The 57,671-nt window shown below is 72.9% G+C and carries 49 protein-coding genes and 1 pseudogene (1 of these 50 cut by a window edge); 19 read left to right on the plus strand and 31 right to left on the minus strand.

Going from position 1 to position 57,671, the window contains the following annotated elements:
* Positions 1 to 507 carry the 3' end of a ThiF family adenylyltransferase gene (locus BA175_RS09360; RefSeq protein WP_069170834.1) on the plus strand. 636 nt of this gene lie to the left of the window's left edge, so only the last 507 of its 1,143 coding nucleotides appear in the window; its start codon lies beyond the left edge, outside the window; its stop codon occupies positions 505 to 507.
* Between the two features lie 62 nt (positions 508 to 569).
* Positions 570 to 2,168 (plus strand): ABC1 kinase family protein, encoded by a 1,599-nt coding sequence (locus tag BA175_RS09365; protein WP_069170835.1) that lies wholly within the window; start codon positions 570 to 572, stop codon positions 2,166 to 2,168.
* Between the two features lie 31 nt (positions 2,169 to 2,199).
* Here the strand turns inward: BA175_RS09365 and BA175_RS29425 are convergent, their stop codons facing one another.
* The 5 genes from BA175_RS29425 to BA175_RS09385 form a co-directional block, all read right to left on the minus strand.
* Complete coding sequence (locus BA175_RS29425) at positions 2,200 to 2,403, minus strand: hypothetical protein (protein ID WP_079159479.1); 204 nt, start codon at positions 2,401 to 2,403, stop codon at positions 2,200 to 2,202.
* Between the two features lie 153 nt (positions 2,404 to 2,556).
* Positions 2,557 to 2,916, minus strand: a complete 360-nt coding sequence (locus BA175_RS09375; protein WP_079159480.1) for a hypothetical protein — start codon at positions 2,914 to 2,916, stop codon at positions 2,557 to 2,559.
* Positions 2,913 to 3,281 carry a WhiB family transcriptional regulator gene (locus BA175_RS09380; RefSeq protein WP_069170837.1) on the minus strand — a complete coding sequence of 123 codons (369 nt, stop codon included), beginning with the start codon at positions 3,279 to 3,281 and terminating at the stop codon, positions 2,913 to 2,915. Before BA175_RS09380 ends, BA175_RS09375 begins: the two co-directional genes overlap by 4 nt.
* 169 nt (positions 3,282 to 3,450) lie before the next feature.
* Complete coding sequence (locus BA175_RS29430; RefSeq protein WP_079159481.1) at positions 3,451 to 3,783, minus strand: hypothetical protein; 333 nt, start codon at positions 3,781 to 3,783, stop codon at positions 3,451 to 3,453.
* A gap of 167 nt (positions 3,784 to 3,950) precedes the next feature.
* Positions 3,951 to 6,173 carry an ATP-dependent DNA helicase UvrD2 gene (locus BA175_RS09385; RefSeq protein ID WP_069170838.1) on the minus strand — a complete coding sequence of 741 codons (2,223 nt, stop codon included), beginning with the start codon at positions 6,171 to 6,173 and terminating at the stop codon, positions 3,951 to 3,953.
* Between the two features lie 336 nt (positions 6,174 to 6,509).
* Between BA175_RS09385 and BA175_RS09390 the strand changes: the two genes are divergently transcribed.
* The gene (locus tag BA175_RS09390) at positions 6,510 to 6,767 is read left to right on the plus strand and encodes a mycoredoxin (RefSeq protein WP_069170839.1); all 258 of its coding nucleotides are present in this window, start codon (positions 6,510 to 6,512) and stop codon (positions 6,765 to 6,767) included.
* 216 nt (positions 6,768 to 6,983) lie between these two features.
* On the opposite strand, the gene BA175_RS09395 is transcribed toward BA175_RS09390, so the two are convergent.
* From BA175_RS09395 to BA175_RS09420, 6 genes are all read right to left on the minus strand, one after another.
* The gene (locus tag BA175_RS09395) at positions 6,984 to 7,781 is read right to left on the minus strand and encodes a hypothetical protein (RefSeq protein ID WP_069172027.1); all 798 of its coding nucleotides are present in this window, start codon (positions 7,779 to 7,781) and stop codon (positions 6,984 to 6,986) included.
* A gap of 292 nt (positions 7,782 to 8,073) precedes the next feature.
* Positions 8,074 to 9,021, minus strand: coding sequence for an NAD(+) diphosphatase (gene nudC / locus BA175_RS09400; RefSeq protein WP_069170840.1), 948 nt, complete (start codon positions 9,019 to 9,021; stop codon positions 8,074 to 8,076).
* Positions 9,022 to 9,066: 45 nt separating this feature from the next.
* A complete protein-coding gene (locus BA175_RS09405) occupies positions 9,067 to 10,461 on the minus strand; it encodes a dipeptidase (protein WP_069170841.1) in 1,395 nt (464 codons plus the stop codon).
* A 10-nt stretch (positions 10,462 to 10,471) separates the two neighbouring features.
* A complete protein-coding gene (locus BA175_RS09410) occupies positions 10,472 to 13,960 on the minus strand; it encodes a UvrD-helicase domain-containing protein (protein ID WP_069170842.1) in 3,489 nt (1,162 codons plus the stop codon).
* A gap of 58 nt (positions 13,961 to 14,018) precedes the next feature.
* A complete protein-coding gene (locus tag BA175_RS09415; protein WP_069170843.1) occupies positions 14,019 to 17,522 on the minus strand; it encodes an ATP-dependent helicase in 3,504 nt (1,167 codons plus the stop codon).
* A 221-nt stretch (positions 17,523 to 17,743) separates the two neighbouring features.
* Positions 17,744 to 18,199, minus strand: a complete 456-nt coding sequence (locus BA175_RS09420; protein ID WP_069170844.1) for an MGMT family protein — start codon at positions 18,197 to 18,199, stop codon at positions 17,744 to 17,746.
* 221 nt (positions 18,200 to 18,420) lie between these two features.
* Between BA175_RS09420 and BA175_RS09425 the strand changes: the two genes are divergently transcribed.
* Together BA175_RS09425 and BA175_RS09430 are read left to right on the plus strand one after the other, a co-directional pair.
* The gene (locus BA175_RS09425) at positions 18,421 to 21,177 is read left to right on the plus strand and encodes a lysylphosphatidylglycerol synthase domain-containing protein (protein WP_069170845.1); all 2,757 of its coding nucleotides are present in this window, start codon (positions 18,421 to 18,423) and stop codon (positions 21,175 to 21,177) included.
* A 159-nt stretch (positions 21,178 to 21,336) separates the two neighbouring features.
* Positions 21,337 to 22,932: an alpha/beta hydrolase gene (locus BA175_RS09430; RefSeq protein WP_069170846.1), complete on the plus strand. Its 1,596-nt coding sequence runs from the start codon at positions 21,337 to 21,339 to the stop codon at positions 22,930 to 22,932.
* 438 nt (positions 22,933 to 23,370) lie between these two features.
* Here BA175_RS09430 and moeZ read toward each other — a convergent pair whose 3' ends face one another.
* The 8 genes and pseudogenes from moeZ to BA175_RS09470 form a co-directional block, all read right to left on the minus strand.
* Entirely contained in the window at positions 23,371 to 24,549 is a 1,179-nt protein-coding gene (moeZ, locus tag BA175_RS09435) for an adenylyltransferase/sulfurtransferase MoeZ (RefSeq protein ID WP_069170847.1), read from the minus strand.
* An 84-nt stretch (positions 24,550 to 24,633) separates the two neighbouring features.
* A complete protein-coding gene (locus BA175_RS09440; RefSeq protein WP_069170848.1) occupies positions 24,634 to 25,461 on the minus strand; it encodes a spherulation-specific family 4 protein in 828 nt (275 codons plus the stop codon).
* A complete protein-coding gene (locus BA175_RS09445; protein ID WP_069170849.1) occupies positions 25,449 to 26,414 on the minus strand; it encodes an NAD-dependent epimerase/dehydratase family protein in 966 nt (321 codons plus the stop codon). Before BA175_RS09445 ends, BA175_RS09440 begins: the two co-directional genes overlap by 13 nt.
* A 52-nt stretch (positions 26,415 to 26,466) precedes the next feature.
* A complete protein-coding gene (locus tag BA175_RS09450) occupies positions 26,467 to 27,672 on the minus strand; it encodes a hypothetical protein (protein ID WP_254667842.1) in 1,206 nt (401 codons plus the stop codon).
* A gap of 256 nt (positions 27,673 to 27,928) precedes the next feature.
* Positions 27,929 to 29,707, minus strand: coding sequence for a glycosyltransferase (locus BA175_RS09455; RefSeq protein WP_069170850.1), 1,779 nt, complete (start codon positions 29,705 to 29,707; stop codon positions 27,929 to 27,931).
* Between the two features lie 189 nt (positions 29,708 to 29,896).
* Positions 29,897 to 30,814: pseudogene (locus BA175_RS09460) on the minus strand (ATP-binding cassette domain-containing protein); the annotation flags it as partial.
* A gap of 13 nt (positions 30,815 to 30,827) precedes the next feature.
* On the minus strand, positions 30,828 to 32,165 hold the full coding sequence (locus tag BA175_RS09465; protein WP_069170851.1) for a DUF3152 domain-containing protein: 1,338 nt from the start codon (positions 32,163 to 32,165) through the stop codon (positions 30,828 to 30,830).
* A gap of 8 nt (positions 32,166 to 32,173) precedes the next feature.
* Complete coding sequence (locus tag BA175_RS09470) at positions 32,174 to 33,139, minus strand: alpha/beta fold hydrolase (RefSeq protein ID WP_069170852.1); 966 nt, start codon at positions 33,137 to 33,139, stop codon at positions 32,174 to 32,176.
* 110 nt (positions 33,140 to 33,249) lie between these two features.
* On the opposite strand from BA175_RS09470, the gene BA175_RS09475 reads away from it, so the two are divergent.
* The 4 genes from BA175_RS09475 to BA175_RS09490 all read left to right on the plus strand — a co-directional run bounded on the left by BA175_RS09475 (position 33,250) and on the right by BA175_RS09490 (position 35,293).
* Positions 33,250 to 33,465 carry a hypothetical protein gene (locus BA175_RS09475; RefSeq protein WP_069170853.1) on the plus strand — a complete coding sequence of 72 codons (216 nt, stop codon included), beginning with the start codon at positions 33,250 to 33,252 and terminating at the stop codon, positions 33,463 to 33,465.
* Between the two features lie 169 nt (positions 33,466 to 33,634).
* On the plus strand, positions 33,635 to 34,276 hold the full coding sequence (locus BA175_RS09480; protein ID WP_069170854.1) for a TetR/AcrR family transcriptional regulator: 642 nt from the start codon (positions 33,635 to 33,637) through the stop codon (positions 34,274 to 34,276).
* Between the two features lie 157 nt (positions 34,277 to 34,433).
* Positions 34,434 to 34,661 carry a DUF3107 domain-containing protein gene (locus tag BA175_RS09485; protein ID WP_069170855.1) on the plus strand — a complete coding sequence of 76 codons (228 nt, stop codon included), beginning with the start codon at positions 34,434 to 34,436 and terminating at the stop codon, positions 34,659 to 34,661.
* A gap of 359 nt (positions 34,662 to 35,020) precedes the next feature.
* Complete coding sequence (locus tag BA175_RS09490) at positions 35,021 to 35,293, plus strand: hypothetical protein (protein WP_069170856.1); 273 nt, start codon at positions 35,021 to 35,023, stop codon at positions 35,291 to 35,293.
* A 61-nt stretch (positions 35,294 to 35,354) separates the two neighbouring features.
* Here the strand turns inward: BA175_RS09490 and BA175_RS09495 are convergent, their stop codons facing one another.
* Entirely contained in the window at positions 35,355 to 36,101 is a 747-nt protein-coding gene (locus BA175_RS09495) for a ferritin-like fold-containing protein (RefSeq protein WP_069170857.1), read from the minus strand.
* Positions 36,102 to 36,551: 450 nt separating this feature from the next.
* Between BA175_RS09495 and BA175_RS09500 the strand changes: the two genes are divergently transcribed.
* A complete protein-coding gene (locus BA175_RS09500) occupies positions 36,552 to 38,576 on the plus strand; it encodes a DEAD/DEAH box helicase (RefSeq protein ID WP_069170858.1) in 2,025 nt (674 codons plus the stop codon).
* A 104-nt stretch (positions 38,577 to 38,680) separates the two neighbouring features.
* The gene (locus BA175_RS09505; protein ID WP_069170859.1) at positions 38,681 to 39,535 is read left to right on the plus strand and encodes an alpha/beta fold hydrolase; all 855 of its coding nucleotides are present in this window, start codon (positions 38,681 to 38,683) and stop codon (positions 39,533 to 39,535) included.
* A gap of 51 nt (positions 39,536 to 39,586) precedes the next feature.
* Here the strand turns inward: BA175_RS09505 and BA175_RS09510 are convergent, their stop codons facing one another.
* Positions 39,587 to 40,498, minus strand: a complete 912-nt coding sequence (locus BA175_RS09510; RefSeq protein WP_069170860.1) for an NYN domain-containing protein — start codon at positions 40,496 to 40,498, stop codon at positions 39,587 to 39,589.
* Positions 40,499 to 40,709: 211 nt separating this feature from the next.
* On the opposite strand from BA175_RS09510, the gene BA175_RS31105 reads away from it, so the two are divergent.
* Complete coding sequence (locus BA175_RS31105) at positions 40,710 to 40,862, plus strand: hypothetical protein (protein ID WP_175420788.1); 153 nt, start codon at positions 40,710 to 40,712, stop codon at positions 40,860 to 40,862.
* Positions 40,863 to 40,963: 101 nt separating this feature from the next.
* On the opposite strand, the gene BA175_RS09515 is transcribed toward BA175_RS31105, so the two are convergent.
* From BA175_RS09515 to BA175_RS09525, 3 genes are all read right to left on the minus strand, one after another.
* The gene (locus BA175_RS09515; RefSeq protein WP_069170861.1) at positions 40,964 to 41,569 is read right to left on the minus strand and encodes a MarC family protein; all 606 of its coding nucleotides are present in this window, start codon (positions 41,567 to 41,569) and stop codon (positions 40,964 to 40,966) included.
* A 164-nt stretch (positions 41,570 to 41,733) separates the two neighbouring features.
* A complete protein-coding gene (locus tag BA175_RS09520; RefSeq protein WP_069170862.1) occupies positions 41,734 to 42,609 on the minus strand; it encodes a PHP domain-containing protein in 876 nt (291 codons plus the stop codon).
* Between the two features lie 87 nt (positions 42,610 to 42,696).
* Positions 42,697 to 43,341, minus strand: coding sequence for a DUF6758 family protein (locus BA175_RS09525; protein WP_069170863.1), 645 nt, complete (start codon positions 43,339 to 43,341; stop codon positions 42,697 to 42,699).
* 181 nt (positions 43,342 to 43,522) lie between these two features.
* On the opposite strand from BA175_RS09525, the gene BA175_RS09530 reads away from it, so the two are divergent.
* Entirely contained in the window at positions 43,523 to 44,755 is a 1,233-nt protein-coding gene (locus BA175_RS09530) for an MFS transporter (protein WP_069170864.1), read from the plus strand.
* A 74-nt stretch (positions 44,756 to 44,829) separates the two neighbouring features.
* Here BA175_RS09530 and BA175_RS09535 read toward each other — a convergent pair whose 3' ends face one another.
* A complete protein-coding gene (locus BA175_RS09535) occupies positions 44,830 to 45,414 on the minus strand; it encodes a suppressor of fused domain protein (protein WP_069170865.1) in 585 nt (194 codons plus the stop codon).
* Positions 45,415 to 45,822: 408 nt separating this feature from the next.
* On the opposite strand from BA175_RS09535, the gene BA175_RS09540 reads away from it, so the two are divergent.
* Both BA175_RS09540 and BA175_RS09545 read left to right on the plus strand, forming a co-directional pair.
* Positions 45,823 to 46,938 carry a magnesium and cobalt transport protein CorA gene (locus BA175_RS09540; RefSeq protein WP_069170866.1) on the plus strand — a complete coding sequence of 372 codons (1,116 nt, stop codon included), beginning with the start codon at positions 45,823 to 45,825 and terminating at the stop codon, positions 46,936 to 46,938.
* A gap of 13 nt (positions 46,939 to 46,951) precedes the next feature.
* The gene (locus tag BA175_RS09545) at positions 46,952 to 47,470 is read left to right on the plus strand and encodes a hypothetical protein (protein ID WP_069170867.1); all 519 of its coding nucleotides are present in this window, start codon (positions 46,952 to 46,954) and stop codon (positions 47,468 to 47,470) included.
* Between the two features lie 13 nt (positions 47,471 to 47,483).
* Here the strand turns inward: BA175_RS09545 and BA175_RS09550 are convergent, their stop codons facing one another.
* Entirely contained in the window at positions 47,484 to 48,260 is a 777-nt protein-coding gene (locus tag BA175_RS09550) for a hypothetical protein (protein WP_069170868.1), read from the minus strand.
* A gap of 170 nt (positions 48,261 to 48,430) precedes the next feature.
* On the opposite strand from BA175_RS09550, the gene BA175_RS09555 reads away from it, so the two are divergent.
* From BA175_RS09555 to BA175_RS09565, 3 genes are read left to right on the plus strand one after another with little or no spacing between them, the layout of a single operon-like run.
* Positions 48,431 to 49,705: a magnesium transporter MgtE N-terminal domain-containing protein gene (locus BA175_RS09555; RefSeq protein WP_069170869.1), complete on the plus strand. Its 1,275-nt coding sequence runs from the start codon at positions 48,431 to 48,433 to the stop codon at positions 49,703 to 49,705.
* Positions 49,695 to 50,255 carry a DUF1003 domain-containing protein gene (locus BA175_RS09560; protein ID WP_069170870.1) on the plus strand — a complete coding sequence of 187 codons (561 nt, stop codon included), beginning with the start codon at positions 49,695 to 49,697 and terminating at the stop codon, positions 50,253 to 50,255. Before BA175_RS09555 ends, BA175_RS09560 begins: the two co-directional genes overlap by 11 nt.
* A 43-nt stretch (positions 50,256 to 50,298) precedes the next feature.
* Positions 50,299 to 51,432, plus strand: coding sequence for an Mrp/NBP35 family ATP-binding protein (locus BA175_RS09565; protein WP_079159617.1), 1,134 nt, complete (start codon positions 50,299 to 50,301; stop codon positions 51,430 to 51,432).
* 161 nt (positions 51,433 to 51,593) lie between these two features.
* On the opposite strand, the gene BA175_RS09570 is transcribed toward BA175_RS09565, so the two are convergent.
* From BA175_RS09570 to sigE, 5 genes are all read right to left on the minus strand, one after another.
* Entirely contained in the window at positions 51,594 to 52,256 is a 663-nt protein-coding gene (locus BA175_RS09570; protein ID WP_069170872.1) for a hypothetical protein, read from the minus strand.
* 126 nt (positions 52,257 to 52,382) lie between these two features.
* On the minus strand, positions 52,383 to 52,844 hold the full coding sequence (locus BA175_RS09575; RefSeq protein ID WP_069170873.1) for a sec-independent translocase: 462 nt from the start codon (positions 52,842 to 52,844) through the stop codon (positions 52,383 to 52,385).
* 128 nt (positions 52,845 to 52,972) lie between these two features.
* Positions 52,973 to 54,922, minus strand: a complete 1,950-nt coding sequence (locus tag BA175_RS09580; RefSeq protein ID WP_069170874.1) for a S1C family serine protease — start codon at positions 54,920 to 54,922, stop codon at positions 52,973 to 52,975.
* A 91-nt stretch (positions 54,923 to 55,013) separates the two neighbouring features.
* On the minus strand, positions 55,014 to 56,033 hold the full coding sequence (locus BA175_RS09585) for an anti-sigma factor family protein (protein WP_069170875.1): 1,020 nt from the start codon (positions 56,031 to 56,033) through the stop codon (positions 55,014 to 55,016).
* The gene (sigE, locus tag BA175_RS09590) at positions 56,030 to 56,791 is read right to left on the minus strand and encodes an RNA polymerase sigma factor SigE (RefSeq protein WP_175420789.1); all 762 of its coding nucleotides are present in this window, start codon (positions 56,789 to 56,791) and stop codon (positions 56,030 to 56,032) included. Before sigE ends, BA175_RS09585 begins: the two co-directional genes overlap by 4 nt.
* A 178-nt stretch (positions 56,792 to 56,969) precedes the next feature.
* On the opposite strand from sigE, the gene BA175_RS09595 reads away from it, so the two are divergent.
* Positions 56,970 to 57,635, plus strand: a complete 666-nt coding sequence (locus BA175_RS09595; RefSeq protein ID WP_056793956.1) for an O-methyltransferase — start codon at positions 56,970 to 56,972, stop codon at positions 57,633 to 57,635.
* Positions 57,636 to 57,671 lie beyond the last annotated feature (36 nt).

Below are 57,671 nucleotides of genomic sequence, written 5' to 3' on the forward strand. Positions count from 1 at the left end.
GAGCCCGCGCTGTCCCTGGTCGTCGTGGCTCCACGGGACGGCCTGTCGGTGTACGCCCCCGATCCGGACACGGCGGCGCAGTGGGTGGCCTCGGGTACCCCGCACCTGTTCGCCGGTGTGATCGAGGCCACCGGGGTGGTGGGCCCGCTCGTGCTGCCCGGCGGGACCGGGTGCGCGGGGTGCCTGGCGCTGCACCGTGCCGAGCGGGACCCGCAGTGGCCACGCATGCTGGCGCAGTGGCGGTCCGGCCGGCGCACCTGGGTACCCGCATGCGACCTGGGACTGGCGACGGCGGTAGCGGGACTCGCGGCGGCTCATGCGCTGTCCTTCCTGGACGGAGACCTGCCTGCCAGTACGGGCACACGGTGGGAGGCCGCCATGCCCCTGCTGGACTGGCGGTCGGAGCGGCTGGGGCCCCATACCGACTGCTCCTGCGGTGCCGCCGGACACACTGAGGGGGAACTCACCCCCGCAGGCGGTGCCGCGCACGACACAATGGCCGGGTGACCGCCGCAGAGGGAGCAGGACCCCGTACTCACCGGCCGGCAGTCCGGGAACTGGAGGAGCACATGTCTGATCTTCCCCGGAAGGCGGTCACCCGTACCGCGAAGCTGGCCGCGCTGCCGCTGGGCTTCGCCGGCCGTGCGACCTGGGGGCTGGGCAAGCGCATCGGTGGCAGGTCGGCGGAGATCGTCGCCCGCGAGGTCCAGCAACGCACCGCCGACCAGCTCTTCAAGGTGCTGGGCGAGTTGAAGGGCGGTGCCATGAAGCTCGGTCAGGCGCTGTCCGTCTTCGAGTCCGCGCTACCCGAGGACGTCGCGGGACCTTATCGGGCGGCGCTGACCAAACTCCAGGAGGCCGCGCCTCCCATGCCGTCCCGGACCGTCCACGGAGTCCTGGCGGAGCGGCTCGGTCCCGACTGGCGGGAGCTCTTCCTCTCGTTCGACGACCGGCCCTCCGCCGCCGCGTCGATCGGCCAGGTCCACCGGGCGGTGTGGCACGACGGCCGGGACGTCGCCGTGAAGGTGCAGTACCCGGGCGCGGGTGAGGCGTTGCTCTCGGACCTGGCCCAACTCAGCCGCTTCGCACGGCTGCTCGGTCCTCTGGTTCCGGGAATGGACATCAAGCCGCTCATCACGGAGATGCGGGACCGGGTCTCCGAGGAGCTGGACTACGGGCTGGAGGCCATGGCCCAGCAGGAGCATTCCGCGGAGTTCCAGGACGACCCGGACGTGGTGATCCCCGGCGTGGTGCACCAGTGCGAGCAGGTGCTCGTGACGGAGTGGATCGACGGGATACCCCTGTCCGAGGTGATCTCGGACGGCACACCGGCCCAGCGGGACCGGGCGGGGCAGTTGCTGGCGCGCTTCCTCTTCTCCGGACCGGCGCGCACCGGTCTGCTGCACGCCGACCCGCACCCTGGCAACTTCCGCCTGCTGCCTCCCGCGAGCGCCGCTGCCCGCCCCGACCCGGACGCCGACGCCGATACCGACACCGCACAGGCCGGAGTCGATGCCGAAGCCGATGCCGGGACGGGTTCAGAGACAGAGGCAGAGAAAGAGACCCGATCCGAGGCCGGGACGGGTGCCGGCCCGGACGCCGACACTGACGCCGACCCCGATACCGACGCAGGGGCGGTGCACACGGAGGGCCTTGAGGAGGACGTGGACCGATGGCGCCTAGGGGTACTGGACTTCGGCACGGTGGACCGTCTGCCGGGAGGCTTGCCGCAGCCCATCGGCGACTCCCTGCGGATGACGCTGGACGGTGACGCCGACGCGGTCTACGCGATGCTCCGGGAAGAGGGCTTCGTCAAGGAGTCGGTCGAGCTCGATCCGGACGCCGTACTTGACTACCTGCTCCCGATCATCGAGCCCGCGCAGGCACAGGAGTTCACTTTCACCCGCTCCTGGCTGCGCGGTCAGGCGGCCCGGATCGCGGACCCGCGATCCCCCGCACACCAGCTGGGCAAGCAGATGAATCTGCCCCCGTCCTACCTGCTGATACACCGGGTCACGCTGAGCACCATCGGTGTTCTGTGCCAGCTGGGCGCGACGGTCCGGCTACGGGAAGAACTGGAGGCCTGGCTGCCGGGCTTCGTCCAGGAGTACGAGCCTCAGGAGGAGTGGGCGGGCGAGCCGGAGAAGGAAGCGCCGGCCGGGGCCTGAGCCGTGTCGGCAGGATCCCGCGGGGCCGCCGTCACCACCAGGCGGAGTCGAGGCGGCTCTCGATCGATCGGATTTGGGCGAGTGAGCACGCGTCGCAGAAGTACTGCCGCCTGCCGTTCTCCACGGAGCAGACCCAGGTCGGCGGTGCGGTATCAGCGTCCGTGGTGATGCCGCAGCGGGCACAGGTCACGCGTTCGGCAGCCGCGTTCGCGGGCTGATGCCTCTCCTCGTCCACCTGGCGACGATAACTCCGCCGGCCGCGGTCAGCACGGCACAACGCACTGCGGGACCGGTCGGTTCGGGACCGGCCCCGCGGGAGGGAGAGCGGCTGCGACAGGGCAGAGCGGTTGCCCCGGCGGTCAGCCGTGGTGCGGCGGTCGACGCACGGTCAGTGCATGACCGCCATCGCGAGCGCGCGGCGGGCGCGCATCGAAGCGCGCTCCGCCCGGCGCTGCATCCGCCGGGCGGCCACCAGGCGCACAGCCTGCCGGTCCACCTCGGCTTCCCTCAGGCGATCGCGCATATGGGCACGTGCCAGGGCTTCTGGGATGAGTTGCATCTCGCGGGTCCTGTTCTGACGCGAGTCGTTCGCGCCGATGATGGTGACGTCCGGGGTCGCGGAGCCGACGGGCTCCCTCGTGGGGGTGATCATGGGTGTCTGGTTCCGGGGGTCATGGGTGTGGGGACGATCGATGGTGCCGACGCGCTTCGTTCGTGTGGGGGACATGACCCCCAGGCCGGCGGTCACGCCGCGACCGGGTTCTTGCGCGGGCGCCCACGGGGACGCTTGCGGGCGACGACGACGCCCTGGACGAAGAGCTCGCCGCCCCAGACGCCCCACGGCTCACGCCGCTCCTTGGCACCGGCGAGGCAGGCCTCGACGAGCGGGCAGGTCCGGCAGAGGGACTTGGCGTACTCGACATCGGCCGGCGACTCCGCGAAGAAGACCTCCGGGTCGTAGGAACGGCAGGGGACGGGCACGCCGAGGTCGTCGATGGCGTCGTCGAGCGCGGTGAGCGTGGTGAGGGGGGTCAAGGTGGAGTCCTCCGTGAGGCCGGGCGGGGAGATCGCGTCGGAAGGCGGTACGGACGGGGCGTGCGTCTCGAGTTGCACGGTGGTGTTGTCCTCGTCTGGTCGTGCCGGCCGGTTGGCCGGTTGGCGGCTGGTACCAGGTCCTGCTGTCCCGAGGCTCCTTCGTCTCGTCTCATCCGTTCGGACAAAACAAAAGGGCCGCGGATCCCGAGTGGGGTTCCGCGGCCCTGAAGGCGCCGGCCTGATCGAGTCAGGCTGGATCACTCCAGGGTTCAGGCCCACGGAAGGCCCACATCGTGTGGTGCTGCGTCGTCTTGTGCTGCTTCGCCCCCGCACCGGCTGCCGCAAAGGCATAGGCCTGGGCCTGTCCCTTCGCTACTGCTGCCGCCGGTGCCTCGGTCGGTCGCTCATTGCGGCGCTCCCGGACGGGCAGGCTCGCCGGGGACAGCGGGGCGACGGCGGGAACGCCGGACACACCGGTGCCACGGAGCGAGAGTTCCGGAGAGCAGGTGAGGCTGCCGAGCGAGCATGCGGAGGCGACCGAGGGATCGGTCATTTTGATGGTGTTGATGATGCTGATCACTGCAATCGCCTCCTCTCGGCGTCTCGGCAGATCCGGCCGGGCCGGTCCTGCGGTATTCGGATAAGTACAGCACGGGGCCAGGGCTCCGAAGAAGCCGCTGTTCCCGTGGTTAAGAACCTATGGTGATGACTGCTGCCCGCGCAAACTGTTTTTTCGCCGAGTTTTTCTCACACCTCGCCGGCCGGCTCCCCCGAAGCCTCACCCACTGGCCGACCTGCACAGATGGCCAGCACGTCAGCTCCGAACCGGGTCAGCTTCCGGTTACCGACACCCGCGATGACGACGAGTTCGCGCTCGGTGCCCGGCACGGCCTCCGCGATCGCCATCAGTGTCTTGTCGGTGAACACGCAGTAGGCGGGCTGGCTGATCTCCCGCGCCCTCTCCGCACGCCACTGCCGCAGCCGCTCGTACAGCCCCTCGTCCATGTCGGAGGGGCAGTCCTCGCAGCGCATCAGCTTCATCTCGCCCGCCTCGGTGAGCGTCCGGCCGCAGACCCTGCACCGGACAGGGCCACGCCGTCCGGACCGGGCCGCCTGCTCCGTCCCGGTCGCCCCCGTGCCCGAACCCGGGGCGCGGTCGATGCCTCCGCTTCCTCCGGATCCGCCTCGCGCACCGAGCGCCGGAGAACCCGGACGCAGACCGTTCAGGAAGCGGGTGGGCCGCCGGTTCCCCCGGCCGCCCGGCGAGCGGGACACCGCCCACGACAGCGACAGGTGGAAGCGGGCCCGGGTGACTCCCACGTACAGCAGCCTGCGTTCCTCCTCGACCTGTTCGTCGGTCTTGGCGTAGGCGATCGGCATCATGCCCTCGGCGAGCCCGACCAGGAACGTGGCGTCCCATTCCAGGCCCTTGGCCGAGTGCAGCGAGGCGAGCGTGACGCCCTGCACGGTGGGGGCGTGCTGGGCGGCGGCGCGTTCGTCGAGCTCCGCCACCAGATCGGAGAGCGTCGCACCCGGCCTGGCCTGCTCGAAGTCCTCGGCCAGTCGCACCAGCGCCGCGAGTGACTCCCAGCGGTCCCGCGCCGCGCCGGACCCGGAGGGGGGCTTGGACGTCCATCCTTTGGTGGAGAGCACGGCACGCACCTCGGACGGGAGGTCGTCGGCGCCGTCGAGCAGGGAGTCGTTGCTCCCCGCGCGAGCGGCACCGCGCAGGGCGACGCCCGCCTCCCGCACCTCGGCCCGGTCGAAGAAGCGCTCCGCGCCGCGCAGCTGGTAGGGCACGCCGGCGTCCGCGAGGGCCTGCTCGTAGACCTCGGACTGGGAATTGACCCGGTAGAGCACGGCGATCTCACCGGCCGGCACCCCGGCGGCGATCAGCTCGCGGATGCGGCGGGCGGTGCCCTCGGCCTCGGCGGGCTCGTCCGGGTACTCCGTGTAGGAGGGCTCGGGTCCCCCGGCGCGCTGGGAGACGAGTTCGAGCCGGTGCTCTGCGGCCCTGCCGTGTGCCTGGCTCAGCAGCCCGTTGGCCAGATGCACCACCTGGGGCGTGGAGCGGTAGTCCCGCACCAGTTTGACGACCGTCGCGTTCGGGTGGCGGGTGCGGAAGTTCAGCAGGTGGTCGGGGGTGGCGCCGGTGAAGGAGTAGATCGTCTGCCCGACGTCGCCGACGACACAGAGACTGTCCCGGTCGCCGAGCCAGAGGTCGAGGAGCCGCTGCTGAAGAGGGCTCACGTCCTGGTACTCGTCGACGACGAAGTGCTGGTACTGGCGGCGCACGTGGTCGGCGATGTCGTGCCGGTCCTGGAGGATGCCGACGGTGAGGAGCAGCACGTCCTCGAAGTCGATCACCGAGCGGTCGCGCTTCAGCTGCTCGTACGTCCCGTAGATCTGGGAGAGCTCGGCCGGGTCGCGCGGGGCGTCGCGCTGGGTCTTCGCGACAGCCGCCGGATAGTCGGCGGGCACCGTCTGGGTGACCTTGGCCCACTCGATCTCGCTCGTGACATCGCGCAGCTCGTTGCGGTCGAGGCGGATCCCGCAGCGGGCCGCCGCCTCGGCGACCAGCTGGACCTTGCGCTCCACGAGACGGGGAAGCTCCCCACCGACCGCTTTCGGCCAGAAGTACTGGAGCTGGCGCAGGGCGGCGGAGTGGAACGTCCGGGCCTGCACACCGGTCGCGCCGAGCTGGCGCAGCCGTCCCCTCATCTCACCGGCCGCACGGTTGGTGAAGGTGACGGCGAGCACGGTGGCCGGCTGGAGTATCCCGGCCCGCACCCCGTACGCGATGCGATGGGTGATCGCGCGCGTCTTGCCCGTACCGGCGCCGGCCAGCACGCACACGGGACCGCCGAGGGCCACGGCGACCTCGCGCTGCTCCGGGTCGAGCCCGTCCAGCACGGCGTCCGCGGACTCGGGGACCTGTGGGAAAAGAGTGGAATGCGTTGCTGCTGTCACCCCGCCATGCTGCCAGGTCGCCGGGGGCGGGCGCGGTGGTTGTCCACAGGCAATGCCGTTCGTCGTACCGGTCAGGGCCGGCCGGCAGGGCAGTGCGTACGGGAGAGCGGTACGGACAGGGAGACGCCGGCATCCCGTACGTGCCCGGGCGCACCCGCGGACGGCAGGTCACCGCAGGACGCCGGGCCGCCGGGCCGGCGCCAGGCGGCACGCGCCGGGGCACCGTGACGGGAATGGGAGCCGGTCCGCGTACGTTCCCTCCATGCGGGACAGTGCGCGAGCCGTGCTGTCCCGCTCTTCTCCACGAGACGGACGAGACAAGGGAGCACGGACGACATGCCGGGCACTGTGACGATGTACAGCACCACGTGGTGCGGCTACTGCCGCCGGCTCAAGGGGCAGATGGACCGCGAAGGCATCGCGTACACCGAGGTCAACATCGAGCAGGACCCGGATTCGGCTGCTTTCGTCGAGAAGGCGAACGGCGGGAACCAGACGGTCCCGACCGTCCAGGTGGTTCCCTCCGGCGGTGGCTCCGAGGTCGTGATGACGAACCCGAGCCTTGCCCAGGTGAAGCAGGCGCTCGGCGTCTGACCCTCGCGGGACAGGACCCCCGACCGGTCTGACGCCGGTCGGGGGTCCTGTGCGCCCCGGGGAGAGCGCAGCGGCAGGACACGGCCCGCCCTCGGCATCCACCGCCGTGGTGAGGCCGACCCCTGTACGCGCCCCGCAGGCGGAGAGAGAGTGAGCGCTCCACCTGGCGGCCGTCGCCGACAGGAGCTCCGGGCGCGCGGTAGCGAAGCCGCAGGTTCAGAGCGCGAGCACGGGTCGAGTGGAGAAGTCCTCGAACAGGCCTTCACCGTCCGGGCCGTACACGAACTCGGCCATGGACGGATTGCGGTTGGCGGTGGCCAGCGGCAGCCATGCCAGCAGGTGGCCGTAGCCGCCGCAGACCGACTCGCCACCGTCTCCGCCGTGGACCGCTGTGACGTCGCTCGTCAGCTCCGTGCGGTAGGTGTCGTAGGCGATGCGCAGGCCGAAGGCGTTCGGCCCGCTCTGCGGGCCGGCGGGGACTCCGTAGGGGACGCGGTCGAGGGGGCAGTCGTTCCCCCACCGGAACAGAGTGTCCGTACCCGCTCCACAAGCGTGCTCCCACTCGTCGGGGCTCGGCATCCGCAGGCCACGAGCCGCGAGAGCAGGTGGCATGTCAGCAGGCGGCTCGGTCAGGTTTTCGTCCTCCACGGCCATGAGCACGGTGGCCAGGACGACGCTCCGGCGTGGGCTGAGCACCTGTGCGAGGTGGGCCCGCAGGTCGGGTCCGTCACCGAAGCCCTGTTCCAGGCTCTCGGCGTAGTCGGCAGTCTGCTGCGGGGTCGGTTGCCAGCTGTCCAGGTCGAAGCCGAGGGACACCGGTCCTCCGGGTATCAGAGCGAATTCTCGCCCGCTCCGCTCGATCCGGACGCGATGGAGCGGGGCACCGAGGTGCTCCCTGGTCTCGACGAGGGCAACCCGGCCGTCCACCGAGTCGGCGGCCTCCTCGGCGACGCGGCGCGCGGCAGGCAGTTCGAAGGATCGCCACTGGTCGAACGTGAGATCGGCGAGAGTCATGGACCGCAGTGTGGCACGCAGGTCCGACACGGCTCGCGGCCACCGCACTCCGGAACTGCGCCGCGTTCGTGAAGCCTCGAGGAAAGCCCACACGGACACCGGCGGCGGGCGAGGCGCCGCCTTTCCTGGTTCGGCACGCACCTGTGTACGCCTGCCTCAGGCGTCCTCGCCGAGGTGGCGGTAGAGAGGGCGCGGGTGATCCCGAGCACCGCTTCCTGGCCATGGTGAGCACGTCAGCATCGACCACGGACGGGCCCCCGCCGGAGCGGGGGCTCCTCCGTGTCACGGGCGTTCAGCCGGCGCTGCCCGGCCTCGGCAGCGGTTTGCCGTACCAGAGCTCGATCAGGCGGGCCGCGATGGAGACGCCGAACGGGGGCAGGACCTCGCCGGACTCGAAGGCCGCGGCCAGGTCCTCGCGGGAGAACCAGCGGGCCTCCTCGATCTCCTCGCCGTCCACGTCGATCTCCGAGGAGGTGGCGCGTGCCATGAAACCGAGCATCAGGCTGGAGGGGAACGGCCAGGGCTGACTGGCGATGTACTCCACCTCGCCGACCGTGATGCCCGCCTCCTCGAACACCTCGCGCGCCACGGACTGCTCGATCGACTCCCCGGGTTCGACGAAACCGGCGAGCGTGGAGAAGCGGCCCTCCGGCCAGTGCACCTGACGCCCCAGGAGCGCCCGGTCCTGCTCGTCCGTGACCAGCATGATCACCGCCGGGTCGGTCCGCGGGTAGTGCTCGGCGCCGCAGGCCTGGCAGCGGCGGATGTGCCCGGCGGCCGCGATGACCGTGCGTTCACCGCAGCGGGAGCAGAAGCGGTGCAGCCGCTGCCAGTTCTCCAGGGCGACGGCGTGCACCATCAGCCCCGCGTCGCGCGCGCCGAGGAGGAGACCGGCCTCGCGGAGTCCGGCGGGGCGCGCGGACTGGTCCATGCGCCCCGGAAGGGAGTCCTTCTGGAGCGCGAAGTAGCGGACACCCTCCTCGTCCACGCCGAGGAAGTAACGGTGGGTCTCGGTGAGCGGCGCTTCGAAGGAGGGCGTCATGACGAGCTCGGTGCCGCCGTCGGGGGTGTCGTCGATGAGCGCCTGCCCCCCGGAGACGACGAAGACTCTCGTCGTCGGGTGGCTCCATGCTGCGGCGAGCCAGGCTTCGTCGAGCCGGTGGTGCGCGGCACGGTCGATGCCGCTGGGCGCGGTGAGACCGATCGGACGGTCTGCGCTGACGTGGTGGAAGGTGCTCACAGGTGCTTCCTACTCCCCCGGGGGCGGATCGGGTGTTCAGAGGATTCAGCGGTTGGCCGCGGCCAGCTCGTCCCACAGGTGGGCGCTGGTCTCCACGCCCTTGAGGAGGAGGTCGAGCTCGACCTTCTCGTCGGGTCCGTGCCAGCCGTCGGACGGTACGGAGATGCCCAGGAAGAGCACGGGCGCGCCGAGCACGTCCTGCAGGTCGGCGGCGGGCCCCGAGCCCCCCTCGCGGGTGAACAGGACCTTCTTCCCGAAAGCCCGTCCCATGGCGCGGGCCGCCGCCCGGAGCGCGGGATGGTCGAGTGGGGTCAGGCAGGGGCGCGTGGCGGGCGAGAAGGTGATCCGGTGGCGGATCCCGGCGGGGATCCGGTCCTCGGCCCAGCCGCGGACCAGCGTCTGCACTCGGTCCGGGTCCTGGCCGGCGACGAGCCGGAAGCTCAGCTTGACCAGGGCGGAGGAGGGGATGACGGTCTTGCTCCCCGCGCCCTGGTAGCCGCCGCCGATGCCGTTGACCTCGGCGGTGGGGCGGGCCCAGACGCGCTCCAGGGTGGTGTGGCCGGCCTCGCCCGCGGTGGCGTGCGAGGCCGCGGTGCGCAGCCAGGCGTCCTCGTCGAAGGGCAGTTCGGCGAAGAGGGCGCGCTCGGTGTCGGTGAGCTCGGCCACACCGTCGTAGAAACCGGGGACGGCGACCCGGCCGTCGTCGTCGTGGAGCGCCGCGACGAGGCGGGCCAGCGCCGTGGCGGGGTTGGGTACCGCGCCGCCGAAGGAGCCGGAGTGGATGTCCTGGTCCGGGCCGTACAGCTGGATTTCGCACTCCGCGAGGCCGCGCATGCCGGTGCAGAGGGTCGGGGTGTTCTCGTCCCACATGCCCGTGTCGGAGACGACCACGACGTCGGCGGCGAGCCGGGAGGCCCGCTGTTCGGCCAGCGCCCGGAAGTTCGGGGAGCCGGACTCCTCCTCGCCCTCGACGAGGAGCTTGAGGTGCACGGCGGGGGTGGTGCGGCCGGTCGCGGCGAGGTGGGCGCGGACACCCAGGGTGTGGAAGAACACCTGGCCTTTGTCGTCGGCCGCGCCGCGTCCGTACATCCGTCCCTCGCGGATCACCGGCTCGAAGGGGTCGCTGTGCCAGCCGTCCTCACGGGCCGCGGGCTGCACGTCGTGATGGCCGTAGACGAGCACGACCGGTGCGTCCGGGTCGTCGGAGGGCCATTCGGCGAACACCGCCGGCGCACCGGGCGTCTCCCAGATCTCGGTGACCGGGAACCCGGTCTCCGAGAGCTTGGCGGACAGCCACTCGGCGCTGCGCCGTACGTCCCCGTCGTGCTCCGGCTGGGCGGACACGGACGGGATGCGCAGCCATGCGGCGAGGTCGTCGAGGAAGGCCGCGCGGTGCTGCTCGGTGTACGTACGGACGGCATTGTCCGGGGTGTCGCTCATGCTCCTGAGCCTATCGGCCCCGTGGAGGTGGCTCGTCCAGCAGGAGCCGCTCCAGCTCCGCCCTGCCGGGGAGGGCGGTCGGGCGCACGGTCTCCCCGGTCCGCACGTACAGGAAGGTCGCGGTGACCGACTCGACGGGCAGGGCGTGGAGCTCCGCCCAGGCGAGTCGGTAGACGGCGAGCTGGAGCGGGTCGGCCGTGCGGTGCCGGGTCGTCTTCCAGTCGACGATCTCGTAGGTGTCGCCCGTCCGGTAGACCGCGTCGATCCGGCCGCGGATCAGCCGGCCCGCGAGGACGATCTGGAACGGGGTCTCCACGCGGTACGGAGTGCGCCGGGCGTACTCCGTGCGCTCGAAGGCCTCCTTGAGCTCGGCGAGGTCGCGTTCGTCGGCGATCTCCGCGTCGTCCTCGCCCCCGGGGAGCTCGTCCGGGCCGAGCATGGGCAGCGGGAGTTCCTCGAAGCGGGACTCCACCCAGGCGTGGAAGCGGGTGCCGCGGCGGGCGGCGGGCTGCGGGGGCCTGGGCATGGGGCGGGCGAGCTCGCGGGCGAAGCCGTCGGGGTCGTCGGCGAGGTGCAGCAGCTGGGTGGCGGAGAGCGAGGCCGGTACGACGACGTCGCGGACGGCCGCGCGGGCGCGGCGCAGCTCCCCGGCGAGGGCGTCGAGGTCCCGGTCCCAGGAGGCGAGCGTGCGGGCTTCCTCCGGGGTCAGGCCCGCGTCCGTGTCCCGGTCCGTCCGTGCTCCGGGGTCCGCGGGAGCGCGGGCGGCGGGGACGTAGGGGACTGCCTCCCCCGTGGGCGGGCCGGGCACGTCCGTCGACGGCTCACCCTCCGGGAACGGGTCGTCGTAGGGTGCCTCCTCCCCGGAGGCGTAGGCGGGGTCGTCGTACGGGGCGTCCTCGTCCGCGTACGGCGGTTCGTCCTCCTCGGGCGGAGGATCGTCGTCGTACGGCGCGGGCCCGGTGGAGACGTCCGGTACGGGGGTGGTGGCGGACAGGGCCTCGAGGTGGGCCAGCACCGTGTCCCGGGCGGCCCGGCGGCGGGCCATGGCCGTGGCGTCCAGGGGAAGCGGCCAGGCCTGGTCGGTGTCCCGCTCCGCGAGAGCGGGGTTCTCCTCGTCCTGGGCCGGTTCGTCGGCCCAGACCTCGATCTCGCCGTACCCGGCCGCGCAGTGGTCGTGGAGGGCCTCCAGGAAGGCGGACGGGCCGCGGGCCTTCTTCTGGGACGGCCCCCACCGGTGCCCGGAGCCGAGGAGGAGACTGCGGGGGCGGGTGAAGGTGACGTAGCCGAGGCGGAGCTCCTCGGTGTGCTGGTGCGCCTTCATCTCCTCCTTGAAGGCCTTGAGGCCCTTGGCGTCCCAGGAGGGGACGTCCGGGAGGGTGGCCGCGTCGCCGCGCAGGTCGTGCGGCAGCACCCTGGCCTGCGAGGTCCAGGCGTCCCGGGACTGGGCGCTGGGGAACGTGCCGGTAACCAGGCCGGGTACGGCGACCACGTCCCACTCCAGCCCCTTGGACTTGTGCGCGGTGAGGACCTTGACGGTGTTCTCGCCGCCGGGCAGGGCGTTGTCCAGGCCTTTCTCGTACTGCGCGGCGGTGCGCAGGAAGGCGAGGAAGGCCAGGAGGGAGGACTCCCCGTCCACGGCCGCGAACCCGGCCGCGACGTCCAGGAAGTTGGCGAGGGTCTCGCGGCGGCGGGCGGCGAGGGCGTGCGGTGACGCGGAGAGTTCCACTTCGAGGCCGGTGGTGGAGAGGACTCGGTGCAGCACGTCCATGAGCGGGTCGGCCAGCGCGCGGCGCAGGTCGCGGAGTTCGGTGGCCAGGCGGGCGAAGCGCACGCGCGCCTCGGCGGAGAACGGCAGACCGTCGTCCTCGGTCCCTCCGGCCTCCAGGAAGGTGTCGAGGGCGTCGGCGAGGGAGATCACCTCGGCCGGGTCGACGCCTTCGACGGCCTCCGCCAGCCGGACGTCCGGGTCGATGTCCTCGCCGCCGGGCGACGCGCGGTGCACCAGGAGGCGGGCGCGGCGGCCCAGCAGGGCGAGGTCGCGGGGGCCGATGCGCCAGCGCGGGCCGGTGAGCAGCCGGACCAGGGAGGCGTTGGCGCCGGGGTCCTGGAGGACTTCACAGACCGCGACGAGGTCGGCGACCTCCGGGAGGTGGAGCAGCCCGGAGAGGCCGACGACCTCGACGGGGACGTCCCGGGCGACGAGTGCCGCCTGGATGCGGGGGAAGTCCCCGGCGGTGCGGCACAGGACGGCGATCTCACCGGGCGCCGTACCGGTGCGCACCAGGTGGGCCAGGGAGTCGGCGAGCCAGTCGATCTCCTCGGCGTGCGTACGCAGGAGGGCGCACCGGACCATGCCGTCGCGCTCGGCGCCCGGGGCGGGGCGCAGGGCCTCGACGCCTTCGTGCATGGCGCGCAGGGGGGCGGCAAGTCGGTTGGCGAGGTGGAGGAGGCGGCCTCCGCTGCGGCGGTTCTCGCTGAGGGAGTAGCGGGTGGCGGGGGTGCCGTCGGCGTGCGGGAAGTGGAGCGGGAAGTCGTCGAGGTTGGCGACGGAGGCTCCGCGCCAGCCGTAGATCGCCTGGCAGGGGTCGCCCACGGCGGTGACGGCGTGACCGGTCGTGGCTCCGCCCTCCCCGCCGAAGAGGGCGGCGAGCAGGAGCCGCTGGGCGACGGAGGTGTCCTGGTACTCGTCGAGCAGGACGACCCGGAACTCGTCACGCAGAAGGGCGCCCACCTCGGGCCGGGTCAGGGCCAGCTCGGCGGAGAGGGCGATCTGGTCGCCGAAGTCGAGGAGGTCGCGGCCGCGTTTGGCGTCCCGGTAGCGCCGGGTGAGTTCGAGGAGCTCGCGGCGGGCCTCGGCCGTCTCGGGGATCTTGCGCAGTTCGGCGTTGGTGAGCCGGGCCGCCGCCAGGGTGCCGAGCAGCTCGGTGTCGTACGCGGCGAGCCGCTCGGGGCGTACGAGGTGTTCGGAGAGCTCGGCGTCCAGTGCGAGCAGGTCGCTGACCAGGGTGGGGAAGGACCGGGTCAGGGCCGGGTAGGGGCCGGGCGCCTCGCGCAGCACGCGGGCGGCGAGCTGGTAGCGGGTGGCGTCGGCGAGGAGGCGCGTGGTGGGTTCGAGCCCGATCCGCAGGCCGTGGTCGGTGAGGAGCCGGCCGGCGAAGGCGTGGTACGTGGAGATGCTGGGCTCGCCCGGGGGGTTGTCCGGGTCGATGACGTCCGGGTCGGTGACCCCGGCGCGGACGAGGGCCTTGCGCACGCGTTCGGCGAGCTCTCCCGCAGCCTTGTTGGTGAAAGTCAGGCCCAGGACCTGTTCGGGAGCGACCTGGCCGGTGCCCACGAGCCACACCACGCGGGCGGCCATCACCGTGGTCTTCCCCGAGCCGGCTCCGGCCACGATCACCTGCGGGGCGGGCGGCGCGGTGATGCAGGCCGTCTGCTCCGGGGTGAAGGGGACCCCGAGGAGTTCCTTGAGCTGCTCGGGGTCGGTGATGCGGGTGGACACCTGGAGAGGCTAACCGGAGGGACCGACAACGCCGTCCCGCGGCCGTCGCCCCGGGCCGTCACTCGATGATCTGCCGGCCTTCGGGCTGCGCGCTGCACGAGGCCCGGAAGGCGCAGTGGGTGCAGTGCTGGCCGGTCGTGGGCGTGAAGCGCTCGTCCAGGACGCGGCCGGCGGCCGTCGCCAGGAGGTCGGAGACCCACTCCCCGGAGAGGGGCTCCTGGGCCTGCACCCGGGGGAGGGCGTCGCCGCCCTCCTTCTTCGGGGCCGGCTGGCGCAGCTGTACGAGTTCGGCTCCACCGGCTTCGGGCCGGCGGCCGTCGAACACGTCGTCGACGGCGCCCTCCCTGACCGCCAGCTGGTACACGGCGAGCTGGGGGTGGGCGGCGACCTCGTCCTTGGTCGGGGCGGCCTTCCCGGTCTTGAAGTCCACGACGTAGGCGCGGCCCTCGGAGTCCTGTTCGACCCGGTCCATGGAGCCCCGGATGCGCACCGCGTAGGCGCCCGCCTCGAGCGTCACGTCGAAATCGTGCTCACTGGCGGCCGGCGTGCGGCCGGCGCGGTCCAGGACGTGCCAGCGCAGGAAGCGTTCCAGGGCGGCCCGCGCCTGGTCCTTCTCCTGGCGTGACTTCCAGGGCGCGTCGAAGACGAGGCCGTTCCACACGGAGTCCAGCCGTTCCATCAGGACGTCCAGATCGGCGGCGGTGCGTCCGGAGGCCACTTCGTCGGCCAGGACGTGCACCACGTTGCCGAAGCCCTGGGCGGCCGTCGCCGGGGCGTCCGCCTTCACTTCACGGCCCAGGAACCACTGGAGGGCGCAGGTGTTGGCGAGCTGGTCGAGCGCGCTCCCGGAGAGCGCGACGGGGTGGTCCCGGTCCCGCAGCGGCACCTCGGAGCGGGTGGGCTCGTTCAGCCCCCACCAGCGGTGGGGGTGGGCGGCCGGGACGAGCGGCCGGTCCTCGTCGTCGGTGAGCGCGGCCAGCCGTGCCAGCCGGTGTGCCGCGGCGTCGCGAAGGGCGTCGGAGGCCTCCGGGTCGACGGTCGTCGCCCGGAGCTCGGCGACGAGCGGGGCGACGGCGAGCGGGCGGCGGGGCCGGCCGGTGACGTCCCGGGGTTCGACGCCCAGCTCGGTGAGGAAGCGGGAGGGCTGGTCGCCGTCGTCGGCGGGCGCCTTGACGGCGGTCACGACGAGCCGCTCCCGGGCGCGGGTCGCGGCGACGTAGAAGAGGCGGCGCTCCTCGGCGAGGAGCGCCCCGGGGGTGAGCGGTTCCGCCAGCCCGTCACGGCCGATCCGGTCGGCCTCGAGGAGCGAGCCACGGCGGCGCAGGTCGGGCCAGAGTCCTTCCTGCACCCCGGCGACGACGACCAGCCGCCACTCCAGGCCCTTGGACCGGTGCGCGGTCATCAGGCGCACCGCGTCGGGGCGCACGGCACGCCGGGAGAGGGTGTCGGCGGCGATGTCCTGGGCGTCGACCTCCTCCAGGAAGTTGAGGGCGCCCCGTCCTCCGGTACGTTCCTCCGCCCGGGCCGCGGTGTCGAACAGGGCGCAGACCGCGTCGAGGTCCCGGTCGGCGTTCCGGCCGTTCACCCCTCCGCGCAGCGCGGCCCGCTCCAGCCGGCCGGGCCAGGGCGTGCCGTCCCACAGCGTCCACAGGGCCTCTTCGGCCGTCCCCCCGCCTTCGAGGAGTTCGCGGGCCTTGCGCAGGAGTGCGCCGAGCCGCTGTGCGCCCCGGGCGTACGCCGGGTCATGGGTGACCAGCCGTTCGGGTTCGGCGAGCGCCCGGGCGAGCAGTTCCCCGGAGGGCGGGGGCACCCGGTTGCCGGCGGCCCGCTCCTCGTCGCGCAGTGCCCGGCCGAGACGCCGCAGATCGGCCGCGTCCATGGAGCCGAGCGGGGAGGTGAGCAGGGCGAGGGCCGTCTCGGTGTCGAGCCGGCCGTGCGCCGTGCCGCCCGTCTCGGGCGGCGGCCCGGAGCCCGCGGGTTCCCTCGGGCCGGGCTGCTCCGGGGCGGCGTCGCGTCCCGGGCGCGGCTCCGCGGAGTCACCTCCGGCGTCGGGCCGCCCGGGCGAAGCGTCCCCTCCCGCCTGGGACTGCTCGGGGGAGGCGTCCCCGGCCGGCCGCCGCTCCCCGGCGGCACCGCCCAGCGCCGCCGTGGCGACCGCGCGCAGGGCGGTCAGGAGCGGGGCGACCGCGGGTTCGTGGCGCAGCGGCAGGTCGTCGCCGTCCACGTCCAGGGGCACGCCCGCGGAGGTCAGCGCCCGGCGCACGGCAGGGATCGAACGGCCACCGGCGCGGACGAGGACCGCCATGTCCTTCCACGGCACACCCTCCTCCAGGTGCGCGCGCCGCAGCAGGTCGGCGATGTTCTCCAGTTCGGTGGAGGCCGTCGGGTAGGTGTACGTCTCCACCCTGCCGCCCTCCCGCACCGCCGACAGCTCGCGGTGCGCGCGCGCCTTGTCCGCGGGCAGGCGGGTGAGCGGCATCCGGCGGGTCAGCAGTCGTGTGGCCTCGAGCAGGTCCGCCCCGGAGCGGCGGGAGGTGGTGAGGACCCCGACGGGGGCGGGCGCGCCGTCGGCCCGGCGGAAGGTGTCGGGGAAATCCAGGATGCCGTTGACGTCGGCGCCCCGGAAGGCGTAGATCGACTGGTCCGGGTCGCCGAAGGCGATCAGTGTCCGGCCACCGCCGGCGCCCTGGGCGCCGCTCCCGCGGTTGCCGGCCAGCGCGTGCAGCAGGCGGACCTGGGCCGGGTCCGTGTCCTGGTACTCGTCGACGAGCACCGCGTCGTAGCTGGCGGCGAGTTCGGCCGCCACCTCCGGCCGTTCGGCGAGCAGGACCGCCCGGTGGACCAGTTCCGCGTAGTCCAGGACGCCCTGCGCGTCGAGGACGTCCAGGTACTCGGCGAGGAACTGGGCGGCGGCGCTCCAGTCCGGGCGGCCGGTGCGCCGGGCGAAGGCGGCGAGGGCGTCGGGGCCGAGGCCCAGTTCTCGGCTGCGGGCGAGGACCGCGCGTACCTCGTCGGCGAAGCCGCGGGTGGTCAGGCAGGCCCGCAGTTCGTCCGGCCAGCGCACGTGGGCGAGCCCGGCCTGTTCCAGACCGAGCTGACCGGCGAGCAGGTCGCGGACGGTGACGTCCTGCTCCGGTCCGGAGAGCAGGCGCAGCGGATCGGCGAAGAGGTCGGCGTCCTGGTGGGCGCGGACCAGGGCATAGCAGTACGAGTGGAAGGTGGTGGCCTGCGGGCCCCGGATGCCGCCCAGCCGGGACGCCATACGGTCGCGCAGTTCCACGGCGGCCTTGCGGCTGAAGGTGAGTACCAGGATCCGGGCGGGGTCGGTCCCCGCCGCCACGCGCCGCGCGACCGTCTCGACGAGCGTCGTGGTCTTGCCCGTACCGGGTCCCGCGAGGACGAGCAGGGGCCCCTCTCGGTGGTCAACCACGGCACGCTGGGCAGCGTCCAGGAGAGGGGGACCGACGGAACCCGGAGGCGTGCGCACCAGCCGGTACGCACCCTGGGCCCGTCGCCGTGTCTGACGGTGCGGGCTGTGCCGGGTGGTGGAGGAGGAACTCACGTGGGTCGCCGGTCCTGGTGGGTGTACGCGGTCTGTGCGGTGCCTGGAGGTGCTGCTGGCTACGGGGGGACGGAGCTGTGCGCGTGAACGACGCTACGCCGGTGTCGCCGCGGATCGTGGCCGGCCGGCTGCCTCCCTCGTCACGCGTGCGTCCCCAGGGCCTGCGGGCGCCCTCGTACCGGCCCGGCGCCTGTCGTGGCGGGGCACGATGGCCGAAGCTGTCACATGTGAGTTTCCTCGCTCCCGGCCGGGCCGTCCCCCTCGGGGCCGCTCCGGCCCGTACCGCCGCTTCCGTCCGGATCCCCGCCGCCGGCGCCGTCCCACCTCGCGCGCTTCATGTCGAGGCGCGGAAGGTGCCCCTCGGCGCCCCGCGGGGCCGTGCGCAGCGGCGTGCCCTCCTCGCGGTAGTGGCCCAGGGCCCGCTGCTCGTGTCCGGGCAGGAGCGCCCCGTCGGCCCGCACCACACGCCACCACGGCACCGCCGAGCCGTAGAGCGCCATGACCCTGCCCACCTGCCTGGGCCCGCCGTCGCCCAGCCATTCGGCGACGTCGCCGTAGGTCATGACGCGACCGGCCGGGATCAGGTCGGCGACGTCCAGGACCCGTTCCGCGTACGCGGGCAGCTCCGCGGCGGGCGCGGCACCGGCGGACCCTGCGCGTGTCCGGTTCTTGCTCATCCGACACATCTTGCCGTACGCCACCGACAGGTGCGCCGGTTCGGTGTAACCCTGGTCACACGGGGGGCGGGCGGGGGCGAAAACGCGTATGTTGCGCTTCGCGCGCCCGTGCAATGCCCCCTGATGCCCCCGTCTGTCTGCAGGCCGTGCCACCATCGTCCGGGCGGTGACCGGTGATACGAGAACACGAAGACACATCAGAGGCGACGAAGGAGCAGGGCGTGCAGCCACCGAAGGCGGCGGACGCCCCTGATGCCGAGTCGCGCCCTGATGCCCCTGAGGGCCGTGACGCGGGCCGGCCCGCCGACACGTCCGGACCGTCAGGCTCCCGGAAGGTCCCGGAGCCCGTCTCCGGCTCGACCCTCGCGTCCGCCGGCGCCGCTCTGACGGACCGTGTCTCGGGCGACGAACCGCTGCTGCCCGCCCGGGTGCACCGCCCCTCCGACCTGATGCGGCTCCTCGTCGGCGTCCTCGCGATCGCGCTGCTCTTCGCCGTCGCCGCCTTCGCCCAGGGAACCACCACCGGGCTGGAGAACGACATCTCCAAGGGCACCGACCAGGCACCGGACCTGCTGATCAAACTCGCGGGCCTGGTGTCGAGCATCGCCGTCCTCCTCGTGCCCGTCGCCTTCGCCATCGAGCGCCTGATCAAACGCGACGGACTGCGCATCGCGGACGGTGTGCTCGCCGCGGTGCTCGCCCACGGTGTCACCCTGGCCACCGACCTCTGGGTCGCGGGATCGGCCCCGGGCACCATCCGGGAGGCGCTGACCCAGCCGCAGCCCGGGCACGCGCTCACCGATCCGGTCCACGGGTACCTCGCCCCCGTCATCGCCTACATGACGGCGGTCGGGATGGCCCGCAGACCGCGCTGGCGGGTCGTCCTGTGGGTGGTCCTGCTGCTGGACGCCTTCGCGATGCTGGTCGGGGGATACACCACGCCGTTCTCGATCGTGCTCACGGTGCTGATCGGCTGGACCGTGGCGTACGGCACCCTGTACGCCGTCGGCTCCCCCAACGTCCGCCCGACCGGCCAGCATCTGATGGCCGGCCTGCGCCACGTCGGGTTCCGCCCGGTCGCCGCGATGCGGACCGAGGCCGAGGAGACCCCCGACAACATCGACCAGAGCGACCGGGGCCGCCGCTACCTCGTCACCCTCGAGGACGGGGCACCGCTGGACGTCACGGTCGTCGACCGCGAGCAGCAGGCCCAGGGCTTCTTCTACCGGGTGTGGCGCAGGCTCACCCTGCGCAGCATCACCCAGCGCCGCTCCATCCAGTCGCTGCGCCAGGCGCTGGAGCAGGAGGCGCTCCTCGCGTACGCGGCGATCGCCGCCGGGGCCAACGCCCCCAAGCTGATCGCCACCTCCGAACTCGGCCCCGACGCGGTGATGCTCGTCTACGAGCACATCGGCGGACGCTCGCTGGACGCGATGACGGACGAGGAGGTCACCGACGAACTGGTGCGCGGCGCGTGGCGCCAGGTGAAGGCGCTCCAGTCGCGCCGGATCGCCCACCGCAGGCTGACCGGGGACGCCATCCTGGTGGACGGTTCCGGCACCGTCTTCGTCACCGACCTGCGCGGGGGTGAGATCGCGGCCGGCGACCTGGTCCTGCGCATGGACGTCGCCCAGTTGCTCACCACGACCGGGTTGCGGGTGGGCGCGGAACGGGCCGTCGCCGGAGCGCTCGCCGTGCTGGGGCCCGACGCCGTCGCCGACTGCCTGCCGCTGCTGCAGCCGATCGCGCTCAGCCGGTCCACCCGGGCGACGCTGCGCCGTCTCGCCCGGGAGCGCTCGCAGCGGGAGCGGGACGCCGTCCTGGAGGCCTCCCAGGCGGCCAAGCAGTCCCGGGCCCAGCACGAGGAGCCGGCCGGGGACCGCAAGGCGGCCCGCAGATCGCTGCGCACCGAGAAGCAGGCCGAGAAGCGGGCGATAGACGACGCCCTGGAAGAGGCGCGCGAGGAGGACATGCTCGCCCAGATCCGGCGGCAGGTGCTGCTGATCCGCCCGCAGGCGCCGGTGGAGCCGGTCCGGCTGGAGCGCATCAAGCCGCGGACGCTGTTCAGCTTCATCGCCGGCTCGATCGCCGCGTACTTCCTGATCTCGCAGGTCACCGAGGCCGACTTCGGCACGGTCGTGGAGCAGGCGGAGTGGGGCTGGGTCGCGGCGGCCCTGGGCTTCTCCGCCCTGAGCTACGTCGCTGCGGCCATGAGCCTGCTCGGGTTCGTGCCCGAGCGGGTGCCGTTCGGCAAGACCGTGCTGGCCCAGGTGGCGGGTTCGTTCGTGAAGATCGTGGCACCGGCGGCCGTGGGTGGGGTGGCCCTCAACACGCGCTTCCTCCAGCGCGCCGGAGTGCGCCCGGGGCTCGCGGTCGCCAGCGTCGGTGCCTCCCAGCTGTTCGGGCTGGGCGCCCACATCCTGCTGCTCGCCCTGTTCGGCTATCTGACGGGTACGGAGAAGACACCGGACTCGCTCACCCCGTCGAGGACGGTGATCGCGGGGCTGCTGACCGTCGCCGTGCTCGTGCTGGTGGTGACGGCGATCCCGTTCATGCGCAAGTTCGTCGTGACGCGGGTCCGGTCGCTGTTCGCCGGTGTCGTCCCGCGCATGCTCGACGTCGTGCAGCGCCCGCAGAAGCTCGTCACCGGTATCGGCGGCATGCTGCTGCTGACCGGTCTGTTCGTACTCTGCCTGGACGCGTCGATCCGTGCGTTCAGCGGCCCCGACGTCCCGCAGCTGAGCTACGCCAGCATCGCGGTGGTCTTCCTCGCGGGCAACGCCCTCGGTTCGGCGGCCCCGACCCCCGGGGGCATGGGCGCGGTCGAGGGTGCCCTGACCCTGGGTCTGATCGCCGTCGGCCTGCCGAAGGAGGTCGCGGCGCCGGCGGTCCTGCTCTACCGCGTGATGACGTTGTGGCTGCCGGTCCTGCCGGGCTGGATCTGCTTCAACCAGCTGACCCGCAAGGGAGAGCTCTAGGCCGTTCGCCGACAGTCCCGTCTGCCCGAAGGGCCGGTCCGACGCCGGGCCGGGCGGCCGTACGCCAGGGGGCACGGCCCCCGGCAGCGGGGCGGCCGGGGCCACCCGCATGGACCGGTGCCCCGGGCGGTGGCCCCCCGCCCGCCGCACGATGGGGGTATGAGGACATCCCCCGCCGTGCGTTCCGCCGCCCTCGTCGCCACCACCGTCGTACTGCTGCCCCTGACCGCCTGCTCGGACGGCGACGGCGGAGGTACGGACCGGTCGGTGCCCTCGGCGGCGTCGACCGCCTCCCCCACGGCGACGGCGCGGAAACTGGTCTCCCAGAAGCTGGACTGGCAGCCCTGTCCGGCGCCGAACGAGGCCCAGGGCAGCGGCCCCAAGCCCTCCCCGCTCCCCGGCGGGGCGCCGTGGGAGTGCTCCTTCATGGACGTACCGCTCGACTACGGGGATCCGGGCGGCCGGACCATCGAGCTGGCGCTCATCCGCGCCCCCGCCAGGAACAAGGACCGGCGGCTCGGTTCCCTCGTCTTCAACTTCGGGGGTCCCGGCGCCTCCGGGGTCGCCACGCTGCCGTCCTTCGGAACCGCGTACGACTCCCTGCGCACACGCTACGACCTGGTGAGCTTCGATCCGCGCGGCGTCGGCCGCAGTGAAGGCGTCGAATGTTCGGACGACCGGGCACTGGACGCCCGCTACGAGAAGGACGGCACGCCGGACGACGCCCAGGAGGTGAAGGCGTTCGTGGAGGACCAGCGGTCCTACATCGCGGACTGCGAGAAGAACTCGGGGGGCGAGCTGCCCTACGTCGGCACGACGAACGCCGCCCGGGACATGGATCTCCTGCGCCAGGTGCTCGGCGACAGCAAGCTGAACTACTTCGGCATCTCGTACGGCACCGAGCTGGGCGGCGTCTACGCCCACCTCTACCCGCGGAACGTCGGCCGGGCCGTCCTGGACGCCGTGGTCGACCCGACCCAGGACGCCGAGCAGTCCTCGATCAGCCAGGCCCGGGGCTTCCAGCTCGCCCTGGACAACTTCACCGCCGACTGCGCCGAACGCGACGACTGCAGGCTGCCCGGTTCCACCGCCGCGGAGGTCCAGGACGGGATCGCCGCGCTCCTCGCCCGCCTGGAGAAGTCCCCCGTCGCGGGTCTCGGTGAACGGAAGCTGACGCAGACCCAGGCCACCACGGGCATCGCGTCCGCCCTGTACTCCAAGGAGACCTGGCCCCTGCTCGAGCAGGGGATCGACGAGGCGGACAGCGGGAACGGCGGGCTGCTGCTCGCCCTCGCCGACTCCCTGAACGGCCGTGACCAGAACGGCCACTACGACAACTCGAACGCGGCCAACGCGGCGATCAACTGTGCCGACTCCGAGCAGCGCTTCACCCCGGAGCAGACCGAGGCCGCCCTCCCCGCGTTCCGCAAGGCCTCCCCCGTCTTCGGCGACTACCTGGGGTGGGGACTGATGTCGTGCACCGGGTGGCCCGTGGCGGGCGCCTGGGAGACCCCGGACGTCAGCGCCCCGGGGTCCGCGCCCATCCTGGTCATCGGGAACACCGGTGACCCGGCGACGCCGTACGCCGGCGCGAAGGCGATGGCCACCGAGCTCGGCAAGGGAGTGGGGGTCGAGCTCACGTACGAGGGCCAGGGGCACGGCGCGTACAACGGCGGCAGCGCCTGCGTGCAGAAGGCCGTCGACGGCTACCTGCTGGACGGCAAGGTCCCGCCGGACGGCACCGTCTGCTCATGACCCGGGGGCCGGCCGGTCGTGCGCCACAGCCACCGGCCGGCCGTGCGGCCGACGAGGGCGAGGGCACGGCGCGGAGGGCGGAAGCGGCTGCGTGACCTCGCTCCCGGGCGTCCACCTCCCCCGCCGGAAGCAGACGTCGGCCGGCGCACCCGCCCCCGGCCCGGCGCGCACGAAGGGACCGGCTCCGCGAGGAACCGGCCCCCGGCCGCCGACGGCCTCACGGCCCTGTACCGCCTCGGCGACCGCTCGTGATCAATACAGCTGGGCCGTGTTGCGAAAGTGGCGTCGTCTGCCCGGAGGGCAGGCCCGGCGGCGTCTGGTGCGTGCAATCGCAAGGCGGAGGGCCGTCCTGATACTGGGCGTATCTGGATGATCCCGACAACGCGGCGAGTGTGCGTGCCAGGCGCCGCCGGGCAGACGGGACTTTCGCAACACGGCCTAGTAGACCGGCTTCTCGGGCTCGATCTGGTGGACCCATCCGATCACGCCGCCACCGACGTGCACCGCGTCGGCGAAGCCCGCGGACTTGAGGACCGCGAGGACCTCCGCGCTGCGGACACCGGTCTTGCAGTGCAGGACGATGCGCCTGTCCTGCGGGAGGTCCTGCAGGGCGTTGCCCAGGAGGAACTGGTCCTTCGGGATCAGCTGCGCACCCGGGATCGAGACGATCTCGTACTCGTTGGGCTCACGGACGTCGATGATCTGGATCTTCTCGTCCCCGTCGATCCACTCCTTGAGCTGCTTCGGAGTGATCGTGGAGCCGGCCGCCGCCTCCTGGGCCTCCTCGGAGACGACGCCGCAGAAGGCCTCGTAGTCGATGAGCTCGGTGACCGTCGGGTTCTCGCCGCAGACGGCGCAGTTCGGGTCCTTGCGGACCTTCACCTGGCGGTACTGCATCTCCAGCGCGTCGTAGATCATCAGCCGACCGACCAGCGGGTCACCGATGCCGGCGAGCAGCTTGATGGCCTCGTTGACCTGGATGGAGCCGATGGACGCGCACAGCACGCCCAGCACCCCGCCCTCGGCGCAGGAAGGGACCATGCCGGGGGGCGGCGGCTCCGGGTAGAGGCAGCGGTAGCAGGGTCCGTGCTCGGACCAGAAGACGGACGCCTGGCCGTCGAAGCGGTAGATCGAGCCCCAGACGTAGGGCTTGTTCAGCAGGACCGCCGCGTCGTTGACGAGGTAACGGGTGGCGAAGTTGTCCGTGCCGTCCACGATCAGGTCGTACTGGGCGAAGATGTCCATCACGTTGTCGGCCTCGAGCCGCTCCTCGTGAAGGACCACGTTCACCAGGGGGTTGATCCCCTGCACGGTCTCCTTGGCCGACTGGGCCTTGGACCTGCCGATGTCGGCCTGGCTGTGGATGACCTGGCGCTGCAGGTTCGACTCGTCGACCTCGTCGAACTCCACGATGCCGAGCGTCCCGACGCCGGCCGCGGCCATGTACATCAGGGCCGGCGAGCCGAGGCCGCCGGCACCGACGCAGAGCACCTTCGCGTTCTTCAGCCGCTTCTGTCCGTCCATCCCGACATCCGGGATGATCAGGTGGCGGGAGTACCTGCGGACCTCGTCGACGGTGAGCTCAGCAGCTGGCTCGACCAGGGGTGGCAGCGACACAGGAACCTCAACAATGCAGGTGGTCGGTTTCTACGTACTTCATCTACGTACGGTTGTTCTCCCGTAACACTGCCACGCCGCTCCTCATTCCGAGATACCCGGTCCGATACGCGAGACGAATTCGTCCCAGTAGCTGGGCAGTGCCGCGAAGGGGTCGGTCTGTCCCCCCTCGTCACCCCGGTCGGTGAAGAAGATCGTGCCCGCTCCCTGCCACCGCGCGATGCGCATGGCCTCCTCGAGGTGGGTGCGCGGGACGCCGTGGACGAAGTGGGCGAAGCGGCCCGGCTCGTAGGCCGCCGTCCACTCGGCCACCTGCGACCAGCGGTAGCCGGTCCACGGCCCCCGGAAGGTGACGAGCTGGTCGGCGGCCTCCGCGTAGCCCGGATACGGATGGGTGCCGTGCCCCAGCACCAGCAGCCCGCCCCCCTCGTCCGCGCTGTCGCTGTCCCCGAGGAGGGCGGCGAGGGTGCTGGTGAGCCGGCGGACGGCCGGCAGGAGACCCCGGTCGGCCGGGCAGCGGTCGAGGTAGAAGCCGCCCACGCGGTACCAGTCGAGGAAGGACCGGGCGTCGGCGACCAGCTCCCCGAAGGCGCGGCTGCCGAAGGCGAGGTCGAGGTGACCCAGCAGCCTGCCTCCGGCCGCCCGGACGGTGTCGTCCGGAGCCTCGCCGTGCAGGGCGCGCTCGCGGGCGTTGCGCAGCCGGCCGGCGGCGTCGAGACAGTGCGGGTCGGGGCGGGCGCCCGGCCCGTTGTCGATGTTGAGTACCGCCCAGTGCAGCGGGGTTCCGGGGCGGTTCAGCCCGGCCCATTCGGCCGGCGCGAGCAGCGGGTGGGCGTAGCCGGGGACGCCGACGCCGAGCCGTTCGGCACCACCCGTCCTCGCGAGGGAGCCGGTACGGGTCAGATGCGGCACGCCGCCTCCATCCAGATGTCGGCGAGGGACTCCTCCAGGTTGATCCGGGGGCGCCAGCCGAGCCGGTCACGAGCGGTGCGGACGTCGGCCTGCTGCCAGGCCCCGCAGCCGTCGGGGTAGGGGGACGGGGTCGCCGCGAGGTGTTCGACGACGGACTCCGTGGAGGTACGGGGGGCACCGATCGGGAGCCGGGCGGGCGGGGTGTCCAGTTCGTGGAGGGCGCCCATGTACCCGGCGACCCGCGCGAGGACCGCGGCGGCGTCGCGCAGCCGTACGGCCCTGCCGGTGCCGATGTTGACGACACCCTGGGCGGCGGAGAGCGAGGCCGCGTGCACGGCGCGCGCCACGTCCCGTACGTCGACGAAGTCGCGCTGGACACCGAGGCCGCTCAGCCTGAGCTCGGCGTCGCCGGACTGCATGGCACGGCGCATGGTCTCGGCGAGCCGGCCGATCGGGGAGCCCGCCGGGGTGCCGGGCCCGACCGGTGAGAAGACCCGGAGCACCACCGCGTCCAGACCGGAGCCGAGGACGAGTTCGGTGGCGGCGAGTTTGCTGACCCCGTACGGGCCCCCGGGGCGGGGGACCGCGTCCTCCCCGGTGGAGGACCCGGGCTGCGAGGGGCCGTACTCGGAGGCGCAGCCGACCTGGACGAGCCGGGCGCTGCATCCGCTGCGCCGCATGGCCTCGCAGACCGTCGCCACGGCCACGGTGTTGTGCCGGGTCAGGTCCCGGGCGCCGCCGCGGGTGGCGCCCGCGCAGTTGACGACGACTCCGGGGTGGACGGCGTCCAGGAAGCGGGTCAGCGCTCCGGGGCTGCCGCTCGCGAGGTCGAAGCGCACGTCGGCGTCGTCACCGCGGCCGAGCGCCGTGAGGTGCACGGCGGGGTCGGCGAGCAGGCGGTCGGCGACGAAGCGGCCGAGGAATCCGTTGGCTCCGAGCAGCAGAACCCTCATCGCGCGCCCCCTCGGTGCCGACGGCGGGCTGCCGGTGCGGGGTATTGGGGGTTCATGTCCGGTTTCTCCTTGTGGAAGGTGTATGCGGTGCGAGGGGAAGGCCCGCGGCGTCGGCTCCGCGGGACTGGGCGTCCACGGCCTGGACCGTGGCGTGGGCGGATGCCCGGGAGAGGGTGACCGATGCGTGGGTCAGCAACCCGAGGGCGGCGATTCCGCAGGCCAGGGCGGGTACGCCGCCTGCTCCGGCCTCCCGGACGACGGTGTCGACGGGCCGGGCGAGGAGGTCGAGGCCGGGCAACCGCCCGGCCAGGACGAGGAAGGGGGCCGCCACTTCGACGGCGCAGGCGGCCGCGAGCCCGGTCGCGGCGGGTTCCGGAAAGCCGTGGACGGCGAGCAGACGGGCCAGCAGGAGCAGGACGCCGAGGGCGGCCGGGGCGAGGAGGGCGCCGTCGCCTCCGTAGCCGAGACCGGCGAGGTACACCAGTGCGGTCGTCGCGCACAGGAAGAGTGCGACGACTCCGAGGAGCAGGAGGCGCACCCCGGCGCCGAAGTCCGCCAGTGCGTGGCTTCCCGTCAGCCGGTGGCGCGCGCCTACGGAGAACAGGTGGGCGCACCAGGCAGCGGGTGCCACGGCCAGGGCGAGTCCGAGCAGCGGGGCGGGGGCGGCGTTCCAGTGGCCGTCGGGGCCGCCGCTGATGACCTGGTCGAGCAGGTCCTCGCCGTACACCGCGTACCCGAGGAGCCAACAGACGAGGAGCGTCACACCACCGCTCCCGTCCGGGGCGCGCAGCGGGCCGGTGCGCAGGCAGAGCCGGAGCCCGAGGAGGACGAGCAGCGCCCCTGCGGCGGTCACCGCGAGGCGCGACCCCCCTCCGAGCACCCCTTCGGTACCCCGCAGCACCGCGGCGGTGGCGAGGCACGCGGCGCCGGGCAGCAGGGCGCGCAGCGTCCAGCCGGCCCGCGCCTCGGTGCCCGGCCGCCGGCGCGGGCCCGGGTACGGGGGCGGGCCGGGGCGCTCCGGCCGGGGCGCGCGGGCGTAGAGCTCCTCGGCCAGCGAGAAGACGTCGCGGTGCCGGTAGCGGGCGGCGGCGCGGTCGGTGAGCCCGTGCGCCTCCAGTCCCGCGGCGATCTCCAGAGGGTCCACGGCCCGCTCGCACAGTTCCCGGTGCCGGTGCAGGAGCACCGTGACGGGGTCGGCGGATCCGCGACGCACGAGGGGCCTGCGCGCCGGGTGGTACGCGATCTCGGGGGCCCGCACGGCCGGCGGGAGTACCTCGGCGCCCCCGCCGGAGCTCCCGACGGCGTCCGGGGCCCGCCCGGGGACACCGACCGGTCCGGGGTGTTTCCCGTCCCCGGCGGGTTCTCCAGGGGCCGCGGAGCCGATCACCCCGGCAGGGGGCGTCCCGGGGGCGCCGGGTTCCCGGGGCTCCGGTTCCCGCGCGTCCCGGCCCGGGCCGGTGGCGTCGGCCGGTCCCCCCGGCTGGGCTCCGCCGTGGGCGTGGCCGGCCGCGTCGTCACGCATCCCCGTCCCCCGTCCGGACCGCGCCCGCACGGACGCCCTCGGCCCCGAGCGCCCACCCGGGTCTCCGGGGCGTCCCGGAGGCGACCGGCTCCTGAGGCCGCCGGTCCAGCACGTGCGCCTCGGGGGGCGTCGCGAAGGGGCGGGGCGGGGCCGTGCGGTCCTCGCCCCCCGCCCCGGCCGCCCACCGGGCCGGGGCGTGTGCCATCAGGTCCAGGTAGATACCGCGAAACGCCGCGATGCTCTGCTCGACGGTGAAGAGTTCGAGTGCGCGGGCGCGCGCCGCGGCGCCCAGGCGTGCACGGCGCGCGGGGTCCCGGAGCAGTGCGACGCAGGCGTCCGCGAGCGCCCGGGGGTCGCGCGGCGGTACCACCAGCCCGGTGCCGCCGACGACCTCCACCACCGCGCCCACGTCCGTCGACACGGTGGCCCGGCCGCAGAACATCGCCTCGACCAGGCTGACGGGGAAGCCCTCCACGACGCCGGACAGGACGACGACCCCGCCGGCCGCGTAGGCCCCGGCGAGGTCGGGCACCCCGGGTGCGCCGATCTCCTCGAAGGTGACCGGGTTGCCGCCGGCCGCGTGCGCGTCCGTGGCCTCGTCGGGGAAGAGCCGTGCGGCGAGTGCCGTGCCGTGGGCGAGGTACGCCTCGCCCACGGATCCCTGCGCCGGAGCGCCGAAGACACGCAGCCGGGCGCCGGGTTCGGCCCGGCGCACCTCGGCGAATGCGTGCAGCAGGGCGACCAGGTCCTCGACGGGCTCGATGCGCCCGATCCACACCAGGGTGTCCGGGCCGCCGTGGTCCTCGCCCTCGCCCACGGCACGGAAGCGTTCCGCCTCCATGCCCGGGTAGACCGTGCGCAGCTTCTCGCGGGCGGCCCCGCAGCGCTCCTGCCACCGCCGGACGTGGGCGGTGCCGGGCGTGATCACCGCGGCCTGCCGGTAGACCTCGGAGGCCAGGAGCCCGTGGAAGCCGGCCAGGAGGGCGCGCACCGGCGCGCTCGACGGCGTTCCGGGCGCGGCGAGGTAGTGCGTCCGCAGCGGCACCTGGTGTTCCGTGACGAGCAGGGGGACGCCGAAGAAGCGTTTGGCCAGCAGCCCCGGCACGGCGGCGGCGCCGGAGGCCGCGTGGCAGAGGTCGACCGCCGCGAGCCCGTCCTCGCCGTACCAATCGAGGGAAAGGGGGCGCAGCGCGCGCTCCAGTGCGGAGGCGAAGGCGAGGTGGTCGGGGACGGTGGCGTCGTGGACGGTCCGTCCCCCGCCCGGGGCGCGACAGGCCGACTCGACGATGCGCACGGTCGCCTCGGAGCGCAGGGCGGTGGGCAGGCCGCCGCCCTCACGGGCCAGTTCGGCGAGGCCGTAGAAGCCCTCCGTGAAGAGATCCGCCGCCGCGGTGTCCGCGCCGCCCGGCGCCGTGGCGGTCCGCGTGCCGGCGCGGACGGCACCGACGAGCGCCGTCATGTGCGCGGTGAAGCGCTGCCTGTCCCGCCGCCCGTAGGAGCGCCCGAGACCGGTGGCGAGCCGGCCCGTCAGGCCACGGGGGCGGTCTCCGCGGTGGGCGCCCCCGCCGTCCGTCCACGGCGGCGCCTTCCGCACCCGGCCGATCCGGTCCGGAAGTCCGCCCCGTCCCTGCTGTTCCTGGTGGGCCGAGCGGCCGAGGGCGAAGAGGCCGAACTCATGCTGGGGAAGCCCGTGCACCAGGCGGTCGCACCAGAGTCCGGACTCACCTGCCGCATACGCGTGAACACCTTCCGTGAGGAGTCCGATCCGCACAAGCACACCCCCGATCCTCCGTGTGGGCGGCCGCCGTTGATCGGCGACTCGCAGCGGGACGACCGTAAGCGGACGCGACGGTGGTGCGACGGACGGTTGTCCGTCGCACCACCGAAAGGGGTGAACCGCCGTAACTTTCCCGCCGCGGTCGCGTTCTGTCGCGGCACAAGGCGGTCCGGTTACGCCGCGTCAGGCTGCGGCCAGCTCCTTGCGGGTCGCGCGGCGTCGCGCGGCCTGTGCGGGGTCGAGGGCGGGAACCGCCGCCAGGAGCTGCCTGGTGTACGGGTGCCGGGGCGCTCCGTAGACCTCGTCCACCAGGCCCTCTTCGACGATCCGGCCCCGCCGCATCACCGCGACCCGGTCGCTGACCTGCCGTACGACCGCCAGGTCGTGGGCGATGAAGACGAGGCCGATGCCCAGTTCCCGTCGCAGCTCCGCGAGGAGGCCGAGCACCTGGGCCTGGGTGGTGACGTCGAGCGCGGAGACGGGATCGTCGCACACGATCAGCCTGGGTCCGGCGGCGAGGGCACGCGCGATCCCGACCCGCTGGCGCTGTCCGCCGCTGAACTCGTGGGGATAGCGCTCGTACCGGTCCGCTTCGAGGCCGGCGCGTTCGAGGAGTTCGCGCACACGGTCCCGGATCCGGCTCTCGTCCGTCTCCCCCGCGGCGCGGAGCGGATCGGCCACCGACTCGCCGACGGAGCGGCGCGGGTTGAGCGAGGCCACCGGATCCTGGAAGACCATCTGGAGCTCGCGGCGGACCGGCCGGAGCGCCTTCTCCGACAGTGAGCCGATCTCGGTGCCCCCGTAGCGGAGACGGCCCGCCGTCGGATCGAGCAGCCGCACGAGCATGCGCCCGAGGGTCGTCTTGCCGCTGCCGCTCTCGCCCACGATGCCGAGCGCCTCGCCCGCGTGCACGGTGAGCGAGACCCCGTCCACCGCGGCGACGCGCCCGGCGCCCCGGCCGAACTCGCGCCGCAGGCCGACGGCTTCGAGCAGCGGCGCGTCTCCCGGGCGGGCGGCCCGCGGCCCGGGGACGGCGGCCACCCGCCGGGCGTCCACCCGGGGCACGGAGGCCAGCAGTTCGCGGGTGTACGGACAAGCTGGACCTCGCCGCGGATCAACTACCCGGATACACCCAGGGGTTGGGTCGGCACTTGATGCCTTCGAGCTCCAGTGTCTTGGTCTGCTGCTGCATCACGGGAGCGAGCGCCCCGGGAGTGCGGCAGCTCACGTGGTCGTGGCCCAGCCGATGGCCGACCTCGTGGTTGATCAGCATCTGACGGTAGATCAGCAGCTTGTCCGGGCCGAAGGTCGCGGCGCCCTGCGCCCACCGGTAGGCGTTGATCATGACGCGGTCCGTGGCGGCGGAGTCGCAGGAGACGTTGTCCTCGGTGGTGTCCAGGCCCGACTTCTCGCACCAGACCCCGGTGGTGCCCGGGCTGGCGAGCGTGATCACGAAGTCCGGTTCGCCGGAGGAGATCCGCTCGAAGGTCATGGCCCCGCCGTGCGCCCAGCTGCGGTCGTCGTTGAGCGTCTTCTGCACAGCCTCGGCGAAGAGTCCGGCGTCGAGGCCCAGCCCCTTCTCCACGTCGATCCGGTAGCGGTACTTGTGCCCCCGGCCCGGCGCCTTCGCCAGCCCCGGAACCGCGTCGAACTTCCCCGACGCCTTCAGGTCGGGCAGGAGCGGGTAGGGCTCGGCCATCTTCTCCGCGTACGACAGGGGCTTCACCGCAGGACGGTCCGCGTCGGGGGTCGGCCGCTCCTCCGAGCGGGAGGCGTCCGCGGAGCCCTCACGGTCGGAGCCGGCCGTCCGCGAGGCGCCCGGGCCGCCCGAGGACTTCTGTGCCACCTGGCCGGCCACCACCACGGCGAGCACCGTGACCACGGCCGCGGCGGCGATCCCGGTGAACGTACGGCCCTTCCCGCCCTTGCCGGCCTTGCCTTCACCGCCGTCCGGGGCGTCCTCGGAGCCGTCCGGGCCCTCAGGGGTCCCGGCGGCGCCACCGGCCTGTACGGGTGCCGCCCGGCGCGGGCCGGCCGCGTCGAACGCGTCGACGAACTCCCTGCGCGGGCCGGGCAGGGGCGGGGAGCCGACGGGGGGCCGCCCGGGCGCCGCCCGTCTGTCGGCCGCGCGCTGCGCCGCCTGCTGGGCCGACAGCTGCCGCGCCACGGCCTGCCGGGCGCGGACCTCCGGTCCGGGGCCGCCCGTCCCGTCGTACCGCGGCTGCGTGGCCGTTCCCCAGCCGCCTCCGGGCTCGTGCTGCTCGGGGTGCCCGCCGCGGGCCTGCGGGACGTCGTGGAACGGGGTGTGCCCGGTCCCGGCGGATGGAGTCGCGGCGTCCCGCCTGCGCCGCCCGCTGCCCGCGCGGGCCGCCTCGCCCTCCCTGTCGGCCGTGGCCGCGGCCCCCGCCTCGGCTCCGGCCGCCTCGGGCCCCTTACGGCTGTGTCGTCCCACGCCCCGGATCAGCTCCCGCCGCGTTCGTCCAGCAACTCCCGGAAGGCCTGGGCGACCGCCTCCGGGTACTCCATCATCGCCACGTGCCCCGCGTCGGGCAGTGTCAGCAGCCGCGAATCGCGGAAGGCCGCGGACGCTCTGCGTGCCATCCGGTACGAGACGAGCTGGTCCCTTCCGCCGTACACCAGCAGGGACGGTGCGAGGACCCTCTCCGCCTGGCGCCACAGCCCGTGCTGTCCGCCCAGGGTGTAGGCATCGACGATGCCCCGGGCCGAGCGCGCCATGGCGTCCCAGAAGTACGGCAGTTCCAGCCGCCGCTCCATCTCGGCCACCGCGTGACGGAAGGCCTCCTCGGAAATGCGCGCCGGATCGCCGTAACAGAGTGCCATGACACCCCGTGTGCGCTGTTCCGCGGTCCAGTCCCGGGTGAGCCGGGCGAACAGGGAAGCGACGCCCGGGAGTGCGAGCAGCCCGGTGGGTACGGCGGGCCGCTGCACCCGGATCTCGGGCAGGGCGGGGGAAACGAGCGTCAGGGTGCGCACGAGGTCGGGACGGACCGCCGCGACCCGGGTGGCAACGGCACCGCCGAGAGAGTTACCGAAAAGGTGAACGGGTCCACGCCCCCCGGCGTCCAGCAGCCGGATCACCGCGCGGGAGTGACCGGTGACCGAGTAGTTCCCGTCGTCCGGCGGCGGCGAGTCCCCGAAGCCGGGCAGGTCGACCGCTTCACCGTCGACCACGTCCGCCAGCATCGGCATCAACGCGGACCAGTTCTGCGAGGAACCTCCCAGCCCGTGCACGAAGAGGGCCGGTGCGAGCCCCGCCGACCGCGCGGGCCGGGAGCGGACCGTCAGCGTGAGGCCCGGCAGCTCGACGGAGCGCAGCCTCTCGCCCTCCGTGACCCTGACGGCACTGACCATGGGGGCCACGGCGGCAGCGGCGTCGTGGGTACCGGGCAGCTCGGTCGAAGACATGCGGCAATGTTACGAGATGATCACGTGACGGTTGATGTGTTCGCGGTCACAGGCCGCATAGCGTCCGGGAGGCGTTGCTCCTACGCTGCAAGGGAAGGAAGGGAGCCACCATGACGATCGACCCGAGCGATCCCGAGACCTTCGAGGAGCCCCGGCCCGACGAGCCGGACCCGGAGGCCCCCGAGGCCGACACGGCGGAGCAGCAGGCCGACGTCCAGCAGGAGAGCGACGAGCCGCTCACCCGGATCGACCCCGCCTCCGCGAACGAGGCGGACGCCGCGGAGCAGGCCCGCGTCGTCAGGCAAGATGAGGACGATTACCGCTGATACGCCCCTTTTCCTGCCGTGACCAGGCAGATCTGTGGCTACCGCAGCCGTCCGGTCCGTGAAATTCTGCGTCCGCGCCGCGCGCACCCGGGTTACTCAAAAGTACGATGGCCGCATGGCGCAGTGTGCACGGTTTTCGCTGCGTTCGATCACACACTTGGGAGGCGGCGTGACAGCCATCGAGCAGACAGAGGCAGCGCGCCCGCGGGGCACCCGCCTGCCCCGCCGCGCCCGCCGCAATCAGCTGCTGGGCGCTGCGCAGGAGGTTTTCGTCGCGCAGGGCTACCACTCGGCCGCGATGGACGACATCGCCGAGCGTGCCGGGGTCAGCAAGCCGGTGCTCTACCAGCACTTCCCGGGCAAGCTGGAGCTCTACCTGGCCCTCCTGGACCAGCACTGCGAGGCGCTGCTCCAGGCGGTCCGCACGGCGCTGGCCTCGACGACGGACAACAAGCTGCGCGTGGCGGCGACGATGGACGCCTACTTCGCGTACGTGCAGGACGAGGGCGGCGCTTTCCGTCTGGTGTTCGAGTCCGATCTGACCAACGAGCCGGCGGTGCGCGAGCGGGTCGACCGCGTCTCGCTGCAGTGCGCGGAGGCGATCTCGGACGTCATCGCGGGTGACACGGGCCTGTCCAAGGACGAGTCGATGCTGCTCGCGGTCGGTCTCGGCGGCGTCTCGCAGGTGGTGGCGCGCTACTGGCTCTCCAGTCGTTCCGCCATCCCGCGCGACACGGCGGTCCAGCTGCTGACCTCGCTCGCCTGGCGCGGCATCGCGGGATTCCCGCTGCACGGCATCGATCAGCACTGATCACGCTCGCCGTGGGGCCGGTCCGCGGCGAGTCCCGGCGGCGGTGTTCGCTGCGGGCGTTGCCGGTCGACCCGTGGTCGCTCCCTTCACCGGGCTAATGTGTGCTGCGTACGGCGCGGTTCACCGCGCAGAGACGGACCGTCGGAGGGACATAGCCGTGGAGGTCAAGATCGGGGTGCAGCACACGCCCCGGGAGATCGTTCTGGAGAGCGGGCTTTCCGCCGAAGAGGTCGAGAGCGCGGTCGGCGAGGCGCTCACCGGCAAGACGCAGCTGCTCAGCCTCACGGACGACAAGGGCCGCAAGGTTCTGGTGCCGACCGATCGGATCGCCTACGTCGAGATCGGCGAGCCCAGCGCCCGGCGGGTGGGCTTCGGAGCGCTGTAGGTCGCCCGACGCAACGGACAGAGGCGGAGGCCCGGCGGACGACCGCCGGGCCTCCGCCTCTGTGTGCGTGCCGCCCTCCGCCTCTGTGTGCGTGCCGCCCTCACCGTCGCGCAGGTAGCCCCCCGCCGTCGCGCGTGCGGGCCCCGCCGACGTGCGTACGGCCCCCTCAGTCGCCCAAGCCGCCCTGACCGGCCTGTGTGCGGCCCCACACCGTCGCGTGTTCGCCCTCTTCGTCGCCCGGGTCGCCCGAGTCGCCCGGTGGGGTCTCCGGGGCGCGGAGGAGGATTGCGTCCTGCGGGCCCCGGGTAGTACGGCCTACGACCGACCGCCCGCCGTGCGATCAAGCGAGGTGACCTGCTGTGCTCTGGGAATTCATCGGCTCCGTGCTGCTGGGGCTGGCCCTGTCCTGGGTCGCGCTCCGCTCCCTGCCGGGCCGGCTGCCGGCCCACCGCACGGTGTTCCTCACCGGCGCGCTCGGCGCGCTGTTCGGCACATACCTGACGCACTCGACCCTGGGGCCCGGCTCGGTACTGGCGACCGGCGCGGGTGCCGTGCTGGTCGGGTCGGTGACCCTCTCCCTGCTGATCCGCCCGCGCCGCCGGCGGCCGGTGCGGTCCGCGACGGCCCAGTAGACGGGCCGCCACGGGCCGGGCGCCGGCCGGGCCCACGGGCCGGGCCGGCGCGGGACGCCTCTCAGGCCGCGAGGCCGAGCGCCGCCATCCGCTTGGTGTGGGCCTCCGTGATCCGGGAGAACATCCGGCCCACCTCGGCCAGGTCGAAACCGTCCGCCACGCCTCCCACCAGCATCGTCGACAGTGCGTCGCGGTCCGCGACCACCCGCTGCGCCTGGGAGAGCGCCTCCCCCATCAGCCTGCGCGCCCACAGGGCGAGCCGTCCGCCGACCCGGGGCTCCGCCTCGATGGCGGCGCGCACCTTCTCGACCGCGAAATTGCCGTGCCCGGTGTCGTCGAGTACGGAGAGGACGAGGGAGCGGGTGTCCTTGTCCAGGCGGGCGGCGATCTCCCGGTAGAAGTCACTGGCGATCGAGTCGCCGACGTACGCCTTGACCAGGCCCTCCAGCCAGTCCGACGGCGCGGTCTGCCGGTGGAAGTCGTCGAGCGCCTTGCCGAAGGGCTCCATGGCGGCGGTGGGCTCCTCGTCGATCGCGGTGAGCCGGTCGGTCAGCTGCTCGAAATGCTGGAATTCGGCGGACGCCATCCTCGCCAGAGCCGCCTTCTCCCCGAGTGTCGGCGCGAGTTTCGCGTCCTCGGCGAGCCGCTCGAACGCCGCGAGTTCCCCGTAGGCGAGTGCGCCGAGCAGATCCACCACGGCGGCGCGGTAGTGCGTGTCGGCGGACGCCGTGGCCCAGTCCTGGGCGGCGATTCCGGTGGGTGCGGGGGCTTCGTCGGATGCTTCGGTGGCGTTGTCTGGCGTCTCCATGCAGCGCAGAATAGCCCGCCCGCCACGAGGCGGAAGGGCCCGGCCGATCGAAGACATCACACCGTTCCGATGAATTCGCCCGACACACATGCACGAATCCGGGGTACAGTGGTATTGCGCTTACTGAGCATTTTCCTGTGCCAGGAGCGTGACCTTGAATGAGGATGCCCGGTCGGTGGCCCGATCGGCTCCGACCCGACAGCCCTCCACGCGGTGCGTACGCCACGTACGACCGCAGATGAGGGGCCCCCTCAGCGGCACGAGCGCTCGAGCGACGGCAGTGGTCCCGCGCCACCCGGCCCATCCACGGCCGGATGACCAACCCCGGCACGGTACGACCCCCAGCGTTCGCCTCGGGCCGCGTCTCACAGAAGAGGCAGCACCCTGACTACGTTCCGCGACCTCGGAATTCTCACCGAGACGGCCGAAGCCCTCGAGGCGGTCGGCATCATGTCCCCCTTCCCCATCCAGGAGATGACGCTCCCCGTGGCGCTCTCCGGGTCCGACGTCATCGGCCAGGCCAAGACCGGTACCGGCAAGACGCTCGGTTTCGGTCTGCCGCTCCTGGAGCGTGTGACCGTCCCCGCCGACGTCGAGTCCGGCCGGGCCGCGCCCGAGAAGCTGACGGACGCGCCCCAGGCGCTCATCGTCGTCCCCACCCGCGAGCTGTGCCAGCAGGTCACCAACGACCTGCTCACCGCCGGCAAGGTCCGTAACGTCCGCGTTCTCGCGATCTACGGCGGCCGGGCGTACGAGCCCCAGGTCGAGGCCCTCAAGAAGGGCGTCGACGTGATCGTCGGCACTCCGGGCCGGCTGCTCGACCTGGCGGGCCAGCGCAAGCTCGACCTCTCGCACATCCGCGTCCTCGTCCTGGACGAGGCCGACGAGATGCTCGATCTCGGCTTCCTGCCCGACGTCGAGCGCATCATCACGATGCTGCCGCCGAAGCGCCAGACGATGCTGTTCTCGGCCACGATGCCCGGCGCCGTCATCAGCCTCGCGCGCCGCTACATGTCCCAGCCGACGCACATCAACGCCACGTCGCCCGACGACGAGGGCACGACCGTCAAGAACACGGCGCAGTACGTCTACCGCGCCCACTCGATGGACAAGCCCGAGATGGTCTCGCGGATCCTCCAGGCCGAGGGCCGCGGTCTGGCGATGATCTTCTGCCGTACGAAGCGCACCGCCGCCGACATCGCCGAGCAGCTGGAGAAGCGCGGTTTCGCGTCCGGCGCGGTCCACGGCGACCTCGGCCAGGGCGCCCGTGAGCAGGCGCTGCGCGCCTTCCGCAACGGGAAGGTGGACGTCCTCGTCTGCACCGACGTCGCCGCGCGCGGCATCGATGTCGAGGGCGTGACCCATGTCATCAACTACCAGTCGCCGGAGGACGAGAAGACCTACCTCCACCGCATCGGCCGTACCGGCCGCGCGGGTGCCAAGGGCATCGCGATCACGCTGGTCGACTGGGACGACATCCCGCGCTGGCAGCTGATCAACAAGGCACTGGACCTGAAGTTCCCCGATCCGGCCGAGACGTACTCCACCTCGCCGCACCTGTACGAGGACCTGGGCATCCCGGCCGGCACCAAGGGTGTCCTGCCGCGCGCCGAGCGGACCCGTGCGGGTCTGCGGGCCGAGGAGATCGAGGACCTCGGCGAGACGGGCGGCCGCGGCCGCAAGTCCGCCGCCCCGGCCACGGCGCCCCGCGAGGAGCGCCCCCCGCGCACGCCGCGCCAGCGTCGTCGCACGCGCGGCGGCAGCAGCACCGAGGAAGCCGCGGTGACGGTGCCCACGCCGTCGGCGGAGTCCGTCGCGCCCGACGAGGCCGCGGAGCCGCGTACGCCGCGCCGCAGGCGCCGTACCCGCGTCGCCGCTCCCGAAGGTGTGTCGGCCGTGGCCGTCGCCGAGGCGCCGGGCGTCGCACAGGACGCACCGGCCGCCGTGGAGACCGTGTCCGCCGTGGCGAAGGCCGCTCCCGCCGCCGTGGCGGAGGAGGCGGTGGCCGAGGCGAAGCCGCGCCGCCGCCGCAGCCGTGCGGCAGCCGCCGAATCGGTGGCCGACGCGGTCGTGGCCGCCCCGGTGGCCGAGCCCGTGGTCGACTTCCAGACGGTGGCCGGCGGCGCTCCGGCGCCGGAGCCCGTGGCCACCAGGCCGCGCCGGCGTGCGCGGGTCCTGAAGCCCGCCGACGAGGTCGACTTCCAGATCGCGCCGGTGTCCGAGCCCGCGACCGAGACGAGGGCGCGCCGCCGTCCCCGTACCGCCGCCAAGCCGAGGACCGAGGCGGTCGCCGAGGCCCCGGTCGTGGCGGAGGACGCGGAGACCAGGCCGCGCCGCCGCCGGCCGCGTACCGCCGTGAAGGTGGAGACCGCAGCGGTCGCCTCCGAGGCCACCGCGGGCGAGGAGCAGGCCCCCGCCAAGCCCCGCCGTCGCCGCGCCCGCGCGACGACGGCCGCCGAGACGCCCGAGAGCTGACCGGCCCCGCCTGCGACGTACGGCCCCGGCCCCCGCTCACCCCGGGGGCCGGGGCCGTACGGCTGCGCGGGACACGGCCCGCTCGTCGGCGATAACCTCGCTGCATGAGCCGGCCCCCCACCTTCACCCCGCCCCCCTGCGCCCGTGCCCGCACCCTGTCCACGGAGCGCGGGGACTTCGCCGTGCTGGACGCCGCCCCGGCCGCCGGGGCCCGCGCGACGGCGCTCCTGCTGCCCGGGTACACCGGGAGCAAGGAGGATTTCGTCGCTCTGCTCGAACCCCTCGCGGACGCCGGGTTCCGGGTCGTCTCGGTGGACGGCCGCGGACAGTACGAGACCGAGGGGACGGGACGCCAGGAGTCCTACGCCCAGGCGGAGTTGGCCCAGGACGTACAGGCGCAGGCAGCAGCACTCAGGGGCAGCGGAGCGACCGGAGACCTCCATCTGCTCGGGCACTCCCTGGGCGGCCAGATCGCGCGCGCCGCGGTCCTCCTGGACCCCTCGCCCTTCCGTTCCCTGACCCTGATGTCGTCCGGACCGGCCGAGATCTCGCCCGACCAGCAGAAGAAGGCACGTCTGCTGGCCGACACGCTGAGCCGCTGGAACATGGCCGAGGTCTGGGAGGCCATGCGCGCCATGGATCCGCCCGAGGACGCCGACGTCGGCGACGGGGAGGATCTGCGCCGCCGCTGGATGCGGCACGACCGGGCGCAGCTGATCGCCACGGGTGCGCAGCTGTCGTCCGAGCCGGACCGGGTGGACGAACTCGCCGCGCTGTCCCTGCCCGTCCACGTGGTGTCGGGCGAGAGCGACGACGTCTGGCCGGTGCCGCTGCTCGACGGGATGGCGCGGCGCCTCGGCGCGCGGCGCACGGTGGTCGCGGGGGCCGAGCACTCCCCGAACACGGCGAGGCCGCGGGAGACCGCCGCCGCCCTCGTGTCGTTCTGGGAGTCCCTCTGAGCCGTGCGCCGGCCGGCGGGCCCTCCCGGGGGCCGGCCCCGGCTCCGGCGGTCAGTACTGCGCCTGCAGGTGCTGCCAGAAGCCGTCACGCAGGGCCCGCCGCAGGTGGGCGTGGCCGCGCAGGGAGTGCTGCAGCAGCCGTTCGGCCTCGACGAGGAGATCCTGGTCGACGGAGCCCGGGAGGTAGGGGCGCCCGGGCAGCAGGTCGGCGAGGGCGTCCCGGCCGCGTGAGGCGAGCCAGCCGGCGGCGATCTGCGCGCCGACGAAACGGACGTCCTCACGGGAGGGGGCCGGACTGTCGTCCTCGTACATCGTGACCGGGCGCCGGGTCACGTAAGGCCGGCAGAAGTCGAGGTCGAAGGTCCGCTGGCTGTCGACCTCCCAGAGCAGCGGCTCGGCCTGGTTGCGCCCCTCTCCGGCCTCGATGCCCCACAGGTGCACGCGCGCCCCGTAGCCCTGCGCGGACTCGACGGCCGACACCAGGTCCTCGTCGCCGCCGACGAGTGCCGCGTCGCTGATGGCCCGGTGCCGTGCGAGGGACTCGAGATCGGTGCGGATGAGCGAGTCGACCCCCTTCTGCTGGTTGCTGGCGTTGAGGTTGCCGAGCCGGACCTTGACGTCGGGGAGTTCCGCGATGGCCTGCTGCTCGGCGGTGTGGATCCGGCGCCTGGCCCCGTCGTACCAGTAGACGCGCAGGAGTCTGCTGTCCGCGAAGATCGTGCGGGCCTTGTCGATGAAGGCCTCGATCAGCCCTTCCGCGTCGAGGTCGAAGGAGCGCCGGTCCTCGGTACCCGTGACGAGCAGGCCGGCGGCGGCGTAGACGTATCCCGCGTCCACGAAGATCGCGTGCGTGGAGGGTGTCTTCGACACCTCCGCGAGGACGCGCTGGAGCAGTTCGTTGGTGCGGTCCAACTGCGCGCGGATGCCCGGTCCTTCGTCCGGCCGCGTGTCCGCGTCACTCATCGGGCCCTCATCGTCTGCGCGCGCTCGGTTACCCGCTGGTACTTAGACATCCAAAAAATTTCCTTAGCGTAGGGAATGTTTGCAAAGGGCAAGCCGTTGAGACCGGTGTGGGACACGGGACGCCGGGCGACCCGGGCCCCACATCCTTGTGGACGGCCAGCCCGTCCTCCCAGCAGTTCTCCAGCAGGAGGATCGGACGAAGGGAAGCCTTATGCGCTTCGAGATCATGCGACTCGACGATGTCGACGGTACCGCCGTGGACAGCACCGTCGTGGACGCCGCCTCCGTCAACCGGATCGTGCAGCAGGCCGCCTCCATGGGCCAGCGCATCTACATCCGGCCGGCCGACACGTCGGCTTCGTAACGCTTTGCATCGCTCGCGTCGCTGAGGTCAAGCGGATGAGGAGCTGAAGACGACGCGCTCCCGCACGGAAGGTCCGTGCGGGAGCGCTGTGGTGTCCGGGGTCAGGCGCTCTGGATGACCTGGGTGACGCCGTTGATGATCTGCTGGACGGCGATCGCCGAGAGCATCATCCCGGCGAGCCGGGTCACCAGCACCACACCGCCGTCCCTGATCACACGGATGATCAGCAGCGAGTAGCGCATGGTCAGCCAGAGCACCACGTGCATGGCGAAGATCGCCGACCAGACCGAGACCTGGCCGCCGAGACCGTCGGCGTGCTGCACCGCGAGGATCACCGACACGATCGCGCCGGGCCCCGCGAGCAGCGGCATGCCCAGCGGCACGAGGGCCACGTTGACGTCCTTCGTCTGCGTCGGCTCGTCGGTCTTGCCGGTGAGCAGGTCCAGTGCGATCAGCAGGAGCAGGAGTCCGCCCGCGATCATCAGCGCCGGTACGGAGACGTGCAGGTAGTCGAGGATCTGCTGGCCGAGCACCCCGAAGACGGCTATCACGCCGAAGGCGACGGAGACCGCCTGCAGGGCCATGCCGCGCTGCACCTTGGCGGGACGCCCGGCGGTGAGGGCCAGGAAGATGGGCGTGATTCCGGGTGGATCCATAATCACGAAAAGGGTGAGAAAAAGGGATCCGAAGACAGCGATGTCGAACACAGTGAGCCTTGCGAGAGAGGAGCGGGTCGAACAGGGAGGTGCGCGGGCCGGGGGCACCACGACACCGGGGCGCGCGCGGGCGCGGCGGCGGGAGGTGGCGCGGGAAGGGGAACGCGCGGGGAACTCGTGGTACGCGGGGAGGGCCCGTGGTGCGGCAGGACCCGTCAGGCGCGGAACTCGCGGAGGGCTCCGCCGGCGCCCGGCACGGGGAACGCGCCCGTGGCGCGCCGGGTGATCTCGCCGTAGATCTCGGGGTCCGTGGTGAACGCCCCGAGTCGGACGGTCTTGCGGGTGCCGTGGTAGTCGCTGGAACCGGTGGGCAGCAGCCCCAGTCCGGCGGCGAGCCCCCGCAGCCGCGCCCGGGTGGGCTCGTCGTGGTCCATGTGGTCGACCTCGATGCCGTCGAGACCGGCGGCGGCCAGACCGGCGATCACGGACTCCGGCACCACCGCACCCCGCTTGACGGCGAGCGGGTGGGCGAGGACGGTGACGCCCCCCGCCGCCTTGACCAGCCGGACCGCCTCGAACGGGTCGAGTTCGTGCTTCTCCGCGTAGGCCCGGCCCCCGTCCGCGAGCCAGGCGGGGGTGAAGGCGTCGGACACCGAGTCCACGACGCCGAGTTCCACGAGGGCGGACGCGATGTGCGGGCGTCCGACGGAGCCGTCCCCGGCGATCCTGGCGACCTGTTCCCAGCTGACGGGGACGCCGAGCTCCTGCAGTTTGCGGACCATGGCCTGCGCGCGCGGCACCCGGTCGTCCCGGACCAGCTCGCGCTCGCGCGCCAGTTCGGGTTCCGAGGGGTCGAAGAGGTACGCCAGCATGTGCAGGCCGACGCCGTCGACGCGGCAGGAGAGCTCCGCTCCCGGGACGAGCGTGAGGCCGGCGGGGAGGGCCGCCAGGGCTTCCGCGTGACCGCCCACCGTGTCGTGGTCGGTCAGGGCGACGACGTCGAGACCGGCCTCCGCCGCGGCGGCCACGAGGCCGGCCGGGGTGTCCGTGCCGTCCGACGCGGTGGAGTGGGTGTGCAGGTCGATGCGCACGACGCGTACTCCAGGGCTACGGGCGGACGGGGGACGCTCAAGGATAACCGGAACGCGCCCGGCCGCCCGCAGCCGCCGGGGCGCCGCTCAGGGGGGTGTGAGCAGCCGGGGCGTGAGCGCTCCGCACGGTACGAGATCCACTTCCCCGCCCGCGTCGCGCAGATCGGTCAGCACCAGGTCGTCGTACATCATCAGCCCCGACTGCTCGGGCCAGACGATCGCCCAGAGCCACAGACCGCACGCCTCACCGGCGAACACGGCCCGGTCGTCGGCGCCGTCCTTCACGTGCCACAGCGGTGTGGGCCGTCCCGCGGCGAGCAGCTTGGCGTCGGGGGCGCCGTCGAGCCGCAGGCCCGCCCCGGGGTCGGGGCCGTCGATACCGGCGTAGCGCGCACCGAGCCCGACACCGAGTTCCTCGGCGACGAGCAGCATCTCGCACAGGCCGCCCAGCGGCCCGGGCCCCGAGCAGGCGACGGCGGTGGCCCGTCCGCCGCTGCGGTCGTCGCCCGCGTACGCCGCGCCCGTGAACAGCCAGCCCACGGGGAGCGGCCAGGGCATCCACACCGGCACCCGGGCACGGTGGACGACCACGCCGAGTGCCTCGACGCTGGGCGGGATCACCGGCTGCAGCGGATACACCGGCCCGTGGGCCGAGCACTGCCAGGCATCGGCGAAGAGGCCGGGCGCCCTGACCCGTCCACCGCACTTCGGGCAACTGGGTTCGCCCCTCATAGCGCCCCACGGTCCTCTCCGGCCGCCGCCGCGTCAAGGACGATCACCCGTCCGCAGCGTGGCCCGGGCCGGGGAGGAGGCCCCGGCGGGCCGGAAAAAAGATAGATGTAACTTGCACTCATTAGTTCCTCTAACTTACTCTGTGTACGACGCAACGATCGAGTGGAAGCGAGGGAAACCCATGCGGGAAGAAGACCCGTTCGACGAGGGAGCGACCGGCCTCCTGCGCCAGCCCAAGGCCGTCTGGGCCACCGCCGGCGCCTCGGTCGTCGCCTTCATGGGCATCGGCCTGGTGGACCCGATCCTGCCGTCCATCGCCCGGGGGCTGGAAGCGACGCCCAGCCAGGTGTCGCTGCTGTTCACCTCGTACTTCCTGATCACCGCCGTCGCGATGCTCCTCACAGGGTTCGTCTCCAGCCGCATCGGCGGCCGCAGGACCCTGCTGGCCGGCCTGGCGCTCGTCGTCGTGTTCGCCGCGCTCTCCGGCACGTCCTCGTCCGTCGCCGAACTGGTCGGCTTCCGGGCCGGCTGGGGCCTCGGCAACGCGCTGTTCGTCTCGACCGCCCTCGCGGTGATCGTGGGAGCCGCCGCCGGGGGCAGTGCGGCGGCGATCCTGCTGTACGAGTCGGCGCTCGGCCTCGGCATGGCCTGCGGGCCGCTGGTCGGCGCCCTCCTGGGCGACGCCAGCTGGCGCTACCCGTTCTTCGGCACCGCGGCCCTGATGGCGATCGGATTCCTCTGCATCACCGCCTTCCTCGGGGAGCAGCCCCTGCCCGCCCGAAGGACCTCACTGCTCGACCCGGTGAAGGCGCTGGGCCACCGCGGTCTGGCCTCGGTGGCGGCCTCGGCGTTCTTCTACAACTACGCCTTCTTCACCATCCTGGCCTTCACCCCCTTCGTCCTGGACATGTCGCCGTACAGGTCGGGGGCCGTGTTCTTCGCCTGGGGTCTGCTCCTCGCCGTCTTCTCGGTGCTCGTCGCCCCGCGCCTGCAACGGCGCTTCGGCTCCCTGAAGGTGCTCGGCGCCTCACTCGTGCTGCTCGCCGTCGACCTGGTGGTCCTCGGGTACGGCGGCCACACGGCGGCCGTCGTCTGCACCGTCGTCTCCGGCGCGTTCATCGGGATGAACAACACCGTCTACACCGAGCTGGCCCTCGGCGTGTCGGACGCACCACGCCCGGTGGCGAGTGCCGGCTACAACTTCGTCCGCTGGTTCGCCGCGGCGGCGGCCCCCTACCTCGCCCCGAAGATCGAGGAGTGGAGCGACGTCCACATCCCGTTCGTCGTGGCGGCGGCCGCCGCCCTCGTGGGCGCCGTGGTCGTCCTGGCCCGGCGTACGGCACTGACCCACCGGGCCGCGGAGCTGGAGCCGCGGCACGCCACCGAGGACGGAGTCACGGTCTTCGCCGGCTGATCGAACGGCCGGCGCCCCCGCACCCCTCCCGGCCCGCGCCGGGAGGGGTGCGGGCCGGGCGTCCTCACGGCCCGTCAGTCGAGCCGAACGGAGGCGCGCAGCGGATCCCTCAGGTCCGTTCCCTCGGCCAGCCATCGCTCCTGCAGCGCCCCCGCCCCCTTGACCCGCTTCCAGGCGGCCTCGTTGGGCGTCATCGGCAGCAGCGGCAGAAAGCTCACCGGATCCATCGGCGGGGCCAGTTCCAGGTCCTCGACCAGACCACCCGGCTCGGCGACCAGCACGGAGGAGAACGGCGCCCCGGTCCACAGGGGCTGCCCGAGGTCCAGCGACGCGCCCGGAGTCACGACGAGCCCCTCCACCTGCGGGGAGGCGGCGAGGACCGCGAGCGGGCGCAGTACCTGGTCGGTGTCGGCGGACCCCCTCCGCACGGAGAGGACCAGCTCGGCGCGGGGGCCCTTCACCGGGTCGGCGAGCGGGGAGGTGGGGTCGGCCATCGGGTGGGCCGACATGCCGAGGGTGGCGTAGCGCACCACGTCCCCGTCGACGAAGCGGAGTACCTCGATGCGGTCCGTGCCGAGGAACGTCACCTCGGCGCGCGCGTCCGGTTCCCCCAGGGCCGTGCGGAGCCGGGCTTCGACCGGATCAAGAATTTCTCGCATACCGCGAGCATAGAACGCGCCTCGAACGGGCAAAGGAAGGAATCGGCCCCGAGGCGGCTGATAGCCTGGGCCGTCGGTCGGGACAACACGCAGAAGCGTCGTTCTCAGTCCTGACAACACGTGATCCCCCACGGGGGACCGGCCGGAGGAGGTGGGGCCGCGGTGGATCCAAGTCGACCGTGCAGTACCAGCCGCTCTTCCGCACGCTGCCTTCCTTCTGCGGTCTGACGCCCTTCCCGGACGTACCCGCAGCAGTTCGCGCTACGGAAGAGCACCTCGTTTTTGCCTGTCTGTAGCGAACGCCGTCATCGCGCCCGCGCGGTGCCGCCCGCTTTGCGGACGTGTGCGCACGTCCTCGTTCCGGGCTGTTCCACGCCCCGCCGACGGCCCTCCGTGAAGGAGCCAGCCATGTCGATGATCCGCGACCTGCGCGCCGCCGTGCGCCCGTCCCTCCGTAAGAGCAACGCCCCGTACAACAGTTACGACACCACCCGTGACCCGTCCGCCTCAAGCGCCGTCGTCGACTGCGCGGTCTACCGGGACGGGCGCCGGCTCACGGCGGACGGCTGCCGCACACCGCACGAGGCGATGCTGCGGGTGCGGGAGGAGGGCGGCTTCGCCTGGATCGGCCTGCACGAGCCGACCGAGGAGGAATTCGCCGGCATCGCCAGGGAGTTCGGCCTCCACCCGCTTGCCGTGGAAGACGCGGTCCACGCCCACCAGCGGCCCAAGCTGGAGCGGTACGACGACACGCTGTTCACCGTCTTCAAGACCATCCACTACGTGGAGCACGCCGAACTGACCGCCACCAGCGAGGTCGTGGAGACCGGTGAGGTGATGTGCTTCACCGGCCGGGACTTCGTCATCACCGTCCGGCACGGCGGTCAGGGCTCGCTGCGTGCCCTGCGCCACCGGCTCCAGGACGACCCGGAACTGCTCGCCAAGGGCCCCTCCGCCGTCCTGCACTCCATCGCCGACCACGTCGTCGACGGCTACATCGCGGTCGCCTCGTCCGTGCAGGACGACATCGACGAGGTGGAGATCGACGTCTTCTCCACGCCGGCCAAGGGCGGCCCGCGCGGAGCGGACGCCGGCCGGATCTACCAGCTCAAGCGCGAGGTTCTGGAGTTCAAGCGGGCGGTGTCCCCGCTGCTGCGGCCGATGCAGCTGCTGAGCGAACGCCCGATGCGGCTGATCGACCCCGACATCCAGAAGTACTTCCGCGACGTGGCCGACCACCTGGCGCGGGTGCAGGAAGAGGTCATCGGCTTCGACGAGCTGCTGAACTCGATCCTCCAGGCGAACCTCGCGCAGGCCACCGTCACGCAGAACGAGGACATGCGCAAGATCACGTCCTGGGCGGCCATCGTCGCCGTACCGACGATGATCTGCGGCGTCTACGGGATGAACTTCGAGCACATGCCCGAACTCCGCTGGACGTACGGCTATCCGATGGTGATGGGCGTCATCGGCGTCGTCTGCTTCTCCATCCACCGCACCCTCAAGCGCAACGGCTGGCTCTAATAGAGTGCGCGGCATGACTGCTGGTGACGCGCTGCTGGGCCGGGCTCTCGTCGAGGAGGCCACCAAGAAGTCCGGCCTGGTGTGGGTGCGCGGCTCCGGCCCCGCCCGCGCGCTGTGGCACGTGTGGCACGAGGGTGCGGCCGTGCTGGTCGGTGACGGTCCCGGCGAGCAGCCGTTCCCCGAGGGGCTGGTGGCGGGCGCCCCGGCCGAGGTGACCGTCCGGAGCAAGGACAAGGGCGGCCGGATCGTCGCGTGGACCGCCGTCGTCGCGGTCCTGGAGCCGCACTCCGAGGAGTGGGAGGCCGCGGTCGCCGACCTCAAGGGCAAGCGGCTGAACGCACCGGACGCCGAGCGGATGACCGAGCGCTGGGCACGTGAGTGCCGGGTCGTGCGGCTGGTGCCGGAGGCGCCCCGTACGGAGCTTCCCGACGGCTCGCTGGCCGCGGTCCCGCTGCCGACCGCGGCGACCACCCGCCGGACCGCGCCCGCCGCACTCCCCCGGCTGCTCCTGAAGCGGCGCGGGCGGCGCTGACGGGCGGCGCCCGTCAGCCGGAGGACCTGGGGAGCTCGCCGCCGTAGTCGACGGTGTCGTCCTCGGACGGCGGTTCCAGGGCGAAGCTCCGGCCCCAGTCGGCGAGGGTCAGGGTCCCGCCGCCCCCTCCCCGGGCGACCCGCAGGGGGTACGGCGTGCCCTTCAGGGAGACGTCGAGCGTGCCACCCTCACCCTTTCCCCCCATGATCTGCACGGTACGCACCCCGCCGAGGGTGGAGCGGTCGCCCTTGTTGACCTTGCCGTGCAGCGTGAGCACCCCGTCCAGCAGGGTCTTCTTCTCCGTGAAACCGCGCAGTTGCCGGTACGTGGGATCGTCCTCGGGGACCTTCACGTACTTGCCCTGGAGCTTGTCGGCGGCGGACCGGTCGCTCTCGTCGCCGCCGTCGGAGCCGTGGCCGTCGTCGGAGCCGTGGTTCCAGAAGCCGGCGTCGGCCTTGAGGTAGAGCTCGTCACCGATCCGCAGCAGCGCGAACGTGCTCTGCCCGGAGGTCACCGAACCGGTGCCGCCATCCGCGCTGAGCTGCATGTTCAGGGTGTAGGTGCCGCCCTTGCCGACCAGCTTGCCGGTGAGCCGCACGGCGTCCGAGGCGGCTGCCGCCGCCCGCGCCTTGCTGTCGATCTCCGCCGCACTCAGCTTGCCGACGCCGTTGGTCCCCTTGTCCGGGTCCTCACCGGCGCAGGCGGTCAGTGCGGCGGTCAGCCCCGCGCAGAGCACCACGGCGAGAGCGGTCCGGCGGTGAGCCCGGGCTGCCGGGGCGGAAGAGGTCATGGACGCAGTGCCTCTCGTGTGTGTCGGGGGGTGGCAGACGGCAGCGTACCCGTGCCCGGGAGGCCCTTCGGTCCAGCTCCGGACGGGCGGTCCGCCGGGGCACACCGGACCGGTACGGGCTAGCCTGATCACTGCGAAGGAGGACGTGAGGCACGGAGGAGGCGCGGAGTATGGCGGCAGGCGCTCCCAGGGTTTTCGTCTCGCACCTCTCCGGCGTACCGGTGTTCGACCCCAATGGGGACCAGGTGGGCCGGGTCCGTGACCTGGTGGCGATGCTCAGGGTCGGCGGCCGCCCTCCGCGCCTGCTCGGCATGGTGGTCGAGGTGGTGAGCCGGCGAAGGATCTTCCTGCCCATCACCCGGGTGACGGGCGTCGAGTCGGGCCAGGTCATCACCACCGGTGTGGTCAACATGCGGCGCTTCGAACAGCGCCCGACCGAGCGCCTGGTCCTCGGCGAGTTTCTCGACCGGCGGGTGCGCCTGGTGGAGACGGGCGAGGAGGTCACCGTCCTCGACGTCGCCATCCAGCAGCTCCCGGCCCGGCGCGACTGGGAGATCGACAAGTTCTTCGTACGCAAGGGGAGGGGCGGCGCGCTGCGCCGCAAGGGCGAGACGCTGACCGTGGAGTGGTCGGCGATCAGCGGCTTCTCGCTGGAGGAGCAGGGGCAGGGGGCGGAGAGCCTGGTGGCCACGTTCGAGCGGCTGCGCCCCACCGACGTCGCTAACGCCCTGCACCACCTGTCGCCCAAGCGGCGGGCCGAGGTCGCCGCGGCCCTGGACGACGACCGGCTCGCCGACGTCCTGGAGGAGCTGCCCGGGGACGACCAGGTGGAGATCCTCGGCAAGCTGGAGGAGGACCGGGCCGCGGACGTCCTGGAGGCGATGGACCCGGACGACGCGGCCGACCTGCTCTCGGAGCTGCCGGAGGCCGACAAGGAACGGCTGCTCGCCCTGATGCGGCCGGACGACGCCGCCGACGTGCGGCGGCTGATGGCGTACGAGGAACGGACCGCGGGCGGGCTGATGACGACGGAGCCGATCATCCTGCGGCCCGACGCGACCGTGGCGGACGCGCTGGCCCGGGTCCGCCAGCAGGACCTGTCCCCCGCGCTGGCCGCCCAGGTGTACGTCTGCCGGTCGCCGGACGAGACGCCGACCGGCAGGTACCTGGGCACGGTGCACTTCCAGCGGCTCCTGCGCGACCCGCCGTTCACCCTGGTCAGCTCGATCGTCGACAGCGACCTCGTGCCGCTGGCGCCGGACACCCCGCTGCCCGCCGTGACCAGCTATCTGGCCGCGTACAACATGGTCTCGGTGCCCGTGGTCGACGAGAGCGGCTCCCTGCTGGGCGCGGTGACCGTGGACGACGTGCTGGACCACCTGCTCCCCGAGGACTGGCGCGAGACCGACTTCGAGGGTGAGGAGGGGATGGCGGGTGGCCGCTGAGGACCGGGCGAAGGCGGCGTCGACGGGTGCGTCGGGCGTCGTGCGCCCCCCGCGGCCCAGGCTCGACCAGCCGAAGGCGCCACGGCGCCGGCTGCTGCCGGAGTACGACCCCGAGGCGTTCGGCCGGTTCTCGGAGCGCATCGCCCGCTTCCTGGGCACCGGACGGTTCATCGTCTGGATGACGCTGATCATCATCATCTGGGTCGTGTGGAACATCTGCGCACCGGCCGGGGTCCGGTTCGACGAGTACCCGTTCATCTTCCTGACCCTGATGCTCTCCCTCCAGGCCTCGTACGCGGCGCCGCTGATCCTGCTCGCGCAGAACCGCCAGGACGACCGCGACCGCGTCACCCACGAGCAGGACAGGAAGCAGAACGAGCGCTCCATCGCGGACACCGAGTACCTCACCCGCGAGATCGCCGCGCTCCGGATGGGCCTCGGCGAGGTCGCCACCCGGGACTGGATCCGCTCGGAACTGGAGGCGATGGTGAGGGACATGGAGGAGCGCCGGGTCGTCCTCCCGTCCGAGAGTGACGAAGCCGACCGGTGAGGGGCTACCCACGCGTAGCCTCGGGCGCCGTACCATCGTCCGTATGGCTACGGAAGACGCGGTGCGCGAAGCGCTGGCGACAGTGAACGACCCGGAGATCCACCGACCGATCACCGAGCTGGGCATGGTGAAATCGGTCGATATCGATCCGGACGGTGTAGTCGCTGTCACCGTGTACCTCACGGTCTCCGGCTGCCCGATGCGCGAGACGATCACCAAGAACGTCACCGACGCGGTGGCCCGCGTCGAGGGCGTCTCGCGGGTCGAGGTGACCCTCGACGTGATGAGCGACGAGCAGCGCAAGGACCTCGCCGCCTCGCTGCGCGGCGGTACGGCGGAGCGCGAGGTGCCGTTCGCCAAGCCCGGTTCGCTGACCCGGGTCTACGCGGTCGCGTCCGGCAAGGGCGGTGTCGGCAAGTCCTCGGTGACCGTCAACCTCGCCGCGGCGATGGCGGCCGACGGGCTCAAGGTCGGCGTCGTGGACGCGGACATCTACGGGCACAGCGTGCCCCGGATGCTCGGCGCGGACGGCAAGCCGACGCAGGTCGAGAACATGATCATGCCGCCGTCCTCGCACGGCGTGAAGGTCATCTCCATCGGCATGTTCACCCCGGGCAACGCCCCGGTAGTGTGGCGAGGCCCGATGCTCCACCGCGCACTGCAGCAGTTCCTCGCCGATGTGTACTGGGGTGATCTGGACGTCCTGCTGCTCGACCTGCCGCCGGGCACCGGTGACATCGCGATCTCCGTCGCACAGCTCGTACCCAACGCCGAGATCCTGGTCGTCACGACCCCGCAGCAGGCCGCCGCGGAGGTCGCCGAGCGGGCCGGCTCCATCGCCGTGCAGACGCACCAGAAGATCGTCGGCGTCGTCGAGAACATGTCGGGCATGCCCTGCCCGCACTGCGACGAGACGGTCGACGTGTTCGGTTCGGGCGGCGGGCAGCGGGTCGCCGACGGGCTGACGAAGACGGTCGGCGCCGAGGTGCCGGTCCTGGGCTCGATCCCGATCGACGTACGCCTGCGTGAGGGCGGCGACGAGGGCAAGCCCGTCGTCCTGTCCGACCCGGACTCCCCGGCCGGGGCGGCGCTGCGGTCCATCGCCGAGCGGCTGGGAGGCCGTCAGCGCGGCCTGTCCGGCATGTCCTTGGGGCTCACGCCGCGCAACAAGTTCTGAGAGCGGTGCACGGGGAAGGGGGCGGCCTCCGCGGAGGCCGCCCCCTTCCCCGTGCACCGGCGCCGGGAATCCCTGCCCGCCTGCCGTCCGGCCCACGCACCGCCTGGCGGGGTGTGCCGGCCGCTCGCCCTCACCCCCGCGCCGCGCGGACCGCGCGATGCTCAGTCGCCGTACGACGCGATGTCACCGATCACGGAGAAGCCCAGGCCGTACGCGCTCATGCCGCGCCCGTAGGCGCCGATGTGCACCCCGTCCGGAGCCGATCCCGCGAGCACCCAGCCGAACTCCGACTCCCGGTAGTGGAATTCCACCGGCACGCCGTCCACGGGGAGCGAGAGCGTCGACCAGGGTGCCTGCTCCAGGTCGTCGGCGAGCACGAAGGCGGTCTCGGTCTGCTGGTCCAGCCATTCGCCACGCAGGGTGTGGTCCATCTGCGGGGGCCAGGTGCACGACAGCAGGGCCGAGCCGGCCAGCCACGCCGCGGAGGAGACCGTGGTGGCCTCCAGCACCCCCGTACCGTCCCCGCTGTGCCGTACCGGGCTGCTGCCCACGGTGACGACGACGGCGAAACGTGCCTTCTCCGCACCCGCGTCGGCCCGCACGACCGGCTCCTCGCCGTGCCCGGTGGATCCGTGCTGCACCGTGCCGTCCGCCGCGGCGGCCACCTGCATCAGCCAGCGCGGACCGGTGAAGGCCGCGTCCAGCCCGTACCAGGGGAACGGCGCCTTGAGATAGCCGTCGACACTACGCCGGGCCGTCGGCGCTCCTTCCGCGGTGGCTGCGCGGGGCGCACCGTCCGCCCCTACCCGACTCGTCGTCTCCACTGCCCGGCCGCCTCCTCGATCTGTCGATGATCCGGAGCGGCCCGCCCCCCACGGGACACGGGCAACCTCGCTACCGGACAGATGGAGAATAGCCATACGGCCCGGACGAGCCGGGATTGACGGGTCTCAGGTGGCGTCTGCGTCGAAGGGCGGACGCTCGTCCCCGGCGGGCTGCGGGGCCTTCTTGAGGAGATCGGGCGTGGCACCCGCGGCCGGTGCGGCGGCCGCGGACGACCCGCCGTCCGACGACGGGGCGCTCGCGCGGCCGTTCACCGCGTCGGTGACCTCCGCCATCTCCTTGCGCAGGTCGAAGCTCTCGCGGATCTCCTTGAGCCCGAGGTCGTCGTTGCCGTCCGAGAGCTGCTTGCGGATGAACGTCTTCGGGTTCAGATCCTCGAACTCGAAGTCCTTGAACTGGGGGCCGAGCTCCGAGCGGATGTCTTCCTTGGCACTGTCCGAGAACTCACGGATCTTGCGGATGGTGCGCGTGACGTCCTGGATGACCTTCGGCAGCTTCTCGGGGCCGAAGACGAGCACGGCAAGAACCACGAGCGTCAGCAGCTCGAGTGCGCCTATGTCATTGAACACCTTGCTGCTCCTCGTGTTCTCCGCGTGTTCCCTGCGTTCCCGCGGTTCTCCGCCACCAGGTCGTCAAGGGGCCGGACCGGCTCCACGGTACCCGCCGAAGCTGTCCGGGCGGTACCTGCCGGTGTCCGTCAGGTGCCGCTCGCCGAGCCCAGCGTCACGGTGACGGACAGCTCCTCACCGCCACGGGTCAGCCGGAGGGCCAGCCGGTCGCCCGGCCGGTGGGCGCGGATCTTGACGATGAGTTCCTCGCCACTGTGCACCCGCCCGCCGTCCACCTCGGTGATGACGTCGCCCGACCGGATGCCCGCCTTGTCGCCGGCCCCTCCTTCGGTGACCGCGGACCCGCCGCCGGCCACCTTGCCGCCGACCTTGGCCCCGTCGCCGGTGAAATCCATGTCCAGCGTGACGCCTATCACCGGGTGGGTGGCCTTGCCGGTGTTGATCAGTTCCTCCGCGACCCGCTTGCCCTGGTTGATCGGTATGGCGAAACCGAGGCCGATGGAACCGGACTGGCCGCCGTCGAGAGCAGAGCCGCTGTCGGCCGCGCGGATGGCGCTGTTGATCCCGATGACCCGGGCGTGGGCGTCCACGAGCGGGCCGCCCGAATTGCCGGGGTTGATCGGGGCGTCCGTCTGCAGGGCGTCGACATAGCTGACGTCGGTGCCGTCGCCCTTCTCTCCGCTGGCGGTGATGGGCCGCTGCTTGGCACTGATGATGCCGGAGGTGACCGTGTTGGAGAGGTCGAAGGGGGCACCGATGGCCACCACGGGGTCGCCCACCCGCACGTTGTCGGAGTTGCCGAGCGGCAGGGGCTTCAGCCCGGAGACACCCCGCACCTTCACGACGGCCAGGTCGTAGCCGCTGTCCTTGCCGACGATCTCGGCGGACGCGGTCTCGCCCCCGCTGAAGGTGACCCTGATGTCGCCGGACGAACCTGCGGGAGCGACCACGTGGTTGTTGGTGAGGATGTGGCCCTTGTCGTCGAGGACGAAGCCGGTGCCGGTACCGGATTCGGCGGAGCCACTGACGTGCAGGGTGACGACGCTGGGCAGCGCGCTGGAGGCGATGCCCGCGACACTGTCGGGGGCCCGGTCCCCGTCGTCCCGGTCGGCCTGCGGCAGTTCGACCGTGGTCAGGCCGCCGTTGCGCTCGACGTAGGAACCGATCCCGCCGCCGATCCCGCCCGCGACGAGGGCGAGCAGGGCGGCACCGGCGAGCACGGAGCCCCGGCGTCCGGGGCGTGGCCGGCCGCCGGTCCCGGGGAGGGCGCCGGGACCGCTCAGGGGCTGCGTGGGCGCGCTCCACGGGTCGTAGCGCAGCCACTGCGAGGGGGGCTGCGGCCCCCCTGAGGGCTGCTGGTACACGCCCGGCAGGGGCTGAGACCCCTGTGCATGCTGCTGATGCGGTGAGGGGTGCTGCGGCGGTGGCCCCTGGTGCTGCGGGGCTGTCCACGGCGGTGCCGGGGGCGCGTACGCCTCACCCCGGGCCTGGGCGGTGGCCTCCGGAGCCACGGGGTGGGTCGTCGCGGTCGTCGGGTGGCCGTTCGCCCCGGAGTGGGGCGGCGGCAAGGGGGTGCCGTGGGCGGGAGTGGGCACCGGGCGCTGGACGGGCGGGGCGGGGGCCCAGGGGCCCGGGCCGCCGTAGGGCGGGGTGCTGTACTCGTCAGGCGCGTGCAACGGCTGCCGCCCGAATGCGGCCACCTGCGGCTGGCGGTCCACGGGTGCCGGAGCGGGCGGCTCTCCGGCGGCGGCGTGACCGGGTGTCACCGGTTGATCGGCAGGACGCACGGTCGTCACCGGCTCCCCGGCGGAGCGGCCGGGTACCGGCGGTTCGCCGCCGGCGTGCGCCGGTGCGGGCGGCTCCCCGGCGGGCAGGGACGCGGCGGCCTCGTCGGCGGTCGGGGCGGTCTCCGCCGGGACGGCTGCCCCGAGGGCCGTCTCCCGCACGTCCCCGTCCCGCGCGGCGGTGTCCTCGTGCGCGACAGGCGCCGCGTCCGTCGGCCCGGCGGGCCCGGTGCGTCCCACGGAGGGACGGCTCCACCACTTCGCCTTCGGCCCGCTGGGCTTCCCGTCGTCCATACTCTCCCCGCCACTGGCCTCTGCACGCCCCCGCGGGGGCGTTCCTGCCGGAATTCAACCAGGTTTGCGAATCGGCGCGCAGGGTCCCCGGTCAGCGCAGCGGGGAGAGCGGAATCGCCCGGTCGCGCACCTGCGGCGGGGCCGAGGGTGCCGCCACCGAGGGCGCAGCCGGTTTCGGGGCCGCGGGCCGGCCGAGGGCGGCGGAGAACAGCGGACCGGCGTCCGTCGGGCGTATCAGCGGCGGGACCGTCACGTTCAGCACGGGGAAGGCGAGCGTGCGCCCGGTGAGAGCCGGCGTGCCGAGCAGGGAGGGCGCGGCGACGAGCACCGGCCCGGAAACCGAGGACGGCGTCGGCGCCGGAGCCTTCGGTACGCCCGGGCCCCCACCGGTCGCGAGTGCGCCGCCATCCGTCCGGGAGGCCGCGGTGGAGGAGCTCCCGGTCCGCGACTCGGCGCTCCCGCTGCGCGCAGCGGCGCTCGCCGCCCGGGTCTTGGAGTCGAGCGGGGTCACGCGGGCACCGGCGCCCTCCGCGCTGAGCGGCGCGTCGGGCCCGTAACCGAGCGGCAGGGTGCCGCCGAGCGCGATGGCCGCCAGCGAGACGGCGCCGGCCGCGGCGAACGCGAAACGCCGGGCACGCCAGGGGGAACGCTCCGCCTCGCGGCCGGTTCCGTGGACGCGGAAGACCGGATCCGAGGGCCGGCCGGGCAGCACGGCGCCCGAACCGTGCGCGGTGGGCAGGTAACCGAAGCCGCTCAGGGGTGAGGACCCCGGAGGCTCCGTACGACCGGGGGGACGCAGGACGGGGAAGACCCCTTCCCCGAGGCGTCTGCCGCCACCGAAGGGTTCGCCCCGGCTGTCGTCGTCACCGCCGGCGCCCCCGGGGAGACCCTGCAGGCGCGCGAGGAAGCCCTCCGAGGGTGAGGGCGGGGCGGCGGAGGCGAAGGCGCTCTTCAGCCGCCGCTGGGCGTCGGCCTCGGCCTTGCAGCGGGAACAGGTCGCCAGGTGGGCGAGGACCCGCTCCCGGGCATCGTGCGCGAGCTCGCCGTCGACAAGCGCGGCGAGCCGGTCCCCCAGGTGCTGCTCCGCGGGGGTCTGACCTGTGCCACTCACGCCGTTCCGCCCTCCCCTGCCAGGACCGCGTCCGCCAGGGAACGCTGCTCGGCGCGGGCCTCGGGCGAACGGTGCTGCAGCGCCTTGCGCAGGTGGGAGCGGCCGCGGTGGATGCGGCTGCGCACCGTGCCGAGCTTGACGCCGAGGGTGGCGGCGATCTCCTCGTACGAGAGGCCTTCGATGTCGCAGAGCACGACCGCGGCGCGGAACTCGGGCGCGAGGGTGTCCAGCGCCTGCTGCACGTCCGCGTCGAAGTGCGTGTCGTTGAAGACCTGCTGGGGGGACGGCTCGCGGCTCGGCAGCCGCTCCGCGGCGTCGTCGCCCAGCGAGTCGAAACGGATCCGCTGCTTGCGGCGGACCATGTCGAGGAAGAGATTCGTCGTGATTCTGTGCAGCCAGCCCTCGAACGTGCCGGGCGTGTACGTCGACAGCGAACGGAAGACACGGACGAAGACCTCCTGGGTGAGGTCCTCGGCGTCGTGCTGATTACCCGTCAGGCGGTAGGCGAGGCGGTACACCCGACCGCTGTGCGTGCTGACGATCTCTTCCCATGAGGGCGGGGTCCACGCCTGAGAATCCGCATCAGAGGCGAAGGTCGCGGTCGGTGCGGAAACGTTGGAAGAACGGTCAGCGATGTCGGTCACGGATTTCGGCTCACCCGCCGACCCGAGGAAGCGCCGCAGCACTCCTCCCCGGCCCACAGGCGCAGCCGCACCTCCCCTATCGGCTCTGGTGGTGTCCAGTGGAGCCCCTACCATAGCCACCTCGCCCGTTAGCTCCGGATAAGCCTTATTCCCTGGTGGTGCCCGGTCTTCCGGGAACCCAGGGGCACCGTCGCGGGCCCGGCCACGGGGCCCGGTCCAGGTGTTTTCCCCTGCCCCTTCCTAACGCCCGGTCCCATCTGCGGGTTCCCGGCTCCAGCCGATACAGTCACCGTTGCGCCAACTACGGGGACAGGAGAGGGTCATTACCGCCAACCGGCAGACGAGCTGGGCGTTCGCCGACGCCTTTGTCGCCGAGGAAGAAGCTCTGCTCTGGGCCCGGGACCGGGCTCACGAGACAGGGCTCCGTTCGGTGTCCCCGGGCACGGGCGCCGCCCTGCGCCTGCTCGCGGCGACGGCGGACGCCAAAGCGGTGGCCGAGATCGGCACGGGAACGGGCGTGTCGGGCATCTACCTGCTCCAGGGGATGCGCCCGGACGGCGTACTGACCACCGTCGACCCCGAGCCGGAACGCCAGCAGTTCGCCCGCGAGGCGTTCCGGGCGGCCGGCTTCGCCACGAATCGCTCCCGCTTCATCCCGGGACGCGCCCTCGACGTCCTGCCGCGTCTCGCGGACGGCGGGTACGACCTCGTCTTCTGCGACGGCGACCGGCTCGAGAGCATGGACTGCCTCGCTGAATCGTTGCGCCTGCTGAGGCCGGGCGGCCTGGTCTGCTTCGAAGGCGTCTTCGCGGACGGGCGCACGATCGACTCCGCCGCCCAGCCGGCCGAGGTGCTGCGCCTGCGCGAACTGCTGCGGGCCGTGCGGGAGAGCCAGGAGCTCATGGCGACGCTGCTGCCGGTGGGCGACGGCCTGCTCTGTGCGGTACGGCGCGGCTGACCTTCAGGTGCCCGTCCGGAGCGGCCCGGCCGGGCG

It is taken from the genome of Streptomyces griseus (assembly GCF_001715295.1).
Taxonomy (GTDB): Bacteria; Actinomycetota; Actinomycetes; order Streptomycetales; family Streptomycetaceae; genus Streptomyces; species Streptomyces griseus_G.

Coding starts and splice junctions, on each gene's coding strand:
- BA175_RS09545 (WP_069170867.1), top strand. CDS start 46,952: ATGACTGCTGGTGACGCGCTGCTGGGCCGGGCTCTCGTCGAGGAGGCC.
- BA175_RS09500 (WP_069170858.1), top strand. CDS start 36,552: ATGTCCCCCTTCCCCATCCAGGAGATGACGCTCCCCGTGGCGCTCTCC.
- BA175_RS09535 (WP_069170865.1), bottom strand. CDS start 45,414: ATGCGAGAAATTCTTGATCCGGTCGAAGCCCGGCTCCGCACGGCCCTG.
- BA175_RS09420 (WP_069170844.1), bottom strand. CDS start 18,199: ATGAGCAAGAACCGGACACGCGCAGGGTCCGCCGGTGCCGCGCCCGCC.
- sigE (WP_175420789.1), bottom strand. CDS start 56,791: ATGGTAGGGGCTCCACTGGACACCACCAGAGCCGATAGGGGAGGTGCG.
- BA175_RS09555 (WP_069170869.1), top strand. CDS start 48,431: ATGGCGGCAGGCGCTCCCAGGGTTTTCGTCTCGCACCTCTCCGGCGTA.
- BA175_RS09475 (WP_069170853.1), top strand. CDS start 33,250: ATGACGATCGACCCGAGCGATCCCGAGACCTTCGAGGAGCCCCGGCCC.
- BA175_RS09365 (WP_069170835.1), top strand. CDS start 570: ATGTCTGATCTTCCCCGGAAGGCGGTCACCCGTACCGCGAAGCTGGCC.
- BA175_RS09405 (WP_069170841.1), bottom strand. CDS start 10,461: ATGAGCGACACCCCGGACAATGCCGTCCGTACGTACACCGAGCAGCAC.
- BA175_RS09505 (WP_069170859.1), top strand. CDS start 38,681: ATGAGCCGGCCCCCCACCTTCACCCCGCCCCCCTGCGCCCGTGCCCGC.
- BA175_RS09510 (WP_069170860.1), bottom strand. CDS start 40,498: ATGAGTGACGCGGACACGCGGCCGGACGAAGGACCGGGCATCCGCGCG.
- BA175_RS09530 (WP_069170864.1), top strand. CDS start 43,523: ATGCGGGAAGAAGACCCGTTCGACGAGGGAGCGACCGGCCTCCTGCGC.
- BA175_RS09395 (WP_069172027.1), bottom strand. CDS start 7,781: ATGACTCTCGCCGATCTCACGTTCGACCAGTGGCGATCCTTCGAACTG.
- BA175_RS09550 (WP_069170868.1), bottom strand. CDS start 48,260: ATGACCTCTTCCGCCCCGGCAGCCCGGGCTCACCGCCGGACCGCTCTC.
- BA175_RS09445 (WP_069170849.1), bottom strand. CDS start 26,414: ATGAGGGTTCTGCTGCTCGGAGCCAACGGATTCCTCGGCCGCTTCGTC.
- BA175_RS09525 (WP_069170863.1), bottom strand. CDS start 43,341: ATGAGGGGCGAACCCAGTTGCCCGAAGTGCGGTGGACGGGTCAGGGCG.
- BA175_RS09430 (WP_069170846.1), top strand. CDS start 21,337: ATGAGGACATCCCCCGCCGTGCGTTCCGCCGCCCTCGTCGCCACCACC.
- BA175_RS09495 (WP_069170857.1), bottom strand. CDS start 36,101: ATGGAGACGCCAGACAACGCCACCGAAGCATCCGACGAAGCCCCCGCA.
- BA175_RS09470 (WP_069170852.1), bottom strand. CDS start 33,139: ATGTCTTCGACCGAGCTGCCCGGTACCCACGACGCCGCTGCCGCCGTG.
- BA175_RS09565 (WP_079159617.1), top strand. CDS start 50,299: ATGGCTACGGAAGACGCGGTGCGCGAAGCGCTGGCGACAGTGAACGAC.
- BA175_RS31105 (WP_175420788.1), top strand. CDS start 40,710: ATGCGCTTCGAGATCATGCGACTCGACGATGTCGACGGTACCGCCGTG.
- BA175_RS09580 (WP_069170874.1), bottom strand. CDS start 54,922: ATGGACGACGGGAAGCCCAGCGGGCCGAAGGCGAAGTGGTGGAGCCGT.
- BA175_RS09390 (WP_069170839.1), top strand. CDS start 6,510: ATGCCGGGCACTGTGACGATGTACAGCACCACGTGGTGCGGCTACTGC.
- BA175_RS09540 (WP_069170866.1), top strand. CDS start 45,823: ATGTCGATGATCCGCGACCTGCGCGCCGCCGTGCGCCCGTCCCTCCGT.